61 protein-coding genes (2 of these 61 only partly in view) are annotated in these 55036 nt (G+C 69.8%); 10 read left to right on the top strand and 51 right to left on the bottom strand.

The window, feature by feature from the left end; all coding sequences use genetic code 11:
• From O1W71_RS12250 to O1W71_RS12405, 32 genes are all read right to left on the bottom strand, one after another.
• Positions 1–108: the 5' end (the start) of an adenylate kinase gene (locus O1W71_RS12250; protein ID WP_114588836.1), read on the bottom strand. 480 nt of this gene lie to the left of the window's left edge; the window shows 108 of its 588 coding nt (coding positions 1–108); its start codon is at positions 106–108; its stop codon lies off the left edge, out of view.
• Positions 105–1430 (bottom strand): preprotein translocase subunit SecY, encoded by a 1326-nt coding sequence (gene secY, locus O1W71_RS12255; protein ID WP_112617794.1) that lies wholly within the window; start codon positions 1428–1430, stop codon positions 105–107. Before secY ends, O1W71_RS12250 begins: the two co-directional genes overlap by 4 nt.
• A gap of 131 nt (positions 1431–1561) precedes the next feature.
• Positions 1562–2053 carry a 50S ribosomal protein L15 gene (rplO, locus tag O1W71_RS12260; protein WP_181574259.1) on the bottom strand — a complete coding sequence of 164 codons (492 nt, stop codon included), beginning with the start codon at positions 2051–2053 and terminating at the stop codon, positions 1562–1564.
• The gene (gene rpmD / locus O1W71_RS12265; protein WP_023954062.1) at positions 2053–2238 is read right to left on the bottom strand and encodes a 50S ribosomal protein L30; all 186 of its coding nucleotides are present in this window, start codon (positions 2236–2238) and stop codon (positions 2053–2055) included. The genes rplO and rpmD overlap by 1 nt, the downstream gene beginning before the upstream one ends.
• The gene (gene rpsE, locus O1W71_RS12270) at positions 2238–2936 is read right to left on the bottom strand and encodes a 30S ribosomal protein S5 (protein ID WP_023954060.1); all 699 of its coding nucleotides are present in this window, start codon (positions 2934–2936) and stop codon (positions 2238–2240) included. Before rpsE ends, rpmD begins: the two co-directional genes overlap by 1 nt.
• Positions 2933–3292 (bottom strand): 50S ribosomal protein L18, encoded by a 360-nt coding sequence (rplR, locus tag O1W71_RS12275; RefSeq protein ID WP_112617793.1) that lies wholly within the window; start codon positions 3290–3292, stop codon positions 2933–2935. The genes rpsE and rplR overlap by 4 nt, the downstream gene beginning before the upstream one ends.
• A gap of 2 nt (positions 3293–3294) precedes the next feature.
• Entirely contained in the window at positions 3295–3831 is a 537-nt protein-coding gene (rplF, locus tag O1W71_RS12280; RefSeq protein ID WP_112617792.1) for a 50S ribosomal protein L6, read from the bottom strand.
• A gap of 4 nt (positions 3832–3835) precedes the next feature.
• Positions 3836–4234, bottom strand: a complete 399-nt coding sequence (gene rpsH / locus O1W71_RS12285; RefSeq protein ID WP_112617791.1) for a 30S ribosomal protein S8 — start codon at positions 4232–4234, stop codon at positions 3836–3838.
• A 133-nt stretch (positions 4235–4367) separates the two neighbouring features.
• On the bottom strand, positions 4368–4958 hold the full coding sequence (gene rplE / locus O1W71_RS12290; protein WP_112617790.1) for a 50S ribosomal protein L5: 591 nt from the start codon (positions 4956–4958) through the stop codon (positions 4368–4370).
• 2 nt (positions 4959–4960) lie between these two features.
• Positions 4961–5320 carry a 50S ribosomal protein L24 gene (gene rplX, locus O1W71_RS12295; RefSeq protein ID WP_112617789.1) on the bottom strand — a complete coding sequence of 120 codons (360 nt, stop codon included), beginning with the start codon at positions 5318–5320 and terminating at the stop codon, positions 4961–4963.
• A gap of 2 nt (positions 5321–5322) precedes the next feature.
• A complete protein-coding gene (gene rplN / locus O1W71_RS12300; RefSeq protein WP_023954050.1) occupies positions 5323–5691 on the bottom strand; it encodes a 50S ribosomal protein L14 in 369 nt (122 codons plus the stop codon).
• A 4-nt stretch (positions 5692–5695) separates the two neighbouring features.
• Positions 5696–6025 (bottom strand): 30S ribosomal protein S17, encoded by a 330-nt coding sequence (rpsQ, locus tag O1W71_RS12305; RefSeq protein ID WP_023954049.1) that lies wholly within the window; start codon positions 6023–6025, stop codon positions 5696–5698.
• Positions 6025–6333 (bottom strand): 50S ribosomal protein L29, encoded by a 309-nt coding sequence (gene rpmC, locus O1W71_RS12310; RefSeq protein WP_023954048.1) that lies wholly within the window; start codon positions 6331–6333, stop codon positions 6025–6027. Before rpmC ends, rpsQ begins: the two co-directional genes overlap by 1 nt.
• Positions 6333–6752 carry a 50S ribosomal protein L16 gene (rplP, locus tag O1W71_RS12315; protein ID WP_023954047.1) on the bottom strand — a complete coding sequence of 140 codons (420 nt, stop codon included), beginning with the start codon at positions 6750–6752 and terminating at the stop codon, positions 6333–6335. Before rplP ends, rpmC begins: the two co-directional genes overlap by 1 nt.
• Positions 6752–7510, bottom strand: coding sequence for a 30S ribosomal protein S3 (gene rpsC, locus O1W71_RS12320; protein ID WP_023954045.1), 759 nt, complete (start codon positions 7508–7510; stop codon positions 6752–6754). The genes rplP and rpsC overlap by 1 nt, the downstream gene beginning before the upstream one ends.
• Entirely contained in the window at positions 7510–7908 is a 399-nt protein-coding gene (gene rplV, locus O1W71_RS12325; protein WP_036304774.1) for a 50S ribosomal protein L22, read from the bottom strand. The genes rpsC and rplV overlap by 1 nt, the downstream gene beginning before the upstream one ends.
• A 38-nt stretch (positions 7909–7946) precedes the next feature.
• A complete protein-coding gene (gene rpsS / locus O1W71_RS12330) occupies positions 7947–8228 on the bottom strand; it encodes a 30S ribosomal protein S19 (RefSeq protein WP_023954043.1) in 282 nt (93 codons plus the stop codon).
• A gap of 12 nt (positions 8229–8240) precedes the next feature.
• Positions 8241–9080: a 50S ribosomal protein L2 gene (gene rplB, locus O1W71_RS12335; RefSeq protein ID WP_023954042.1), complete on the bottom strand. Its 840-nt coding sequence runs from the start codon at positions 9078–9080 to the stop codon at positions 8241–8243.
• Positions 9081–9104: 24 nt separating this feature from the next.
• The gene (rplW, locus tag O1W71_RS12340; RefSeq protein ID WP_023954040.1) at positions 9105–9404 is read right to left on the bottom strand and encodes a 50S ribosomal protein L23; all 300 of its coding nucleotides are present in this window, start codon (positions 9402–9404) and stop codon (positions 9105–9107) included.
• Complete coding sequence (gene rplD / locus O1W71_RS12345) at positions 9401–10063, bottom strand: 50S ribosomal protein L4 (RefSeq protein WP_023954038.1); 663 nt, start codon at positions 10061–10063, stop codon at positions 9401–9403. Before rplD ends, rplW begins: the two co-directional genes overlap by 4 nt.
• A 2-nt stretch (positions 10064–10065) precedes the next feature.
• Positions 10066–10725, bottom strand: coding sequence for a 50S ribosomal protein L3 (rplC, locus tag O1W71_RS12350; RefSeq protein ID WP_023954036.1), 660 nt, complete (start codon positions 10723–10725; stop codon positions 10066–10068).
• Between the two features lie 8 nt (positions 10726–10733).
• Entirely contained in the window at positions 10734–11042 is a 309-nt protein-coding gene (gene rpsJ / locus O1W71_RS12355; RefSeq protein ID WP_017201594.1) for a 30S ribosomal protein S10, read from the bottom strand.
• 483 nt (positions 11043–11525) lie between these two features.
• Positions 11526–12482: a hypothetical protein gene (locus O1W71_RS12360; protein WP_269268156.1), complete on the bottom strand. Its 957-nt coding sequence runs from the start codon at positions 12480–12482 to the stop codon at positions 11526–11528.
• A 179-nt stretch (positions 12483–12661) separates the two neighbouring features.
• Positions 12662–12877 carry an Rv0909 family putative TA system antitoxin gene (locus O1W71_RS12365; RefSeq protein ID WP_269268157.1) on the bottom strand — a complete coding sequence of 72 codons (216 nt, stop codon included), beginning with the start codon at positions 12875–12877 and terminating at the stop codon, positions 12662–12664.
• Between the two features lie 130 nt (positions 12878–13007).
• Positions 13008–14201: an elongation factor Tu gene (gene tuf / locus O1W71_RS12370; RefSeq protein WP_023954029.1), complete on the bottom strand. Its 1194-nt coding sequence runs from the start codon at positions 14199–14201 to the stop codon at positions 13008–13010.
• A 144-nt stretch (positions 14202–14345) separates the two neighbouring features.
• Positions 14346–16460 carry an elongation factor G gene (gene fusA / locus O1W71_RS12375; RefSeq protein WP_269268158.1) on the bottom strand — a complete coding sequence of 705 codons (2115 nt, stop codon included), beginning with the start codon at positions 16458–16460 and terminating at the stop codon, positions 14346–14348.
• 69 nt (positions 16461–16529) lie between these two features.
• Complete coding sequence (rpsG, locus tag O1W71_RS12380; RefSeq protein WP_023954027.1) at positions 16530–17000, bottom strand: 30S ribosomal protein S7; 471 nt, start codon at positions 16998–17000, stop codon at positions 16530–16532.
• 5 nt (positions 17001–17005) lie between these two features.
• Positions 17006–17374 carry a 30S ribosomal protein S12 gene (rpsL, locus tag O1W71_RS12385; protein ID WP_018187369.1) on the bottom strand — a complete coding sequence of 123 codons (369 nt, stop codon included), beginning with the start codon at positions 17372–17374 and terminating at the stop codon, positions 17006–17008.
• Positions 17375–17635: 261 nt separating this feature from the next.
• Positions 17636–19312, bottom strand: a complete 1677-nt coding sequence (locus O1W71_RS12390) for a DUF5684 domain-containing protein (RefSeq protein WP_269268159.1) — start codon at positions 19310–19312, stop codon at positions 17636–17638.
• Positions 19313–19352: 40 nt separating this feature from the next.
• Positions 19353–20015, bottom strand: coding sequence for a spermidine/putrescine ABC transporter substrate-binding protein (locus O1W71_RS12395; protein ID WP_112617786.1), 663 nt, complete (start codon positions 20013–20015; stop codon positions 19353–19355).
• 45 nt (positions 20016–20060) lie between these two features.
• A complete protein-coding gene (locus O1W71_RS12400) occupies positions 20061–20534 on the bottom strand; it encodes a hypothetical protein (RefSeq protein ID WP_269268160.1) in 474 nt (157 codons plus the stop codon).
• Positions 20534–21649, bottom strand: a complete 1116-nt coding sequence (locus O1W71_RS12405; RefSeq protein ID WP_269268161.1) for an ABC transporter — start codon at positions 21647–21649, stop codon at positions 20534–20536. The genes O1W71_RS12400 and O1W71_RS12405 overlap by 1 nt, the downstream gene beginning before the upstream one ends.
• A gap of 129 nt (positions 21650–21778) precedes the next feature.
• On the opposite strand from O1W71_RS12405, the gene O1W71_RS12410 reads away from it, so the two are divergent.
• Complete coding sequence (locus O1W71_RS12410; protein WP_269268162.1) at positions 21779–22426, top strand: hypothetical protein; 648 nt, start codon at positions 21779–21781, stop codon at positions 22424–22426.
• Between the two features lie 39 nt (positions 22427–22465).
• Here the strand turns inward: O1W71_RS12410 and O1W71_RS12415 are convergent, their stop codons facing one another.
• The 7 genes from O1W71_RS12415 to pxpA all read right to left on the bottom strand — a co-directional run bounded on the left by O1W71_RS12415 (position 22466) and on the right by pxpA (position 34651).
• Positions 22466–23053 carry a hypothetical protein gene (locus tag O1W71_RS12415; protein ID WP_269268163.1) on the bottom strand — a complete coding sequence of 196 codons (588 nt, stop codon included), beginning with the start codon at positions 23051–23053 and terminating at the stop codon, positions 22466–22468.
• A 95-nt stretch (positions 23054–23148) separates the two neighbouring features.
• Positions 23149–27021: a DNA-directed RNA polymerase subunit beta' gene (locus O1W71_RS12420; RefSeq protein WP_112617781.1), complete on the bottom strand. Its 3873-nt coding sequence runs from the start codon at positions 27019–27021 to the stop codon at positions 23149–23151.
• A gap of 41 nt (positions 27022–27062) precedes the next feature.
• Positions 27063–30557 carry a DNA-directed RNA polymerase subunit beta gene (rpoB, locus tag O1W71_RS12425; protein WP_112617780.1) on the bottom strand — a complete coding sequence of 1165 codons (3495 nt, stop codon included), beginning with the start codon at positions 30555–30557 and terminating at the stop codon, positions 27063–27065.
• A gap of 250 nt (positions 30558–30807) precedes the next feature.
• Positions 30808–31416, bottom strand: coding sequence for a hypothetical protein (locus tag O1W71_RS12430; RefSeq protein WP_269268165.1), 609 nt, complete (start codon positions 31414–31416; stop codon positions 30808–30810).
• A 98-nt stretch (positions 31417–31514) separates the two neighbouring features.
• Positions 31515–32153, bottom strand: a complete 639-nt coding sequence (locus O1W71_RS12435) for a hypothetical protein (protein ID WP_269268166.1) — start codon at positions 32151–32153, stop codon at positions 31515–31517.
• Positions 32154–32223: 70 nt separating this feature from the next.
• Positions 32224–33831, bottom strand: a complete 1608-nt coding sequence (locus tag O1W71_RS12440; protein WP_269268167.1) for an urea amidolyase family protein — start codon at positions 33829–33831, stop codon at positions 32224–32226.
• A gap of 73 nt (positions 33832–33904) precedes the next feature.
• Positions 33905–34651, bottom strand: coding sequence for a 5-oxoprolinase subunit PxpA (gene pxpA, locus O1W71_RS12445; protein WP_269268168.1), 747 nt, complete (start codon positions 34649–34651; stop codon positions 33905–33907).
• A gap of 219 nt (positions 34652–34870) precedes the next feature.
• Here pxpA and O1W71_RS12450 point away from each other — a divergent pair, with 219 nt between their 5' ends.
• Positions 34871–36562, top strand: coding sequence for an ABC transporter ATP-binding protein (locus tag O1W71_RS12450; protein WP_269268170.1), 1692 nt, complete (start codon positions 34871–34873; stop codon positions 36560–36562).
• Between the two features lie 122 nt (positions 36563–36684).
• Here O1W71_RS12450 and O1W71_RS12455 read toward each other — a convergent pair whose 3' ends face one another.
• From O1W71_RS12455 to O1W71_RS12465, 3 genes are all read right to left on the bottom strand, one after another.
• Positions 36685–37638: an ABC transporter permease gene (locus O1W71_RS12455; protein ID WP_112617774.1), complete on the bottom strand. Its 954-nt coding sequence runs from the start codon at positions 37636–37638 to the stop codon at positions 36685–36687.
• Positions 37635–38639 (bottom strand): ABC transporter permease, encoded by a 1005-nt coding sequence (locus tag O1W71_RS12460; protein WP_112617773.1) that lies wholly within the window; start codon positions 38637–38639, stop codon positions 37635–37637. Before O1W71_RS12460 ends, O1W71_RS12455 begins: the two co-directional genes overlap by 4 nt.
• An 82-nt stretch (positions 38640–38721) precedes the next feature.
• Positions 38722–40395, bottom strand: coding sequence for an ABC transporter substrate-binding protein (locus O1W71_RS12465; RefSeq protein WP_112617772.1), 1674 nt, complete (start codon positions 40393–40395; stop codon positions 38722–38724).
• 173 nt (positions 40396–40568) lie between these two features.
• On the opposite strand from O1W71_RS12465, the gene O1W71_RS12470 reads away from it, so the two are divergent.
• The 3 genes from O1W71_RS12470 to O1W71_RS12480 all read left to right on the top strand — a co-directional run bounded on the left by O1W71_RS12470 (position 40569) and on the right by O1W71_RS12480 (position 42571).
• Complete coding sequence (locus O1W71_RS12470) at positions 40569–41432, top strand: spermidine synthase (protein ID WP_269268172.1); 864 nt, start codon at positions 40569–40571, stop codon at positions 41430–41432.
• Between the two features lie 79 nt (positions 41433–41511).
• Positions 41512–42039: a hypothetical protein gene (locus tag O1W71_RS12475; protein ID WP_269268268.1), complete on the top strand. Its 528-nt coding sequence runs from the start codon at positions 41512–41514 to the stop codon at positions 42037–42039.
• Positions 42040–42082: 43 nt separating this feature from the next.
• The gene (locus O1W71_RS12480) at positions 42083–42571 is read left to right on the top strand and encodes a SprT-like domain-containing protein (RefSeq protein WP_269268174.1); all 489 of its coding nucleotides are present in this window, start codon (positions 42083–42085) and stop codon (positions 42569–42571) included.
• Between the two features lie 91 nt (positions 42572–42662).
• Here O1W71_RS12480 and O1W71_RS12485 read toward each other — a convergent pair whose 3' ends face one another.
• A complete protein-coding gene (locus O1W71_RS12485; RefSeq protein WP_269268176.1) occupies positions 42663–43310 on the bottom strand; it encodes a 2-phosphosulfolactate phosphatase in 648 nt (215 codons plus the stop codon).
• A gap of 32 nt (positions 43311–43342) precedes the next feature.
• On the opposite strand from O1W71_RS12485, the gene O1W71_RS12490 reads away from it, so the two are divergent.
• Positions 43343–43873, top strand: a complete 531-nt coding sequence (locus tag O1W71_RS12490) for a hypothetical protein (RefSeq protein ID WP_269268177.1) — start codon at positions 43343–43345, stop codon at positions 43871–43873.
• Positions 43870–44424, top strand: a complete 555-nt coding sequence (locus O1W71_RS12495) for a GNAT family N-acetyltransferase (RefSeq protein ID WP_269268178.1) — start codon at positions 43870–43872, stop codon at positions 44422–44424. Before O1W71_RS12490 ends, O1W71_RS12495 begins: the two co-directional genes overlap by 4 nt.
• 34 nt (positions 44425–44458) lie before the next feature.
• Here O1W71_RS12495 and O1W71_RS12500 read toward each other — a convergent pair whose 3' ends face one another.
• The 5 genes from O1W71_RS12500 to O1W71_RS12520 form a co-directional block, all read right to left on the bottom strand.
• A complete protein-coding gene (locus O1W71_RS12500; RefSeq protein WP_442924377.1) occupies positions 44459–45949 on the bottom strand; it encodes an FtsX-like permease family protein in 1491 nt (496 codons plus the stop codon).
• Complete coding sequence (locus O1W71_RS12505) at positions 45946–46707, bottom strand: ABC transporter ATP-binding protein (protein WP_114588824.1); 762 nt, start codon at positions 46705–46707, stop codon at positions 45946–45948. Before O1W71_RS12505 ends, O1W71_RS12500 begins: the two co-directional genes overlap by 4 nt.
• Positions 46708–46802: 95 nt before the next feature.
• Positions 46803–47459 carry a response regulator gene (locus O1W71_RS12510; RefSeq protein WP_112617765.1) on the bottom strand — a complete coding sequence of 219 codons (657 nt, stop codon included), beginning with the start codon at positions 47457–47459 and terminating at the stop codon, positions 46803–46805.
• Positions 47456–48652, bottom strand: coding sequence for a histidine kinase (locus O1W71_RS12515; RefSeq protein WP_269268179.1), 1197 nt, complete (start codon positions 48650–48652; stop codon positions 47456–47458). Before O1W71_RS12515 ends, O1W71_RS12510 begins: the two co-directional genes overlap by 4 nt.
• Positions 48653–48724: 72 nt before the next feature.
• Positions 48725–49711, bottom strand: coding sequence for a diacylglycerol/lipid kinase family protein (locus tag O1W71_RS12520; RefSeq protein ID WP_269268181.1), 987 nt, complete (start codon positions 49709–49711; stop codon positions 48725–48727).
• Positions 49712–49918: 207 nt separating this feature from the next.
• Here O1W71_RS12520 and soxR point away from each other — a divergent pair, with 207 nt between their 5' ends.
• Positions 49919–50401 carry a redox-sensitive transcriptional activator SoxR gene (gene soxR / locus O1W71_RS12525; RefSeq protein ID WP_269268270.1) on the top strand — a complete coding sequence of 161 codons (483 nt, stop codon included), beginning with the start codon at positions 49919–49921 and terminating at the stop codon, positions 50399–50401.
• Here soxR and O1W71_RS12530 read toward each other — a convergent pair.
• Together O1W71_RS12530 and O1W71_RS12535 are read right to left on the bottom strand one after the other, a co-directional pair.
• The gene (locus O1W71_RS12530) at positions 50396–51268 is read right to left on the bottom strand and encodes a transketolase family protein (RefSeq protein ID WP_269268182.1); all 873 of its coding nucleotides are present in this window, start codon (positions 51266–51268) and stop codon (positions 50396–50398) included. The two genes, soxR and O1W71_RS12530, sit on opposite strands and share 6 nt — an antisense overlap.
• A complete protein-coding gene (locus tag O1W71_RS12535; RefSeq protein ID WP_269268183.1) occupies positions 51268–51951 on the bottom strand; it encodes a transketolase in 684 nt (227 codons plus the stop codon). Before O1W71_RS12535 ends, O1W71_RS12530 begins: the two co-directional genes overlap by 1 nt.
• Positions 51952–52199: 248 nt before the next feature.
• Here O1W71_RS12535 and O1W71_RS12540 point away from each other — a divergent pair, with 248 nt between their 5' ends.
• Positions 52200–53687 carry a DUF6421 family protein gene (locus tag O1W71_RS12540; RefSeq protein ID WP_269268184.1) on the top strand — a complete coding sequence of 496 codons (1488 nt, stop codon included), beginning with the start codon at positions 52200–52202 and terminating at the stop codon, positions 53685–53687.
• A gap of 47 nt (positions 53688–53734) precedes the next feature.
• The gene (locus O1W71_RS12545; RefSeq protein WP_269268185.1) at positions 53735–54802 is read left to right on the top strand and encodes a threonine aldolase family protein; all 1068 of its coding nucleotides are present in this window, start codon (positions 53735–53737) and stop codon (positions 54800–54802) included.
• Between the two features lie 72 nt (positions 54803–54874).
• Here O1W71_RS12545 and O1W71_RS12550 read toward each other — a convergent pair whose 3' ends face one another.
• Positions 54875–55036 carry the 3' end of a VOC family protein gene (locus O1W71_RS12550; protein WP_269268186.1) on the bottom strand. Its footprint extends 294 nt past the window's final position, so the window shows 162 of its 456 coding nt (coding positions 295–456); the start codon falls outside the window, past its right edge; it ends in the stop codon at positions 54875–54877.

Raw genomic sequence — 55036 nt, forward strand, 5'->3', positions numbered from 1 at the left:
GTCGCCCGTCGAGACGGCGGGGATGCCCAGCGCCTCGGCGATGCGCACTCCCTGAGTGCCCTTACCCGAGCCCTGGGGCCCGACGATCAGCAGACGTGCAGCCGTCATCGCAGCAGCCCTTCGTAGTGGCGCTGCTGGAGCTGCGCGTCGATCTGCTTCACCGTCTCGAGTCCGACACCGACGATGATGAGGATCGAGGCGCCGCCGAACGGGAAGTTCTGGTTGGCACCGACCGTCGCGAGCGCGATCAGCGGAAGCAGGGCGATGAGACCCAGGTAGATCGAGCCGGGAGCGGTGATGCGGGTGAGGACGTAGTCGAGGTACTCCGCGGTGGGCCGGCCGGCACGGATGCCGGGGATGAACCCGCCGTACTTCTTCATGTTGTCCGCGACGTCGACCGGGTTGAACGTGATGGCCACGTAGAAGTAGGTGAAGCCGATGATCAGCAGGAAGTAGACCGCCATGTACAGCGGGCTGTCGCCGGTCGTGAAGTACTGCTGGATCCACGCCACCCAGCCGGGCACGTTGCCGTCGGCATCCGGGTTCTGGTTGAACTGCGCGATCAGCGCGGGGATGTACAGCAGCGACGACGCGAAGATGACCGGGACGACACCCGCCATGTTGACCTTGATGGGAATGTACGTGTTCGTGCCGCCGTACGTGCGCCGGCCCACCATGCGCTTGGCGTACTGGACCGGGATGCGCCGCTGCGACTGCTCGACGAAGACGACGAGGGCGACGACGGCGATGCCCACCGCGAGCACGAGCAGGAAGATCTCGAAGCCGCGGGCGATCGCGATCGACCAGAGGGCCGCGGGGAACGTGGCGGCGATCGAGGTGAAGATGAGGATCGACATGCCGTTGCCGACGCCGCGCTCGGTGACGAGCTCGGCGAACCACATGATCAGGCCGGTGCCGGCGGTCATCGTGATGATCATCAGGAGCTGGGCGTACCAGGCCTCCGAGGTCACGAGCTGAGCGCACTCGGGAACACCGGTCACCGGGATCAGCTGACCCGAGCGGGCGACCGTGACGAGCGTCGTGGACTGCAGCAGCGCCAGCGCGATGGTCAGGTAGCGGGTGTACTGCGTGAGCTTCGCCTGGCCGGACTGACCCTCCTTGTAGAGGGTCTCGAAGTGCGGGATGACCACGCGCAGCAGCTGCACGATGATCGTCGCGGTGATGTACGGCATGACGCCGAGCGCGAAGATCGACAGCTGCAGCAGGGCGCCGCCCGAGAACAGGTTCACGAGCGAGAGCAGGCCCTGCGCGGTGCCGCTCTGGTCGAGACAGCTCTGCACGTTCGGGAAGTTCACGAACGGCGTCGGCACGTGCGCGCCCAGGCGGTAGATGGCGATGATCGCCAGGGTGAAGCCGATCTTCCGCCGGAGATCCGGAGTGCGGAAAACCCGCGCTATGGCGCTGAACAAGTGGATTCCTCCCAAGGGATGGGCGGCGTCTCGGGAAGACACCGTCAACCAGGGTATCCCAGGCCGTTCACAGGCGCGCCTCGGATACGACGAAGCGAGGGCCGGAGCGAACTCCGGCCCTCGCTGGCGAATTACTTGATGGACCCGCCGGCCGCGACGATCTTCTGCTCGGCAGAGCCCGAGACCTTGTCGACCGACACGTTCAGCGCCACCGAGATGTCGCCGGTGCCGAGCACCTTGACCTTCTCGTTCTTGCGGACGGCACCCTTCGCGACCAGGTCGGTGATGGTGACGTCACCGCCCTGCGGGTAGAGCTCCGCGAGCTTGTCCAGGTTCACGACCTGGTACTCGACGCGGAACGGGTTCTTGAACCCGCGCAGCTTGGGGGTGCGCATGTGGAGCGGCATCTGGCCACCCTCGAAGCCCGCCTTGACCTGGTACCGGGCCTTCTGACCCTTGGTTCCGCGGCCCGCGGTCTTACCCTTCGAGCCCTCACCGCGGCCGACACGGGTCTTCGCCGTGTTGGATCCGGGCACGGGACGCAGGTGGTGGACCTTCAGCACACCGGGGCGAGCGGCCGTGGTCTCGGCCTTCGCCTTCTTGTCGTCCTTCTTCTCAGCCATCAGTCGATCTCCTCAACCTTCACGAGGTGCGCGACGGTCTTGACGTAGCCGCGCGTCTGCGCGTCGTCGGGACGGACGACCGAGTCGCCGATCCGCTTGAGACCCAGCGAACGCAGCGTGTCGCGCTGGTTCTGCTTCTCGCTCACCTTGGACTTGACCTGGGTGACCTTCAGTCGAGCGGCCATCAGGCACCTACCTTCTGTGCGGCGTTCGCCTCGGCCTCAGCGCGCACGAGGCGAGCCGGTGCGACCTGGTCGAAGTCCAGGCCACGGCGTGCGGCGACCGCACGGGGCTCCTCGAGCTGCTTCAGTGCCTCGACGGTCGCGTGCACGATGTTGATCGTGTTCGACGAGCCGAGCGACTTCGACAGGACGTCGTGGATACCGGCGCACTCGAGCACGGCGCGGACGGGACCACCGGCGATAACACCGGTACCGGCCGCGGCGGGGCGCAGGAGCACCACGCCGGCGGCTGCCTCACCCTGCACGGGGTGCGGGATGGTCGAGCCGGTGCGGGGAACGCGGAAGAAGTTGCGCTTGGCCTCTTCGACACCCTTCGAGATGGCGAGGGGGACCTCACGCGCCTTGCCGTAGCCGACGCCGACCAGCCCGTTGCCGTCGCCGACGACGACGAGAGCGGTGAAGCTGAAGCGACGACCACCCTTGACGACCTTCGACACGCGGTTGATGGTGACGACGCGCTCCAGGAACTGGCTCTTGTCGGCGTCGCGCGAACCGCGGTCGCGGTTGTTGCTGCGCTCGCGGCTGCCGCGGCGGGGCTCGCGGGCCTCGCGCTCGACGGGAGCGGTGCCTGCGGCCTGCTCGGTCGTAGCCTGTTCGGTCACAGGGTTCTCTCCGTTGTTGTTGGTCACTGCATCGCTCACAGGTTCAGACCTCCCTCGCGAGCGCCGTCGGCGATCGCTGCGACACGGCCCGCGTAGCGGTTGCCACCGCGGTCGAACACGACGTCTTCGACGCCGGCGGCCTTGGCGCGCTCGGCGACGAGCTCGCCGACCTTGCGGGCCTTGGCGGTCTTGTCACCGTCGAACGTGCGCAGGTCGGCCTCGAGGGTCGACGCCGAAGCCACGGTGTGACCCTTGGCGTCGTCGACGAGCTGCACGAAGACGTGGCGGGCCGAGCGGGTCACGACCAGGCGCGGCCGGGCCTCGGTGCCCACGATCTTCTTGCGAAGGCGGGCGTGACGACGCGCGCGCGCGTCGGACTTGCTCTTCACAGCCATGCTTACTTACCAGCCTTTCCGGCCTTGCGGCGGACGACCTCGCCCGCGTACCGCACACCCTTGCCCTTGTAGGGCTCGGGCTTGCGGATCTTGCGGATGTTGGCCGCGGTCTCGCCGACCGCCTGCTTGTCGATGCCGCTGACCGTGAGCTTGTTGTTGCCCTCGACGGTCAGGGTGATGCCGGCGGGTGCCTCGACGGTCACGGGGTGCGAGAAGCCGAGAGCGAACTCGACGGACGAGCCCTTCTGAGCGACGCGGTAACCGGTGCCGACGACCTCGAGACCCTTGGTGTAGCCCTGGGTCACGCCGATGATGTTGTTGTTGATCAGGGTGCGGGTCAGGCCGTGCAGGGCACGCGACTCGCGCTCGTCATCCGGACGGGTGACGAGAACCTGGTTCTCCTCGACCTTGGCCTCGATGGGCTTGGCGACGGTCAGTCGCAGCTCGCCCTTGGGGCCCGTGACGAGGACGTCCTGTCCGGTGACCTCGACGGTCACACCGGCAGGGATGTCGATGGGGAGACGTCCAATACGCGACATCAGATCACCACACGTAGGCGAGGACTTCCCCGCCGACGCCCTTCGAGTCGGCCTGGCGGTCCGTGAGGAGGCCAGAGGAGGTGGACAGAATCGCGACACCCAGGCCACCGAGGACCGTGGGCAGCTCGGTCGACTTCGCGTACACGCGGAGACCGGGCTTGGAGACGCGCTTGATGCCGGCGATCGACCGCTCGCGGTTGGGGCCGTACTTCAGCGTCATGGTGAGGGTCTGGCCGACGCGGGCATCGGTGACCTCCCAGCCGGAGATGTAGCCCTCCTGCTTGAGGATCTCGGCGATGTTGGTCTTGAGCTTCGAGCTCGGCAGCGACACGGAGTCGTGGTGCGCCGAGTTCGCGTTGCGCAGACGGGTCAGCATATCTGCGACCGGGTCTGTCATCGTCATAGGTGTGTTCCTTCGATCATGAGGTTTCGACTGCCGTTACACGACAGGCGACCTTCGATGAATGTCCATATTCAGTTGTGCAGTCGTTCGGCCCCGGAGCATGCCCCGAGGCCGAACGATCGATTGTACCGGATTACGCCTGGGCGTCGTCCGACTTGAACGGGAAGCCGAGCTGGCGGAGCAGCGAGCGTCCCTCGTCATCCGACTTCGCCGTGGTGACGATCGTGATGTCGAAACCACGGACGCGGTCGATCCGGTCCTGGTTGATCTCGTGGAAGACCGCCTGCTCCTGCAGACCGAAGGTGTAGTTGCCGTGACCGTCGAACTGCTTGGGCGACAGACCGCGGAAGTCGCGGATGCGGGGCAGCGCGAGGTTCACGAGACGGTCGATGAACTCCCACGCACGGTCACCGCGGAGGGTGACGTGCGCGCCGATGGCCTGGCCCTCGCGCAGCTTGAACTGCGCGATGGACTTGCGGGCCTTCGTGACGATCGGCTTCTGACCCGTGATCTTCGTCAGGTCGTCCACGGCGCCGTCGATCACCTTGCTGTCGCGAGCTGCCTCGCCGACACCGGTGTTCACGACGACCTTCACGAGACCGGGGATCTGCATGACGTTGGCGTAGCCGAACTCTTCCTGCAGAGCCTTCTTGATCTCGCTCTGGTACTTCTGCTTCAGGCGGGGCTGGATCTTGCCAGCCGCCGCGGCAGTGGTGCTGCTCATATTCAGAGGTCCTTGCCGCTCTTCTTCGCGTAACGCACGCGGACGGTGCGCTTCACGCCGTCCTTCGTCTTCTCCTCGACGCGGTGGCCGACGCGGGTCGGCTTCTTCGTCTCGGGGTCGACGACCTGGACGTTCGAGATGTGGATGGGGGCCTCGAAGGTCTCGATGCCGCCCGTCTTGGTGCCACGCTGCGTCTGGCCGACGCGGGTGTGCTTGGTGACGTAGTTCACGCCCTCGACGATGACGCGGTTCTGCTCGACGAGGACCTCGAGGACCTTGCCCTGCTTGCCACGGTCGCCGCCGCGCTCGGGCTTGGCGCCCGTGATGACCTGAACCAGGTCACCCTTCTTGATGTTCGCCATGATCAGATGACCTCCGGGGCGAGCGAGACGATCTTCATGAACTTCTTGTCGCGAAGCTCACGACCGACCGGTCCGAAGATGCGGGTGCCACGGGGCTCCCCGTCGTTCTTCAGGATGACGGCGGCGTTCTCGTCGAACTTGATGTACGAGCCGTCGGGACGGCGCGTCTGCTTGACGGTGCGGACGATGACGGCCTTGACGACATCACCCTTCTTGACGTTGCCACCGGGGATCGCGTCCTTGACGGTGGCGACGATGATGTCGCCCAGTCCGGCGTACCGGCGGGCGGAGCCGCCGAGCACGCGGATGGTGAGCAGCTCCTTGGCGCCGGTGTTGTCGGCGACCTTGAGGCGGGATTCGGTCTGAATCATGAGATCACTTCGCCTTCTCGAGGACCTCGACCAGACGCCAGCGCTTGGTGGCGCTCAGCGGGCGAGTCTCGTTGATGAGGACGAGGTCGCCGATGCCGGCGGTGTTGGCCTCGTCGTGGGCCTTGACCTTCGACGTGCGGCGGATGACCTTGCCGTAGAGCGGGTGCTTCACGCGGTCCTCGACCTCGACGACGATCGTCTTGTCCATCTTGTCGCTCACGACGTAGCCGCGACGAGCCTTGCGGTAACCGCGGGCCTGCGGGTCGCGGACGTCGTGCTCGCCGTGCTCGTGGCCCTCGGCGACAGCCTCAGCGGCGTTCTTGTCGGTAGCCATTACTCGGTCTCTTCCTTCGCGGCCTCGGTGGCGTCATCCGCCTTCTTGGCCTTGGTCTTCTTCGCCTTCGGCGCCTCCGCGACGGGCGTGGCACGAATGCCGAGCTCGCGCTCGCGGATCACCGTGTAGAGCCGCGCGATGTCGCGCTTGACCGCACGGATGCGGCCGTGGCTCTCGAGCTGGCCGGTGGCCGACTGGAAGCGCAGGTTGAACAGCTCTTCCTTGGCCTTGCGCAGCTCCTCGACGAGGCGCTGGTCTTCGAACGTGTCGAGCTCGCTCGGGGCGAGCGTCTTGGTGCCGACAGCCATTACGCGTCGCCCTCCTCGCGCTTGATGATGCGTGCCTTCAGCGGCAGCTTGTGAATGGCACGGGTCAGGGCCTCGCGAGCGAGCTCCTCGTTGACTCCGGCGACCTCGAAGAGGACGCGACCCGGCTTGACGTTGGCGACCCACCACTCCGGCGAGCCCTTACCCGAACCCATGCGGGTCTCGGCGGGCTTCTTGGTGAGCGGACGGTCGGGGTAGACGTTGATCCACACCTTGCCGCCACGCTTGATGTGACGCGTCATGGCGATACGAGCGGACTCGATCTGACGGTTCGTCACGTAAGCGGGCGTGAGTGCCTGGATACCGAACTCGCCGAAGGACACCTTCGTGCCGCCGGTGGCCTGGCCATCGCGCTTGGGGTGGTGCTGCTTGCGGTACTTGACCTTGCGGGGGATAAGCATCAGGCCGACGCTCCTTCCGCCACGGGGGCCTCGTTGCGGGGACCGCGACGGCGGTCACCGCGGTCGTCGCGACCGCGCGAGGTCTTCGGCGCGTTGGCCTGCTCGCGAGCGAGCTCCTTGGCCGTCAGGTCGCCCTTGTAGATCCAGACCTTCACGCCGATGCGGCCGAAGGTGGTCTTGGCCTCGTAGAAGCCGTAGTCGATGTTCGCGCGGAGCGTGTGCAGGGGCACGCGGCCCTCGCGGTAGAACTCCGAGCGGCTCATCTCCGCGCCGCCGAGGCGGCCCGAGACCTGGATCCGGATGCCCTTGGCACCGGCGCGCTGAGCGCCCTGCAGACCCTTGCGCATCGCGCGGCGGAAAGCCACACGAGCGGAGAGCTGCTCGGCGATGCCCTGCGCGACGAGCTGGGCGTCGGCCTCGGGGTTCTTGACCTCGAGGATGTTGAGCTGGATCTGCTTGCCGGTGAGCTTCTCGAGGTCGGCGCGGATGCGCTCGGCCTCGGCGCCACGACGACCGATCACGATGCCCGGGCGGGCGGTGTGGATGTCGACGCGGACGCGGTCACGGGTGCGCTCGATCTCGATGTTGCTGACGCCGGCGCGGTCGAGCGACGTGGTCAGCAGACGACGGATCTTGATGTCCTCGGCGACGTAGTCGGCGTAACGCTGGCCCGGCTTGGTCGAGTCCGAGAACCAACGCGACACGTGGTCCGTGGTGATGCCGAGGCGGAAGCCGTACGGGTTGACTTTCTGTCCCATTACTTGCTCGCCTTCTTGCTCGTACCGGCGGCCGCGGCATCCGCGTTCTCCGGCGTCGACAGCACGACCGTGATGTGGCTCGTGCGCTTCTTGATCTGGAAGGCACGACCCTGGGCGCGGGGCTGGAAACGCTTGAGCGTCGTGCCCTCGTCGACGTACGCGTTCTTCACGTACAGGTCTGCATCGTCCAGGAACTCGTTGTCCTTATCGGCCTTGACGCGAGCGTTCGCGACGGCCGAGGCGACGAGCTTGTAAATCGGCTCGCTGGCGCTCTGCGGGGCGAACTTCAGGATGGCGAGTGCCTCCTGAGCCTGCTTGCCCTTGATGAGCGCGACGACACGACGAGCCTTCTGAGGGGTCACGCGGATGTGCTTCACGCGCGCGGTGGATTCCACCATGTCTCTCCTCCTCTGTCCTCTCTGGAACTGCCCCCGCGTCAGCGGCGGCGGCCCTTCTTGTCGTCCTTCACGTGGCCGCGGAAGGTGCGGGTGGGCGCGAATTCGCCCAGCTTGTGGCCGACCATGGTCTCGGACACGAACACGGGGATGTGCTTGCGTCCGTCGTGCACGGCGATCGTGTGGCCGAGCATGGCCGGGATGATCATCGAACGGCGCGACCAGGTCTTGATGACGTTCTTGGAGCCGGCTTCGTTCTGCGCGACCACCTTGCGAAGCAGGTGCTCGTCGACGAAGGGGCCCTTCTTCAGGCTGCGAGGCATCTTCCTCTACTCCTACTTGCGCTTCTTGCCGGCGTTGCGACGGCGGACGATGTACTTGTCGCTCTCCTTGTTGGGGTGGCGGGTGCGACCCTCAGCCTGGCCCCAGGGAGTGACGGGGTGACGTCCACCGGACGTCTTGCCCTCACCACCACCGTGCGGGTGGTCGACCGGGTTCATGGCGACACCACGAACCGTCGGGCGAACGCCCTTCCAGCGCTTGCGGCCGGCCTTGCCCCAGTTGATGTTCGACTGCTCGGCGTTGCCGACCTCGCCGATGGTCGCGCGGCAGCGCGCATCGACGTTGCGGATCTCGCCCGAGGGCAGACGCAGCTGGGCGTAGGGGCCGTCCTTCGCGACCAGACGCACGCTGGCGCCGGCCGAGCGAGCCATCTTCGCGCCGCCGCCGGGACGGAGCTCGATGGCGTGGATGACCGTACCGGTCGGGATGTTGCGCAGCGGCAGGTTGTTGCCGGGCTTGATGTCGGCGCCGGCACCCGACTCGACGATGTCGCCCTGCTGGAGCTTGTTCGGGGCGATGATGTAGCGCTTCTCGCCGTCGAAGTAGTGCAGCAGCGCGATGCGCGCGGTGCGGTTGGGGTCGTACTCGATGTGAGCGACCTTGGCGTTGACGCCGTCCTTGTCGTTGCGACGGAAGTCGATCACGCGGTACTGGCGCTTGTGGCCACCACCGATGTGACGCGTCGTGATGCGGCCCTGGTTGTTACGGCCACCGGTCTTGGCGATCGGGCGGAGGAGCGACTTCTCGGGCGTCGATCGGGTGATCTCGGCGAAGTCGGCCACCGACGAACCGCGGCGACCCGGGGTCGTGGGCTTGTACTTGCGAATAGCCATGTTCGTTGTCCTCTATCCCGACCGTCAGCCGACTGCCGTGAAGATGTCGATGGTGCCCGACTTCAGGGTGACGATGGCGCGCTTGGTGTCCTTGCGCTTGCCGGTGCCGAAGCGGGTGCGACGGGACTTGCCCGCGCGGTTGAGCGTGTTGACCGCTGCGACCTTGACGCCGAAGATCTTCTCGATCGCGAGCTTGATCTCGGTCTTCGACGCACGGGGGTCCACGAGGAACGTGTACTTGCCCTCGTCGATGAGCCCGTAGCTCTTCTCGGAGACGACCGGCTTCAGGATGATGTCGCGCGGGTCCTTGTTGACGGCGGTCATGCCGAGACCTCCTCGGTGGCGCCGGCCTTGGACGCGACGAACGCGTCGTAGGCGGCCTTGGTGAAGACGAGGTCGTCCGAGACGAGCACGTCGTAGGCGTTGAGCTGGTCGAACGTCAGCACGTGGACGTACGCGAGGTTGCGCACGCTCTTGACGGTGATCTCGTCACCGCGCTCGATGACCACGAGGACGTTCTTCGTGGCGCCGAGGCCGGTCAGAACCGCCGCAGCAGCCTTGGTCGAGGGCGTGCCCTCGACACCGAACGAGTCGACGATGTGCAGACGCTGGCCGCGAGCACGGTCGCTGAGCGCTCCGAGGAGCGCGGCGGCGACCATCTTCTTGGGGGTGCGCTGCGAGTAGTTGCGCGGCTTGGGGCCGTGCACGATGCCACCACCGGTCATGTGCGGCGCGCGGATCGAGCCCTGACGGGCGTTACCCGTGCCCTTCTGCTTGAAGGGCTTGCGGCCGGCGCCCGAGACCTCACCGCGACGCTTGGTCGAGTGGGTGCCCTGGCGAGCCGCCGCGAGCTGCGCGACGACGACCTGGTGGATGAGGGGAACGTTGGTCTTGACGTCGAAGAGCGCGGCGGGCAGCTCCACGGAGCCGGCCTTCTTGCCGGAGGCGCTCCGGACGTCGAGCGCGAGAGTCGAGTCAGCCATGATCAGGCACCCTTCACAGCGTTGCGGACGTAGACGATGCGGCCGCGTGCACCGGGGACGGCGCCCTTGACGAGCAGCAGACCCTTCTCGGCGTCGACGGCGTGCACCGTGAGGTTGAGGACGGTCACGCGCTCGCCACCCATGCGGCCGGCCATGCGCATGCCCTTGAAGACGCGGCTGGGCGTCGACGAGGCACCGATGGAACCGGGCTTGCGGTGGTTGCGGTGCGCACCGTGCGAGGCCGAGACGCCCTTGAAGTTGTGGCGCTTCATGACACCCGCGGTGCCCTTGCCCTTGCTGGTGCCGACGACGTCGACCAGCTGGCCGGCCTCGAACGTGTCACCGGCGGTGAGCTCCTGACCGAGTGAGTAGTCAGCGGCATCCGCCGTGCGCACCTCGGTGAGGTGGCGACGGGGGGTCACGCCGGCGGCCTCGAAGTGGGCCGTGAGGGGCTTGTTGACCTTGCGGGGGTCGATCTGGCCGGCAGCGATCTGGACGGCCGAGTAGCCGTCCTTCTCGGGCGTACGGACCTGGGTGACCACGTTCGGCGCGATCTCGATGACCGTGACGGGGACGAGCTTGCCCTGCTCGTTCCAGACCTGGGTCATGCCGAGCTTGGTGCCGAGGAGGCCCTTGGAAACCTTGGAGTTGATGTCAGCCATGTCGAACCTCAGAGCTTGATCTCGATGTTGACGTCGGCCGGGAGGTCGAGTCGCATGAGCGAGTCGACAGCCTTGGGCGTCGGGTCGACGATGTCGATCAGACGCTTGTGGGTGCGCATCTCGAAGTGCTCGCGGCTGTCCTTGTACTTGTGGGGCGACCGGATGACGCACACGACGTTCTTCTCGGTCGGCAGCGGCACGGGTCCGACGACAGTCGCGCCCGCACGGGTCACGGTGTCGACGATCTTGCGTGCCGAGGTGTCGATGACCTCGTGGTCGTACGACTTCAGGCGAATGCGGATCTTCTGTCCCGCCATTTGTCTGCTCACTCTCTTTATCGCGTCTTACGTCTCGCTGGTCGCGAGCGCATTGGACGCCCGGTGGCGCGGTCTGCGCCGGGCACTTCTCACCGCCGGGGCGGTGATGCTGCACCACTGTTCTGATGTCAAACCCGCGGGTCTCCCTGCGGTTCCGCACCGTGCGCGCACGCGCGCATCCTGTCTCCAGGTCGGTGTGGGGTTCGATGTTCATCTGCCCGCGGCCTAGGACTCTGCGCTTCGCGCCGCCTATGCACTGTCGTGACAGTGATCCGGGATGCTGGGCACCCGTCGGAATGTGGAACCTGAATAGTCTACGTGCCGCCCGGGCGTGTCGCAAACCCGGGCGTGTCGCGATATCCGCGTCGCGTCGCGTCCCGCACCGTGGCGGCGGGCCGCCGAGCACGCACTCTCCCCGCGAACACGCACCTTCTATGGTGCACCCTCGCGGCGACGGTGCGTCCTCGGAGCGACGGATCGCGCTCAACGCAGGAGACCGTGGGCGCGGAGGAATGCGGCGAACGTCGGGCGGGATTCCAGGCGCTCCCAGCCCCAGCGCACCGGGGTCCAGCCGGTCGCCGCGACGACGCGACTCTCGCGCTCGCGCTGGGCGTGCAATACGTCGCGGGGCGAGCGTCCGCCCGTCAACGCCGGGTCGAGGTACTTGCCGTCGCCGTCGAACTCGCCGAACCTCCGCAGCCGAGGCCACGCGAAGTCGAGGAACGCCCACTGCCCATCGCCGATCGCGACGGGATGCTGGAGCACCGGTTCCGCAGCGCCCAGCTGCAGCATCCACAGCCGGCTGATGCTCTCGCCCGGCAGCTGTGCCCGCCCGTCGGCGATCGAGGCGACGAACCGCGCACTGCGGATGCCGCGGGCACCGGGCGCCTGCTCGATGCGAGCAGTCACATCGGCGACGAGCGCTGCGGCGGCGGCGGGGTCGTAGGCGCCGTTGCCGCGCCACGCCGCCGCTCGCAGCGCCGCGTCCATCGCTGCCGTCGCGGTCTCGGCCTTCTCGGCGCAGAGCAGGTCGAACACCGTGCGCGCGAGGTTCGTCGCCTGCAACGCACCGATGCGCGAGACGTCGGCGTCCGCGACCTCGTGCCGGTGGCGCACGACGTCGCTGCGACTCGGCGCGGGCGCCGGACCGAGCTCGAGCGTATGCACCCGGGAGTCGTCGCCTCGGTGGACCGGCAGTCCGTGCAGCGCGGCGGCCGTCGTGTGCGAGAAGACCGGCTCGCGGGTCGCGACAGCGGCGAGGGCGTGCGCGCGCAGCCGCATCCGCGCCTCCGGTCGCGCGGCCGCCCAGCGCGCCGCCGCGACGTAGACGCCCCGCCGGACGCGCACGAGCTCTCCGTCACCGACGGCCCGTTCGAGCGTGGACGTCTCGCCGCGACGGCGCGCATCGCGCCGGAGGATGAGATCATCGCATTCGGTCACTCCCCCACGATGCCGCCCGCGCCGCCCCCGCATCCGCGCCCCCCGCTCCCCGTGCACGCTCCCGCCCCCGCCCGTCCTGGGGAGGAACCACCGCCCCGAACGCGAGAACGCACCGACCCCGCGACCACGCACCGTTCACGGTGCGCTCTCGCGGAGGCGGTGCGTTCTCGGCGCTCGGCCTACTGGTTGCCGATGTTCTTGTCGACGTTCTCGCGGACCTCGTCGACCTTGCCATGGTGCTGCTCCGGGACGACCTTCTTCACGGCATCCGCCGCACCCTGGAGGAACTTGTCGCTGACCTCCTCGGCCTTCTCGCTCCGCAGCGCTTCCTCGATCTTGTCGCGGTTCTGCTCGAACATCTGCTTGCCCTTATTGATGATGTCGTCGACGCCCATGATCGTCCTTTCGTCGGGTCGTATCCCGCTATGAGAGCGCGTGGCGGCACACCGCGTCAACAGCTTGCGGAAACGACGAAACCCCCCGCACCCGAAGGTCCGAGGGGTTCCGCGAAGGAAGTCGCGAGACTTACTTGATGATCTTGGTCACCGTGCCGGCGCCGACGGTGCGGCCACCCTCACGGATCGCGAAGCCGAGGCCCTCTTCCATGGCGATCGGCTGGATGAGCTCGACCGACATGTCGGTGGTGTCACCGGGCATGACCATCTCGGTGCCCTCGGGCAGCGAGATGACGCCGGTGACGTCCGTGGTGCGGAAGTAGAACTGCGGACGGTAGTTCGTGTAGAAGGGGTTGTGACGGCCACCCTCCTCCTTCGAGAGGATGTAGGCAGTGCCCTCGAAGTTGGTGTGCGGGGTAACCGAACCCGGCTTCACGACGACCTGGCCACGCTCGACGTCGTCACGCTTGGTGCCGCGGAGGAGCAGACCACAGTTCTCGCCGGCCCAGGCCTCGTCGAGCTGCTTGTGGAACATCTCGATACCGGTGACCGTGGTCTTCTGCGTCGGGCGGATGCCGACGATCTCGACCTCGGAGTTGATGGCGAGGGTGCCGCGCTCGGCGCGGCCCGTGACGACGGTTCCACGACCGGTGATCGTGAAGACGTCCTCGACGGGCATGAGGAACGGCTTGTCCTTGTCACGCACCGGGTCGGGGATCGACTCGTCGACGGCATCCATGAGCTCGACGATCGCGTTGACCCACTTCTCGTCGCCCTCGAGAGCCTTCAGGCCCGAGACGCGGACGACAGGAGCGTTGTCGCCGTCGAAGTCCTGCGACGACAGGAGCTCGCGAACCTCGAGCTCGACGAGCTCCAGGATCTCCTCGTCGTCGACCATGTCCGACTTGTTGAGCGCGACCAGCAGGTAGGGAACGCCGACCTGCTTGGCGAGCAGGACGTGCTCGCGGGTCTGAGCCATCGGGCCGTCGGTGGCGGCGACCACGAGGATCGCGCCGTCCATCTGAGCGGCACCGGTGATCATGTTCTTGATGTAGTCAGCGTGACCCGGGGCGTCGACGTGAGCGTAGTGACGCTTGGGGGTCTCGTACTCGACGTGCGAGATGTTGATCGTGATACCACGCTGACGCTCTTCGGGCGCCGAGTCGATGGACGCGAAGTCACGCTGCACGTTGGTGGCCGACGGGTACTTGTCGGCGAGCACCTTCGAGATCGCCGCGGTGAGCGTCGTCTTGCCGTGGTCGACGTGACCGATGGTTCCGATGTTGACGTGCGGCTTGGTCCGCTCGAACTTGGCCTTAGCCACTGGGTCCTCCTCAGGACTGTCGTTGTAGATCTCCGGGCGCTGGATTGCGACCGGTTCTCTACGGGGATGTTTTCACTCTAGTAGAGAGGTCGATATTCAGTTTGAGTGGATGCCGGGAGCCTGGGCCCCCGGCATCCCGAGGGCTTACTCGCCCTTGTTCTTCTGGACGATCTCGTCGGCCACCGCGCGCGGGACCTCGGAGTAGCTGTCGAACTCCATCGAGTAGACCGCGCGGCCCGAAGTCTTCGAGCGCAGGTCGCCGATGTAGCCGAACATCTCCGACAGGGGGACGAGAGCGCGGACGATCTTGATGCCCGAGCCGTCCTCCATCGACTGGATCTGGCCACGACGCGAGTTCAGGTCGCCGATGACGTCGCCCATGTACTCCTCGGGCGTACGCACCTCGACAGCCATCAGGGGCTCGAGGATGACCGGGTTGGCCTTGCGCAGCGCCTCCTTGAAGCCCATCGAGCCGGCGATCTTGAACGCCATCTCGGACGAGTCGACGTCGTGCGACGCGCCGTCGATGAGGATCGCCTTGACACCCACGATGGGGTAGCCGGCGAGCACGCCGACATTCATCGCGTCCTGGAAGCCCTGGTTGGTCGGCTCGATGTACTCGCGCGGGATGCGGCCACCGGTGACCTTGTTCTCGAACTCGTACGTCTTGTCGGCCGTGACCTCGAGCGGCTCGATCGCGAACTGGATCTTCGCGAACTGACCCGAACCACCGGTCTGCTTCTTGTGGGTGTAGTCGTGACGCTCGACGGCCTTCTTGATCGTCTCGCGGTACGCGACCTGCGGCTTGCCGACGTTCGCCTCGACGCGGAACTCGCGCTTCATGCGGTCGACGAGGATGTCGAGGTGCAGCTCGCCCATGCCCTTGATGACGGTCTGACCCGTCTCGGGGTTGAGCTCGGTGCGGAACGTCGGGTCCTCTTCGGCGAGCTTCTGGATGGCGACACCCAGCTTCTCCTGGTCGGCCTTGGTCTTCGGCTCGATCGCGACCTCGATGACGGGCTCGGGGAACGTCATCGACTCGAGGACGACGGGCTCGGCCGGGTCGGCGAGGGTGTCACCGGTGGTGGTGTCCTTCAGGCCGATGACGGCGTAGATGTTGCCCGCGGTGAGCGAGTCGACCGGGTTCTCCTTGTTGGCGTGCATCTGGAAGATCTTTCCGATGCGCTCCTTCTTGCCCTTGGTCGAGTTGATGACCTGCGCACCCGAGTCGAGGTGACCCGAGTAGACGCGGACGTAGGTGAGGCGACCGAAGAACGGGTGCACCGCGACCTTGAAGGCCAGCGCGGCGAACGGGTCGTTGGCGTCGGGGTGACGCTCGATGATCTTCTCTTCGTCCTTCGGGTCGTGCGCCTCGATGGCGGGCACGTCGAGGGGCGACGGGAGGAAGTCGACGACCGCGTCGAGCATGGGCTGCACACCGCGGTTCTTGAACGCGGAGCCGCAGAGCACCGGGTACAGCTCGCCGGCGACGGTGAGCTTGCGGATGGCGCCCTTGATCTCGGCGACGCTGAGCTCCTCGCCACCGAAGAACTTCTCGAGCAGCGCGTCGTCGGACTCGGCGACGGCCTCCAGGAGGCGCTGACGGTACTCAGCGGCCTTGTCGGCGAGGTCGGCCGGGATCTCCTGGATCTCGTACTTCGCGCCCATGGTCACGTCACCCTTGGCGTCGCCGGGCCAGACCAGCGCGCGCATCTCGACGAGGTCGATGACGCCCACGAAGTCGTTCTCGGCGCCGATCGGGAGCTGCAGCACGAGCGGCTTGGCGCCCAGGCGGCTGACGATGGTGTCGACGGTGAAGTAGAAGTCGGCGCCCAGCTTGTCCATCTTGTTGACGAAGCAGATGCGCGGGACGTCGTACTTGTCGGCCTGACGCCAGACGGTCTCGGACTGGGGCTCGACGCCCTCCTTGCCGTCGAAGACCGCCACCGCGCCGTCGAGGACGCGCAGCGAACGCTCGACCTCGACCGTGAAGTCGACGTGGCCGGGGGTGTCGATGATGTTGATCTGGTTCTTGTTCCAGAAGCAGGTCACGGCGGCAGACGTGATCGTGATGCCGCGCTCCTTCTCCTGCTCCATCCAGTCGGTGGTCGAGGCGCCGTCGTGCGTCTCGCCGAGCTTGTGGTTGACGCCCGTGTAGAACAGGATGCGCTCGGTCGTCGTCGTCTTGCCGGCATCGATGTGCGCCATGATGCCGATATTGCGGACCTTGTTGAGGTCGGTGAGCACTTCTTGTGCCACGGGCTGTTCCTTACGTTTGGTCGGGAGCGCCGGCCGGGGAGGTTTCCCCGGCCGGCGCCGAGAAGCTGTTTACCAGCGGTAGTGCGCGAAGGCGCGGTTCGACTCGGCCATCTTGTGGGTGTCCTCGCGGCGCTTGACCGCGGCACCGAGGCCGTTCGAGGCGTCGAGGATCTCGTTCTGCAGGCGCTCGGTCATCGTCTTCTCACGACGGCCCTTGGCGTACGAGACGAGCCAGCGCAGCGCGAGCGTGTTCGCGCGGTGCGGCTTGACCTCGACGGGCACCTGGTAGGTCGAGCCACCGACGCGGCGGCTCTTGACCTCGAGGGTCGGACGGACGTTGTCGAGCGCCTTCTTAAGCGTCGCGACGGCGTCCTGGCCGTTCTTGGCCTCGACACCCTTGAGGGCGGTGTAGACGATCGACTCGGCGATCGACTTCTTGCCGTCGACGAGGATCTTGTTGACGAGCTGCGTGACGATCGGAGCACCGTAGACCGGGTCGTTGACGACGACGCGGCGGGGTGCGGGTCCCTTACGAGGCATCTAACTCAACCCTTCTTCGCGCCGTAGCGGCTGCGAGCCTGCTTACGGTTCTTGACGGCCTGGGTGTCGAGCGCACCGCGGACGATCTTGTAGCGGACACCGGGGAGGTCCTTCACACGACCGCCGCGGACGAGCACGAGCGAGTGCTCCTGCAGGTTGTGGCCCTCGCCGGGGATGTAGGCGGTGACCTCGGTGCCGTTGCGGAGCTTGACACGGGCGACCTTGCGCATGGCCGAGTTCGGCTTCTTGGGCGTGGTCGTGTACACGCGGGTGCAGACACCCGCCTGCTGGGGGTTCGCCTTCAGAGCGGGCGCCTTGGTCTTGGTGACCTTCGGCGAGCGACCCTTGCGAACCAACTGCTGAATGGTTGGCACGTTCTCTCCTTGTAGTGCTGCACGGTGACAGCGTCGTGGTTTCACCACAGATCCACCGGCGCGTCACGAATGCTGCGTTTTCGAAGGGTGGATATGCCGTGGGGGCGTCCTGTTCGCAGAACGATCCCGATTCGCGTGCTCCGCTTCGACCTGATCATCGGACCGAGGCACGACGCAGGGCGCGCACGAGCGCACACCCGATCAATGATACGCCTCTCCGGCGAGGCGGGCAAACGCCGATGCGAGCCGGTGGTATCGGCGTCAGGCTCCGGGCCGCTCGATGCGCAGTTCGGCGTCGCCGAGGAGGAAGCGCTCGCCCGCCGGCGCGTCCGACCCGGGCTCGAGCTCGATCTCGGTCCCGAGGAAGTTCGTCAGCACGACGCCGTTCGTCGAGTGCAGGTCGGTGATGTGCCACAGCCCCGAGCGCAGTTCGAGACGGGCGTGCGTCTTGGAGACGGTGCGCGTGCGGTCCTCGATGGCCACGAGCTGGGCGCGCGGGTAGGCGGGGTCGGGCGCGGGCTGACGCCCGACGATCGCGACGTCACCGGTGAGCGGTGCGATCTCCCCGTCGGGCAGCACCAACTGCCAGTACACCCGGCGCCGCGCGACGACGACGGTGTGGTCGATGTCGCCGTCGTCGGAGACCTCGGCGCGGCGCAGCTGCGCGGGGACCGCCGCTTCGGCCGTCCGCGGAGCCCCCGCCGCCGGAGCGCTCGCGACCGCGGAGACCTCGTCGGACAGCTCCGGGAACTCGTCGGGCGTGCGCGCGAAGGCGCGGCGGGCGATCGGCGTCGCCGAGACGGCATCCCAGGTGCGGCGACCCGCCCCGAAACCGGACGCGGAGTCGGGGTCGGCGAACGACGGGACCACACCGGGACGATCGGATGCCGCCCGAGACGGGAACGGCGACGGCGAGATCGCCGAGACGTCGTCGATCTCGGACGGCCAGCGCGCGTCGTCGGATCCGTCTTCGTCGCCGTCCGCGTCGCGGATGGCGGCATCCTCATCGGGCCGCGTCTCGACCTGCGGGGCGGGTTCGCGCAGGATCGGCTCGCGCGCCTCCCTCGGGGCCGGCTCCGAGAACGCGGGCCGGGCCTCGGGCTGCGCCGGGGCGTCGTCGGGCTGCTGCTCAGGAGAGGATGCCGCGGCGGGCTCGGCGGCCACGGGTTCCGGCTCGACCGGGTGAACGTCCGGAGCGGCCGGCTCGACGGCGGGCTCGGTCGCCGACCGGCTGCGATCGGGTGCCGGCGCGGAAACGTCGGGGGTGGACGCGGCGGGGGTGGTCGCGGCGGGGGCGAACGGCGACGGCGGCGCCCACGGCGACGGCTGCAGGTCGGTCGGCGCCTCTTCGCGCTCGGGTACGGCGGCCGCATCGGCCTCACCGCTGGCGGCATGCGGCTCGGGGCTGAAGTGACGTGCCGACAGGGTCGGGCTCGCCAGCGTCGGCGGCGCCGCCGGCTCGGGAGAGCGGGCCGGGCGGAACTGCGGGTCGCGCTGCGGCTCCGACTCGGACAGCGGCGGGGTGAAGACCCACGGCGGCGCCGTGACCTCGGCGGCCTGCTCGCCCCGCCAGCGGGCGGGACCGAGACCGAGGATGCTGGCCCACACGACGAAGAGCAGTGCGGCGAGCACCGTCATGCCGGGACCGGCGCCGAAGCCGCGGCCGATGCGGTGCGCCGCCATCACCAGCAGCACGTACACCGCGAGCGGCCCGAGCACCGGGACGAGGCCGATGAGGACGAGCCACGGGCTGAAGCCGCCGATGCGCAGCACCACCGCGATGTTCAGCAGCGGCACCCACCCCTGCCACGGCTCCTCGTCGGTCTTGCGGAAGAGCCCGGCCAGCGCCAGCGCCGTCCAGACATAGAGGACCGCACCCAGCACCGTCGAGAGGACGACGAGCAGGATGAGGAGCGATTCGTTGCCGGAGGTGGTCATCGCATCCCACGATAGGGCCCGCGACGCCGCGTCACCGCCGTCACGGTTCACCGCCGCGCTCCGCGCCGGGCTCGAAGGGCGCATCGAGCGACCGCGTGAGCTCGGCGAGCATCGCCTCGATCTGGGGCTCGACATGCTGCGCGACGGCGGCCTGCACGCGCAGCCGGTGGTGCAGCAGCACCGCGCAGACCTCGCGCCCGATCATGTTGGCGTAGTCGTCGGCGAGACCGACCTCCTGCCGCAGGGCGGCTTTCGCCTCGCTGCTGAGCGGCGGCAGTTCGGGCACGGCGTCGTCGGACTCCTGCGCGAGGCCGGAGATGGTGAAGAGGAACGGCGCCCCGGCCACCGGTTCCGGATCGAGCGGCAGGCCGTCGAACTCGGGCTCGAGCCCTTCGGAGGGCCGGTACGTACGCGCGCGGTTGCGTGCGGCCTGCTGGTCGAGCTCGGCCTGCAGCATCGGCAGGTTGCGCGAGGTGTACTCGGCGACGGCGGCATCCACGATCGCCTTCATGCGTGTGGAGAGTCCGTGCTGCACGCCGTGCGGGACGTCCGACCCGAGACCCACCGCCGAGAGCACCGGCGAACCGATGCAGCGACGGCAGGGAGCGATGCGCCCTCGGTGCGTCGCCGGCTGCCAGCGCGGCAGCCAGCGCAGCCAGGCATCCACCGCCTGGCTGACCTGGGTCTCGAGCGACCGCTCCACGGGCCTATTGTGACCGATCCGAGCCGGTCGGTCGGGGATTTCGCGTCATTCGTCCTCATCGCGTTCCCAGGCCCACCGTGGCGGCGTCGCGCGCGTGCGGACCAGGGCGACAGCCGTCCAGCCCGAGATCGCCGCCGCGGCGACGAGAAGCACGCCGAACCACGAGACCGCGAAACCGCCGGCCGCGGCCAGGGCTCGCGCCGCGTCGACCCCCACGAGCAGCGCGGCCACGATCAGGCCGGCGAGGTACGACAGCAGCGCGACGATTCCCACCGGAACCGAGATCGCGTACGAGGGGCGCGGCCCCCGCAGCACGGTGGCCAGCGTGGCAGCGATCCCGATGACCGCGGCACCGAAGCCGACGGCGCCCGGGATCGGCCCGAGACCGCGGACGGCGACGACGTCCTGGCCGGTCACCAGGCTCAGGATGCCGAGGCCGCAGATGGCGAGCGCCCCGAAGCCCACGACCGCGAATGCGGTGGCGAGCCCGGGGCGCATTCCGCCAGAGGGGGTGGACATCAGTAGCGGTGCAGCTGAGGCCCCGCCTCGAGGGTGCGCTCGTACTCGCGCTGCGCCTCGGCGTTGAGCTCGGTGACCCGGCGGCCGCGGGCGGCGACCCATGCGCCGAACCAGATCGTCAGCTCGCGACCCGCGACCAGAGCGACGAGCGCGAGCGGCGCGAACGCCTGCTCGCCGACGATGGTCAGGGCCTGGCTCGGGGCGATCGTCCAGAACGGCGCCTGGAAGAGCTGTCCGGCGATGTGCCCCGCGTAGGACGCGAGGCCCACGAGGAGTCCGAGGAGGACCCACAGGCCCCAGCGGCCGCGGTTGATGAAGGCGCCCAGGATCCAGAAGGCGAGGAAGAACACCACGACGGGAACCCAGAACCACCACGAGGTGGCGGCTGCGAGGGCCTGGTCGCCGATGTTGGCCGTCGTCACCTCGCCGCGTACGGCGTCGATGCCCAGGGCCGCGCCGAGGTAGATCAGCGCGAAGGCGATGGCCGCCAGGAGGCCGATGGCGCCGGCCGCTCCGCGGTTGCCCCGCGGAGTCGGCGCCTCGGGGGCCTGGACGAAGATCGGCTGCGGGCTCGGGGCCGCAGCCGCCGGCGTCTCGGCGACGGGCTCGCTCGCGCTCACGGTGCGCGTGGCGCCGGCGTCGGTGTCATCGGCACGGTAGGCGCGCGTGGCGGTGTCGCTCGCGGCTGCTCCGCCCGCGGCGGTCGTAGCGGCGGCGGCGCCTGCTGCGCCGCCCGCGGCGGCATCCCGGTCAGTCGTCGCCGCAGCATCCGCCTCGGCGTCGCGCGGGGTGTCCCACTCGCTCGGCGAGTTCCACGCGTCGTCCGACGACGAGCCGACGGTGTCGGTGCGCTCGTCGCGCGCTGCGGCGGCATCGATCCGAGCGGCATCCGCGTCGGAGGTCGCTCCGTCGACGACGGGTCGGTCGGTCGAGGCGGTGTCGCTCGCGGACCGCTCGGGGAGAGTTCCGGAACCGGCGTAGGCGGCATCCCAGTCGTCGGCCGAGACCGCATCGCGCGACGCCTCGGCGTCGGCGAGCCCGGCCCGGGCGCTGCCCACGACGTCGTCCACCGGCTTCGGCTCTTCGACCGGCTCGCCGTACTTGGGGTCGCTCATGCGATGTGCTCCTCACGCGGTGGCCGGTGCCGCCGCAGAGGCGAGGATATCCCGGCGATGCGGGCGTGCCGCGCAGGCGTGCCGACGTGTCTGCGCACCCGTGCGTGCGGGCGGACGTATCGTCGTGCCATGACCTCGCGCGCCCTTCCCCGCCTCGCGCCGGCCGCTCTCCTCATCGCGGCCGCACTGCTCGCGGGATGCGCCCCGGAACCGGGGACCGCCGCCGGGCCGGCACCCGATACGAGCGCGTCCGCAGATGCCCCCAGCCCGACCCCGGCCATGACGGTCTCCGCCGAAGCGGGCGGCCCGCCGCCGACGGCATCCGGCTCTGTCGTCTCGACGACGGTCCTCCCCCGCGACTGCGCCGGCATCCTGGGCGCCCCCGCACGCGCCGCGCTCGCGTCGGTGCCGCTGAACGACGCGGCCTTCGGCGAGAGCGGGTCGCTTCCGGACGGGTCGCTGCGCTGCGTCTGGGCCGACCCGGCCGCCGACACCGCGAAGATCGAGACCACGATCGCCTACGCCGAGCGCAACCCGGTGATCGACTTCTTCAACGAGCTCACCGAGATCGGGTTCACCTGCTACGAGCCGGCGGGCGGCGTGCGCTGCGAGAAGACCTGGCAGAACTCGCGCTACCCCGTCACCGACGGACGGACGCTCTTCTTCCGCGACGGCGTGCTCATCGACACCCAGTTCTCGCACCTCGCCCCCGAGGGGTACACGACCGGCATCATCGCCTCGGTGTGGCCGGCGGGGGCGCCCACACCCGCTCCCTGAGGGGTCGCACGACCCGGGGCGACCGGGCGCGCAACGAGGTCAATCGCCCGACGTGAAGACCGCGTTTCCGACCCGGCTGGCGTACTGCTCGGGATGCCACGCCGACTGCGACGTCGACACCCAGCGCCCTCCCCCTGCCTCGATCGTCTCGACGAGGTCGCCGGCGGTGCGCGAGCAGAGCGTGCGCGCGCCGCGCTCGTCGCACGTGAAGCCCTGAGCGGGCAGCGCGGATGCCGCGATCGAACCGGCATCCGTCCCCACCGCTCCGACGGTGGTCGAGATCGACCCCGCGTCAGAGGTCCAGCTGCAGGTGAAGCGCACCTCGGGCGCGAGCGCCTCGACGAGAGCCACGGCGGTCGACACGGGGGCGTCCTGCGACTGCTCGAGCGTCGCGCCGGGGGCGTACTGGAGGGTCACCCAGAGCGCCTCGGGGTACAGATCCCGACACTCCTGCGGGCCGTCCGCCGCAGCGGCCTCACCGCCGGCGCCCGCTCCGCTGCCGCCGAGCAGTCCCATGCCCGTCGACACGAGCGGAACGGTCAGCACCGCCAGCACCCCGATGACGCCCGCACAGAGGACCCCGACGATCCACGCGAAGACGACATTCCGACCACCGATGCGTGCCACGGCTCCACGCTAATCCGACGGGGAGCGCTCTCGCCCACCGACACGACGAAGGGCCCCGGGACATGCCCGGGGCCCTTCGCGAGATCAGCGATCGATCAGTTGTAGCTGGTGAAGTCGCCGTCGGTGGAGAAGCTGTCGAAGTCGACGTAGCTCAGGTCGGCGTCGCTGTACGCACCGTCCGACGCGAAGATGCGGTTGGGGTACCGCTCGCTCTTCGCCTCCTCCGTCGCCTCGACGGCCACATTGCGGTACTTCGCAAGGCCCGTTCCGGCGGGGATGAGCTTTCCGATGATGACGTTCTCCTTGAGGCCGACGAGCGGGTCGCTCTTGCCCTCCATGGCCGCCTGCGTGAGGACGCGGGTGGTCTCCTGGAACGACGCGGCCGACAGCCACGATTCGGTCGCGAGCGACGCCTTCGTGATACCCATCAGCTCGGGGCGGCCCGACGCGGGACGCTTGCCCTCGGCCACGGCCTCGCGGTTGATCTGCTGGTACTTCTTGAAGTCCACCAGCTCACCCGGGAGCAGCGTCGTGTCGGCGTGGTCGACCACGGTGACCTTCCGCAGCATCTGACGGACGATGACCTCGATGTGCTTGTCGTGGATCGGCACACCCTGCGAGCGGTAGACGCCCTGCACGCCGCCGACGAGGTACTTCTGCACCTCACGGGCACCCTGCACGCGCATGATGTCCTTGGGGTCGAGCGTGCCCACCTGCAGCGGGTCGCCGACCTCGACGTGCTGCCCGTCCTCGACGAGGAGCGTCGCACGCTTCAGCACCGGGTAGACGAAGGGCTCGTCGCCGTTGTCGGGCGTGATGATAACCTTCTTGGCCTTCTCGGTCTCGTCGATCGTGATGCGGCCGCTGGCCTCCGCGATCGGCGACGCACCCTTGGGGGTACGGGCCTCGAAGAGCTCCTGCACGCGGGGCAGACCCTGCGTGATGTCGTCGGCCGAGGCCGAACCACCGGTGTGGAAGGTACGCATCGTCAGCTGGGTACCGGGCTCACCGATCGACTGGGCGGCGATGATGCCGACCGCCTCGCCGATGTCGACGATCTTGCCGGTGGCCAGCGAACGGCCGTAGCACTTCGCGCAGACACCCACGGCCGAGTCGCAGGTCAGGACCGAGCGCACCTTGATGGAGGTCACCCCGCCCTCGACGAGCTTGTTGATCAGCACGTCGCCCACGTCGTCACCGGCCGCGGCCAGCACCTCGCCCGAGGGCGAGACGGCGTCTGCGGCGAGGGTACGGGCGAACACCGAGTTCTCGACGTTGGCGTCCTTGATGAGGGCGCCGTCGGCACCGGGTGCGGCGATCGGGAGCTCGAGGCCCTTCGACGTGCCGCAGTCGTCCTCGCGGATGATGACGTCCTGCGATACGTCCACCAGACGACGGGTCAGGTAACCCGAGTCGGCGGTACGCAGAGCGGTGTCGGCCAGACCCTTACGGGCACCGTGCGTCGCGGTGAAGTACTCCGCCACCGACAGCCCCTCGCGGTACGAGGAGATGATCGGACGCGGCATGATCTCACCCTTGGTGTTGTTGACCAGGCCTCGGATACCGGCGATGTTACGGATCTGCAGCCAGTTACCACGGGCGCCCGACGAGACCATGCGGTTGATGGTGTTCTCGGCGGGGAAGTTCGCCTTCATGGCGGCCTGGACCTCGTCGGTCGCCTCGGTCCAGATCTTGATCTGCTCCTGACGACGCTCGGCGTCGGTCACGAGACCCTTCTCGAACTGGCCCTGGACCTTCGAGGCGAGCTTCTCGTACTTCGAGATGATCTCGGCCTTGTTCGGCGGCGTCAGGACGTCGCTGAGCGCCACCGTGACGCCCGAGCGGGTCGCCCAGTGGAAGCCGGCGTCCTTGATCCGGTCGAGGGATGCCGCGACCTCGGTCTTGGGGTACTCCTCGGCCAGCTTGTTGACGATCTGCGACAGCTTGCCCTTGTCGGCCTGCTCGCGGACGAACGGGTAGCCCTTGGGCAGGGTGTCGTTGAAGATCGCCTGTCCGAGCGACGCGTCGACCAGACCGTGGCGCTCGTAGCCCTCGGGGGCGTCGCCCTCGAGGAACGCGAGACCCGGGATGCGGATGCGGACCTTGGCCTGCAGGTCGAGGGTGCCCTCGTCCTTCGCCAGGATCGCCTCGCCGACCGAGCCGAACACGCGGCCCTCGCCCTTGGCACCCTCGATGACCGTGGTCAGGTGGTGCAGACCGATGATCATGTCCTGCGAGGGCAGGGTGACCGGACGGCCGTCCGAGGGCTTGAGGATGTTGTTCGACGCGAGCATCAGGATGCGGGCCTCGGCCTGCGCCTCGACCGAGAGCGGCAGGTGGACGGCCATCTGGTCACCGTCGAAGTCCGCGTTGAACGCGGCGCAGACGAGCGGGTGCAGCTGGATCGCCTTGCCCTCGACGAGCTGGGGCTCGAAGGCCTGGATGCCCAGGCGGTGCAGGGTGGGTGCACGGTTGAGCAGCACGGGACGCTCGCGGATGATCTCCTCGAGCACGTCCCAGACCTCGGGACGCGTGCGCTCGACGGCACGCTTGGCCGCCTTGATGTTCTGCGAGTGACCGAGGTCGATCAGGCGCTTGATGACGAACGGCTTGAAGAGCTCGAGGGCCATCTGCTTGGGCAGACCGCACTGGTGCAGCTTCAGCTGGGGTCCGACGATGATGACCGAACGACCCGAGTAGTCGACGCGCTTTCCGAGCAGGTTCTGACGGAAACGTCCCTGCTTGCCCTTGAGCATGTCGGACAGCGACTTCAGCGCACGGTTCCCGGTACCGGTGACGGGGCGACCACGGCGGCCGTTGTCGAACAGCGCGTCGACGGCCTCCTGCAGCATCCGCTTCTCGTTGTTGACGATGATCTCGGGGGCCCCGAGGTCGATCAGACGACGCAGACGGTTGTTGCGGTTGATCACGCGGCGGTACAGGTCGTTGAGGTCGGAGGTCGCGAAGCGGCCACCGTCGAGCTGGACCATCGGACGCAGCTCCGGCGGGATCACCGGGACGACGTCGAGCACCATCGAGGCCGGCGACATGCCGGTCTGCAGGAACGAGTTGACGACCTTGAGGCGCTTGATCGCACGGATCTTGCGCTGGCCCTTGCCCTCGGAGATCTGCAGGTGCAGCGAGTCGGCCTCGGCGGCCAGGTCGAACGCCGCGAGGCGACGCTGGATGCCCTCGGCGCCCATGTAGGCCTCGAAGTACTGGCCGAAGCGGTCCTGCAGCTCGTGGAAGACGTCGTCCTCCTGCTTGAGCTGGCCGACCTCGAGGGAGCGGAACTCCTCCCACACCCGCTCGAGGCGCGAGATCTGCTCGTCGAAGTTCTTGCGGACCGTCGCCATGTCCTTCTCGGCGGAGTCCTTGGCCTTCTTCTTCTGGTCGGCCTTGGCGCCGTCGGCCTCGAGGGTCGCGAGCTCCTCCTCCAGCTTGGCCAGACGCGTCGCCACGCGGGCGTCACGGCGGTCACCGAGGTTCTTGATCTCGAGGCGGAGGTTGTTCTCGTGCGTGGGGAGGTCGCGGTGACGCGCATCCTCATCGACCGAGATGACCATGTACGCGGCGAAGTAGATGACCTTCTCGAGGTCCTTCGGCGCCATGTCGAGCAGGTACCCGAGGCGCGAGGGCACGCCCTTGAAGTACCAGATGTGGGTCACGGGAGCGGCGAGCTCGATGTGGCCCATGCGCTCACGACGGACCGAGGACTTGGTGACCTCGACGCCGCAGCGCTCGCAGACGATGCCCTTGAAGCGGACGCGCTTGTACTTTCCGCAGGCGCACTCCCAGTCGCGGGAGGGGCCGAAGATCTGCTCGCCGAAGAGGCCGTCCTTCTCGGGCTTGAGCGTGCGGTAGTTGATGGTTTCGGGCTTCTTGACCTCGCCGAAGGACCAACGACGGATGTCGTCAGCAGTGGCCAGGCCGATGCGAAGCTGATCGAAGGTGTGTGACTCGAGCACTGATTCTCCTGTGTCGGAATTCTGTTCGTTGCCTGGCCGGATCAGATCTCGTCGATCGACGAGGACTCGAAGCGGCTGGAGATGTTGATGCCGAGCTCCTCCGCTGCGCGGAAGGCTTCGTCATCGGTGTCGCGGAGGTTGACCTCGGTGCCGTCGGCCGAGAGGACCTCGACGTTCAGGCAGAGCGACTGCATCTCCTTCATGAGCACCTTGAACGACTCGGGGATGCCGGGCTCCTGGATGTTCTCGCCCTTGACGATGGCCTCGTAGACCTTCACGCGACCGACGATGTCGTCGGACTTGATCGTCAGGAGCTCCTGGAGGGCGTACGCGGCGCCGTAGGCCTCGAGGGCCCACACCTCCATCTCACCGAAGCGCTGGCCACCGAACTGCGCCTTACCACCGAGCGGCTGCTGGGTGATCATCGAGTACGGGCCCGTCGAACGCGCGTGGATCTTGTCGTCGACGAGGTGGTGGAGCTTCAGGATGTACATGTAGCCGACCGAGATCGGAGCCGGGAACGGCTCGCCGGAGCGACCGTCGAACAGCTTCGTCTTGCCCGAGGAGTCGATGAGACGCTCACCGTCGCGGGTGAGGTTCGTCGAGTCGAGGAGCCCTGCGATCTCGGACTCGAACGCGCCGTCGAACACCGGGGTGGCGACCTTCGTGCCGGGAGCGGCCTCGCGAGCGATCTCGGGCAGGCGCTCGGCCCACTCGGGGTTGCCCTCGACCTTCCAGCCCTGCGCGGCGATCCAGCCGAGGTGCAGCTCGAGGACCTGGCCGAAGTTCATTCGACCCGGGATGCCGAGCGGGTTGAGCACGACGTCGACCGGCGTGCCGTCGGCGAGGAATGGCATGTCCTCGACGGGGAGGATCTTCGCGATGACACCCTTGTTGCCGTGGCGGCCGGCGAGCTTGTCGCCCTCGGTGATCTTGCGCTTCTGGGCGATGTAGACCACGACGCGGCGGTTGACGCCCGAGCCGAGCTCGTCGTCGCCGTCCTCGGCGTTGAACTCCTTGACGGCGATGATGGTGCCCTGCTCACCGTGGGGGACCTTCAGCGACGTGTCGCGGACCTCGCGGCTCTTCTCGTTGAAGATCGCGCGGAGCAGACGCTCCTCGGCCGACAGCTCGGTCTCACCCTTGGGCGTGACCTTGCCGACGAGGATGTCGCCGGGACGCACCTCGGCGCCGATGCGGATGATGCCGCGCTCGTCGAGGTCCTTCAGCAGGTCGGGCGCGACGTTGGGGAGGTCACGGGTGATCTCCTCCTTGCCGAGCTTGGTGTCGCGGGCGTCGACCTCGTACTCCTCGATGTGGATCGAGGAGAGCGTGTCGTTCTTCACGAGCTCCTGGCTGAGGATGATCGCGTCCTCGAAGTTGTGACCCTCCCACGTCATGAACGCGACGAGGAGGTTCTTGCCGAGCGCGAGCTCGCCGTTCTCGGTCGCGGGGCCGTCGGCGATGACCTCGCCGACCTCGACGCGCTCACCGGCCGAGACCACGACGCGCTGGTTGTACGACGTGCCCTGGTTCGAGCGGTCGAACTTGCGGAGGAAGTAGTCCTGCGTGCCGCCCTCGTCGAGCTGCACGGTGACGACGTCGGCCGAGACCTCGGAGACGACACCGGCCTTCTGCGCGGTGATGACGTCACCGGCGTCGATCGCGGCGTAGCCCTCCATACCGGTTCCGACCAGCGGCGAGTCGCTGCGCAGCAGCGGCACGGCCTGACGCTGCATGTTCGCACCCATGAGGGCGCGGTTGGCGTCGTCGTGCTCGAGGAAGGGGATGAGCGAGGTCGCCACCGACACCATCTGGCGCGGCGAGACGTCCATGTAGCCGATCTCCTCGTTCGGGAAGAGGTCGACCTCGCCGCCCTTGCCGCGGCGGGCGAGGACGCGGTCGGCCACGAACGAGCCGTCCTTGTTGAGCTCGACACCGGCCTGCGCGACGACGTAGTCGTTCTCCTCGCTGGCGGTGAGGTAGTCGATCTCGTCGGTCACCTTGCCGTCGACGACGCGACGGTACGGGGTCTCGATGAAGCCGAACGCGTTGATGCGCGCGAACGAGGCGAGCGAGCCGATCAGACCGATGTTCGGGCCTTCCGGCGTCTCGATCGGGCACATGCGGCCGTAGTGCGAGGGGTGGACGTCGCGGACCTCGACGCCGGCGCGCTCACGCGACAGACCACCGGGGCCCAGCGCCGACAGACGACGCTTGTGGGTCAGACCCGCGAGCGGGTTGTTCTGGTCCATGAACTGCGACAGCTGCGAGGTTCCGAAGAACTCCTTGATCGCGGCCACGACGGGGCGCACGTTGATCAGGGTCTGCGGCGTGATGGCCTCGATGTCCTGCGTGGTCATGCGCTCGCGGACGACGCGCTCCATGCGGGAGAGACCGGTGCGGACCTGGTTCTGGATGAGCTCGCCGACGGCGCGGATACGACGGTTGCCGAAGTTGTCGATGTCGTCGGTGTCGAGGCGGATCTCGGCGGGCTTGCCGTCGCGGATGCCGTCGAACGTGGCGTCGCCGCGGTGGAGACGGACCAGGTACTTGATGGTCGCGACGATGTCGGCGACGGTGAGCACCGACTCCTCGATCGGGGTGTCGAGACCCAGCTTCTGGTTGATCTTGTACCGGCCGACCTTGGCGAGGTCGTAGCGCTTGGCGTTGAAGTAGAAGTTGTCGAGGAGCGCGCGCGCTGCCTCGGCGGCGACCTGCTCGCCCGGGCGCAGCTTGCGGTAGATGTCGCGGAGCGCGTCCTCCTTGGTGAGGATCGTGTCCTTCGCGAGGGTCTCCTCGATCGAGTCGTACCCGGCGAACTCGGCCATGATGTCTTCGCTGGTCAGGCCCAGAGCCTTGAGGAAGACGGTGACCGACTGCTTGCGCTTGCGGTCGATGCGGACGCCGACCTGGTCGCGCTTGTCGATCTCGAACTCGAGCCATGCGCCGCGCGAGGGGATGACGCGCGCCGAGACGATGTCCTTGTCGGAGGTCTTGTCGGGCGTCTTGTCGAAGTAGACACCGGGCGAACGGACGAGCTGCGACACGACGACGCGCTCGGTGCCGTTGATGATGAAGGTGCCCTTGCCGGTCTGGAGCGGGAAGTCGCCCATGAAGACCGTCTGGGTCTTGATCTCACCGGTGAGGTGGTTCATGAACTCGGCCTCGACGTAGAGCGGGGCCGCGTAGGTCTTGCCGCGCTCCTTGCACTCCTCGATGGAGTACTTCTCGGGCTCGAGGTACGGGTTGGTGAACGAGAGCTGCATCGTCTCGCCGAGGTCCTCGATGGGCGAGATCTCCTCGAAGATCTCCTCGAGGCCGCTCTGGAGGGCGACGTCGGTGCGGCCGGCGGCCTGCGCCTCGGCGAGGCGGGCCTTCCAGGCGTCGTTGCCGACGAGCCAGTCGAAAGACTCCGTCTGCAGCGCCAGCAGGTCGGGGACCGTCAGCTTGTCGGAGATCTTCGCGAACGAGAGGCGGGAAGCGCCGCGACCGTTCTTGGGGGTGGTGGTGGATGCGTTGCTCGCAGCAGCCAAGGGGATTACCTCCGTGGCCCGGGTGGGGCCGGTTCCTTGTCGTCAGGTGGAGTGCTCCCGGTCCGAGCTCTCGCGTCTCACGCCGTCGGACGGGGCGGAATCGCGCAGAGCACAAGCCGACCACCATATGAGGGCAAGGGGGACGGGAGCGCAACTACCAACTATAGGCGTCGCGACGCGCCATGTCCAGCGCAATCCTTGACGACCCCCGGATGCTGCGGTATAAATGCGCGCCACCCGAGGTCGTGGGTCACTCCCAGGCCCAGCTCGAGAGCACCGTGTCCGCGAGGCGACGTCGATCGTCGTCGGTGGTGTCGGCCGGAGACGCGATGGTGATGACGAAGGTCTGCTCGTCCTGCGTCGCGTAGTACTGGTCGATCAGCGTCTCCGCGCCGTCCTGCGCGAGCGTCGCCACGAGGTGGGCCGACTCGCTGCCCGCGATGTCGACACGATCCTCCAGCGACACGCCGGTGGCCCCGACCGCCTCGAGGCTCGCGGCCCCGTCGGCCTCGACATCGGCCGGCGTGATGACGCCGGGAGAGACGACCACGCTGATGTACCGACCGTCGGCGTCGGCGGACTCCGAGACGAAGACGTCGACCTGCCCGCCCGTCGGGTCCTCGGCGGGCACCGCCCAGCCAGCCGGCACGGCGAAGCTGTATCCGGTCCCTCGCACCGTCTCGCCGGGGGCGGCGTCGCTCGGCGAGGTCGCGGTGGGCGTCGGAGTTGCCGATGCCGAGCCGGGGGCGGAGGATCCGGAGGCCCCGTCGGTCCCGCCCGGCCGCGCGTCGCACGCCGCGAGCAGCAGCGCCGCCGAGATGAGCGCGGCGGCGATCGGAGCGATCCGGAAGCGCGTCATGCATCACACGCTAGGCGAATCCGCCGCGCCGGAACTCCCCTTGACACGGCAACGCGCCGCCAGCTGCGAGAGCGGACGGCGCGTTGGGGGAGTGCGGATCAGGCCCACGCCCACGAGGCGAGGACAGCGTCGTAGACCGCCGCACGGTCGGCCTCCGAGACGTCGGGGCTGAACGAGAAGGTCACGACGTAGGTCTGGTCGTCGTGCGACGGGTAGAACTGGTCGACGTTGTAGGTGACGTCCTGCTGCGTGACGGATGCCGAGATGTGGGCCGACTCGCCGCCGGCGATCGAGGTGCGCTCCTGGACGGTGACGTCGGTCGCGCCCGCCTGCCCCTCGAGCTCCTCGACGCCGTACTTCTCGACGTCATCGGCGGAGATCGCCTGCGGCGCGGGCGACAGCACGACGTTGACGTTGTCGGCGAACGTCGCCGAGGGGTCGGAGAGATCGGCGACGAACACGTCGACCTTCTCCATGCCGGGGAGCTGCTGCTCGGGGATCGCCCAGCCCTCGGGAACCGAGAAGCTGTAGCCGGTGCCCGTGATCATCTCGCCGGAAGCCGGCGCGACATCGGGCGCACTGGCGGCCGGAGCGGACGACGACGAGGACGAGGGGGCGGACGACGCGCCGGCGTCCCCCGACGCCGCGGTGTCGCCCGACTGCCCGCCGCATCCGGCGAGGAGAAGAGCCGCGGAGACGAGCAGCGCGGCGGAGGCGGTGGTCTTGGTGCGAGTCATGGCTTCGACGCTAGGGGACCCGCCGCATCCGCACGGGGTCTTGACACGGGGAGTTCTCCCCCTTGACGAATCAGCCTCGCTGAGCGGTACCCGCACCTCGAACCGTCGGACGCAACCGCACGCGATCGCCGGATCGGGCCTGCGCGAGCCGGCTCCGGCCCGTCGATGTCACGACACCCACGACGGGGTACCCGCCCGTCACGGGCGCGTCGACTCCGAACACGACGGGCTGGCCGGCCGGCGGAACCTGGATCGCCCCCGGCACCATCCCCTCGCTCGCCAGCTCCTCGCCGCGCGCGCGTTCGAGGCGTGGCCCTTCCAGGCGGATGCCGACCCGGTCGGCCGCCGCCGACACGACCCAGGTCGCCTCGGCGAGCAGGCGGCGGGACGAAGAGGTGAGCCAGTCCGAGCGCGGGCCGGTCGTGAACGGGATGTCGAGGGGAACGGCATCCGTGCCCGTCGGCGGCAGACCCCACGGATGCAGCGGCAGCGCGGGGACCGGTCCGGCGGTCTCGCGTCCGGCGGCGACGACGTCACCCGGCCGAAGCGGCGGCGGGCCGAGCCCCGAGAGCGTGTCGGTCGACCGCGAGCCCAGAACGCGGGCGATGTCCCATCCGCCGCGCACCGCCAGGTAGGCGCGGGTGCCCGCGAGGAATCCGTCGAGGCGCAGCTCGGCCCCGGCGGGCCACGCATGCACGACGTACGGGTCACCGGTCCGGCCGTCGATCTCGACCCGCGCCCACGCGCCCGTCACGACCACCGTCAGATCGCGTTCCGCCACGGCCCGGAAACCGCCGACGGCGATCTCGATCGCGGCCGCCCCGTCTCGATTGCCGACGAGACGGTTGGCGAGCGCCCAGGCGGCGGGGTCGGCCGCGCCCGCCGCGCCGACGCCCTCGGCGGCACGACCCGAGCGGCCGGCATCCTGAATCGTCGCCTGCGGGCCCGGCGAGATGACGCGGATGCCGCCGGGAGCGGTGACAGGCTCCGAGCGGGCGCCCGACTCCCCCGCAGTCGGCGACGCGGTGCGACCGGGCAGGGCGCCATCTGACCCGACGGCGCGGGCGCGCGCGGGATCGAATCGCACCGCGCCACCGGGAACGAGGAGCGCGGGCTGGGCGGCATCCGGATCGAACAGCGGCGCGTCCGTCGTGCCGATGAGCTGCCACCCTCCCGGGGTCTCGCGGGGGTACGCGCCCGAGAAGGCTCCGGCCAGACCGACCGACCCCGCCGGCACCCTCGTCCGCGGCGAGGGCCGGCGCGGGATGTCGAGATCCCAGCCCGCACCGACGAGATAGCCGAACCCGGGGGCGAAGCCCGTGAAGGCGACCGTCCAGTCCGTCGCGGCATGGCGGGCCGCGAGCGCCTCGGGACTGACGCCGAGCGCCGCAGCGAGGTCGCCGAGGTCGTCGCCGTCGTACCGGATCGGCAGCGTCACGGGCGCGGGGGCGGATGCCGGCGGCGCCGCTGACGAGGCAGCGGTCGAGACCCAGGTGCGGGCCGCGGCGAGGGACAGCGCGACGGGATCGACGCGGACGAGGACCGTCGCGGCCGCGGGCACGACGTCGATGACGCCCGCCGGCGGCGCAGCGGTCAGTCGCGCGTGCAGCGCCATCACCTCCGCCAGGTCCGAGACCTCGACGAGCACCGCGTCGGGCCCCATCGGCAGCATCCTCATGCCGGCGTCCCGGGCTCGGCACGCCGACGGCGACCCCGTCTGGGCGATCCTGCCGGCGAAGCGGGCCCGACGGTCACCACGGCGAGCGCACCTCGATCCCCGCGGCATCGAGCGCCGACCGCACCGCGCGAGCCATCGCGACGGCACCGGGGGAATCGCCGTGCACGCAGAGCGATGTCGCGTCGGTGTGCACCGTCTCGCCCGAGACCGCGACCACGACCCCCTCGGACGCGAGGCGCAGGGCACGCTCGGCGACGAGGCCCGGGTCGTCGAGCAGGGCGCCGGGAACCCCGCGCGGGACCAGCGAGCCGTCCGCGCGATAGCCGCGGTCGAGGAAGGCCTCGCGGTGGAACGGCAGGCCGGCATCAGACGCTGCCGACGGGATCGCACCGCCCAGACCCAGCACCGGGACCGCCCGGCCGAGCTCGGCCGACAGGTCTGCCACCGCAGCGGCGACGGCTCGCGCGGTCGCGGCATCCTCGGTCGCGGCGTGATACAGCGCCCCGTGCGGCTTGACGTAGCGGATGTCGCCGCCCGCCGCGGCGAGCGCACGCAGTTGCGCGACGACCTGCGGCCGCAGCACGTCAGGCTCGACGGCGACCCGCACCCGCCCGAACCCGGCCCGGTCGAGATAGGAGGGGTGGGCCCCGACCGCGACGCGGGCGGCAGCCGCTCCGGCCACGGCTGTCCGCATCGACGCCGCGTCGCCGGCATGCCCGCCGCAGGCGATCGACGCGCTCGACACGAGGGCGAACATCGCGGCGTCGTCCGCCGTTGCGACACCCTCGACCGTCTCGCCCAGGTCTGCGTTGAGGTCCATGGACCAACGCTAGCCCGCGCCGCCGTACCCGGCTGTGCCGTCGACAGGCTGAACACCTTCACCAGCCCCGCGAACGGCACCCCGGGGCGGATCAGCCTGTCCACGGCGCGAGCACACCCGGTCCGCGACACGACGCGACACGACGGGCCGGCGTTACGTCGATGTAACGGGTGGGCCCGACACGGTGCGCTCGGCGCCGCGGGCAGGCAGGATGGGCCAATGGCAGACTCCTCCACTCCCCTGCTGCGGGTGAGCGACATGGCCGTCGACTTCCGCACGCTCGAGGGCCCGGTGCACGCGGTCGAAGGCGTCGACCTCGAGATCTCAGCGGGCGAGACCGTCGCGATCGTCGGCGAATCGGGCTCGGGCAAGTCGACGACGGCGATGGCGGTGATCGGGCTCCTCCCCGGCAACGGGCGCGTCGTGCGCGGCAGCATCCGTCTCGACGGCGAAGAGCTCGTCGGGGCCCCCGAGAGCACGCTGCGCCGCATCCGCGGCGGGTCGATCGGACTCGTGCCGCAGGACCCCATGTCGAACCTCAACCCCGTGTCGAAGATCGGCACCCAGGTCGCCGAGACCCTGCTCGCGCACGGCCTCGCCACCTCGAAGGACGTCGACGCCAAGGTCGTCGAGACCCTCGCCGCCGCGGGCCTCCCGGATGCCGCCGAGCGCGCCAAGCAGTACCCGCACGAGTTCTCGGGCGGGATGCGGCAGCGCGCGCTCATCGCGATCGGGCTGGCGTGCAACCCGCGGCTGCTCATCGCCGACGAGCCCACGAGCGCCCTCGATGTGACGGTGCAGAAGACGATCCTCGATCAGCTCGGCCGGATGACGGGTGAGCTGGGCACGTCGGTGCTGCTCATCACCCACGACCTCGGCCTCGCCGCCGAGCGGGCCGCCCGCGTCGTCGTCATGCACCGCGGCCGGATCGTCGAGCAGGGTCCGGCCCGCCAGATCCTCGAGGACCCGCAGCAGCCCTACACGCAGGCTCTCGTCAAGGCGGCTCCCTCGGTCGCGGCGGTGCGGCTGCACCCGGAGGCCTACCGGGCGACGCCGCCCCCGGCTGCGGTGGCCGACCCCGCGGCATCCGCCTCCGCCGCACCTGCGGAGACGGCGGCACGGCGCGACAACATCGTCGAGATCGAGAACCTCACGAAGCTGTACAAGATCCGCGGGCGCAAAGACGACTTCGCCGCCGTGAGCGACGTCTCCCTCGCCATCCCGCGCGGCGAGACGGTCGCGATCGTCGGCGAATCCGGATCGGGCAAGACGACGACGGCCCGGATGCTGCTGAAGGTGATCGAGCCGACGTCGGGAACGATCCGCTTCGAGGGGCAGGATGTCGCCGGGCTGAAGGGGGCGCAGCTGCGCGAGTTCCGGCAGAGGGTGCAGCCCATCTTCCAAGACCCGTACTCGTCGCTGAACCCCATGTTCACGATCGAGCGGATCATCGCCGAGCCGCTGGAGTTCTACAAGCGCGGCACCGCGAAGGACCGCGCCGGTCGCGTGCGGAAGCTGCTCGACGACGTCGCCCTGCCGCAGACGATGCTGCGCCGTTACCCGTCCGAGCTCTCGGGCGGCCAGCGTCAGCGCGTCGCGATCGCGCGTGCCCTCGCGCTGAACCCCGAGCTGATCGTCTGCGACGAGCCGGTGTCGGCGCTCGACGTGCTCGTGCAGGATCAGATCCTCACGCTGCTGCGCGACCTGCAGGGCGAGTACGGACTGAGCTACCTCTTCATCTCCCACGACCTGGCCGTGGTGCGCCTGATCTCGGACTACGTCTGCGTCATGAAGGACGGCGCGCTCGTCGAGGCGGCGTCGAGCGAGGAGATCTTCACCAACCCGCGCGACCCGTACACGCGGCGGCTGCTCTCCTCGATCCCGGGCAACGAGCTCGACATCGCCTCCTGACCCGGCCGACGGCGATACAGCCGTCGGACCGCTGGGGCTGGTGCAGCCAGCGAAGACCGGTGAGGCGACACCAGCCCCACCGGTCCTGCAGGTGTATCGCAGAGCCGCGACCCCGGGCCGGGTCAGCGGGCGCGGGTGCGGGGGTCCATGGCCTCGCGCAGCGACTCGCCGAGCAGCGTGAAGCCGAGGGCGGTGATCATGATGCACAGGCCCGGGAGGAAGGCGAGCCACGGGGCGATCGCGAGCTCGTTCTGCGCGTAGGTGAGCATGCGGCCCCACTCGGCGGTCGCCGCTCCCCCGCCGCCGAGGCCGAGGAACGACAGCGCCGCGGCGTCGATGACGGCCGTCGCGAGAGTGAGCGTCCCCTGGACGATGACGGGCCCGAGGCTGTTGGGCAGCACGTGGCTCATCGTGATCTTGCCGCGGCCGAGCCCGAGGGTCTGCGCCGAGAGGATGTAGTCGGCGCTGCGCTGCTGCAGCATCGACGCCCGCAGGAGACGCGCGAAGATGGGCACCTGCGAGGCTCCGATGGCGATCATGATCGCGAGCTGCGACTGACCGAGGATCGCCGCGATCGAGACGGCGAGCAGCAGGTTGGGGACCGACAGGAGGATGTCGACGAACCGCATGACGACGGTGTCGACCCAGCCCCCGAACATGCCGGCGATCAGGCCCAGGAGCATGCCGCCGGCGAGACCGAACGCGGTCGAGATGACGCCGATGAGGAGCGAGGCCCGCGCACCCCAGATGAGCTTCGACAGCACGTCGCCGCCGAAGCGGTCGAGGCCGAGCGGAAAGCCGGCGATCTCGCCGGGACCGGGAATGTGGGTCGGGGTGACCTCGCGCGCGCCGGGGAGGGCCGTCTCGGGGTAGGGCGCGAGCCAGGGTGCGAGGATCGCCACGAGGAGGAAGACCAGCACGATGCCGGCGCCGATCCAGGCCACCGGGTTGCGGCGCAGGCGCGCGAAGACGTCGTGCCAGAACCCGCCGCCGGTGCGGGCCTCGAGCACCTCGTGCTCGGCGACGGCGGTGGCGGGTCCGTCGCCGGGGGCGGGCGGGAGCGCGTTGGTGCTCATGAGACCCTCACTCTCGGATCGATCAGGCTGTACGAGACATCGACGATGAGGTTGATGAGCGCGTAGATGACGGCGATGAAGAGGATGAAGCCCTGCAGCACCGGGAAGTCGCGGGCGCTGATGGCCCGGGCCAGGAACGAGCCGATTCCGGGGAACGCGAACACCGTCTCGGTCAGGATCGCCCCGGCCAGCAGCAGCCCGACCTGCAGGCCGACGGTCGTGGCGACCGGCAGCATGGCGTTGCGCAGGATGAAGCGGCCGCGGAGCGTGCGGCGGGCGATGCCCTTGGCCCGGCCGGTGCGCACGTAGTCGGAATTCTGCACCTCGAGCACCGAGGCGCGGGTGATGCGCACGATGATCGCGAGCGGGATCGTGCCGAGGGCGAGCGCCGGCAGGATGAGGTGCAGGACGGCATCCCAGGCGGCGTCGAACTCTCCGGTGAGCAGACCGTCGAGCACGTAGAAGTTCGTGTAGTGGGTCGCGTCGATGCGCGGGTCCTGGCGGCCGTCCGAGGGCAGCCAGCCGAGCTGGACGGCGAAGACGTACTTGAGGATGAACGCCAGGAAGAACACCGGGATCGTGACGCCGACGAGGCTCAGCACGACAGCGACGTGGTCGCTGACCTTCCCGTGGTGGCGGGCGGCGAGGTACCCGAGCGGGATGCCGATGCCGACGGCGAAGATCAGGGCGGCGATCGAGAGCTCGACGGTCGCCGGGAAGCGCCGGAGGAACTCCTCGACGACGGGACGCCCGGTCTCGATCGACGACCCGAAGTCGCCGGTGAGCAGCCGCCCCATATAGGTGGCGTACTGCTCGAGGATCGGCCGGTTGAAGCCGTAGAGCTCGTTGATCCGGGCGATCGCCTCGGGGGTCGCCTTCTCGCCGAGGAGGGCGACGGCGGGGCCGCCGGGCAGGGCGCGGACCCAGAGGAAGAGGAGGATGCTGAGCCCGAGGAGCGTGGGGATCAGCAGAAGCAGCCGTTGGCCGATGGTTCGCAGCAACGCGGAATCTTTCGGTCGAGGAGTGCGGGGCGGGCTCGCGCCCGAGGCGGTGGCCCGCCCCGCGAGGATCAGCGGGTCGTCGTCACTCGGTCAGGACGATGTCCGTGAACACCTCGTCGTTGACCGGGCTGGCCGGGTAGCTCTCGACGCGCGGGTCGAACGCGAGCGTCGGGGCGGGGTGGGCCAGCGGGACGCCCGGGATGAACTGGGCGACCTGCTCGTTGATCTGCTCGTAGAGCGCGGTCTGCTCCTCGAGGTTCGGCACGCCGCGTGCGGAGTTGAGCGCTGCGAACAGCTCGGGGTTGTCGAAGCCCCACTCGGCCGAGGGCGCACCGAAGAACACGCCGACGAAGTTGTCGGTGTCGTTGTAGTCGCCCGTCCAACCCAGCAGGTGGATGCCGTGGTCGGGGGTGCCGGTGATCTTGTCGAGGTAGTCGGGGCTCCAGGCATCCGTCTGCGGGGTCAGCTGCACGCCGACGTCGGTCAGCTGCGTCGAGATGACCGTCGCGATCTGCTCGGGGTCCGGCATGTAGGGGCGCGAGACGTTGACCGGGTAGTTGAAGGTCAGCGTCAGCGGGTTGGCCTCGGTGTAGCCGGCCTCGGCGAGGAGCGACTTGGCCTTCTCGGGGTCGTAGTCGTAGGTGGTGACGTCGGGGTTGTAGCCGTTGACGGTGTCGGGCATGAACTGCGTCGCGACCTCGGTGCCCTCGGGGAGCACCTGCGAGATCAGGGCCTCCTTGTCGATCGCGTGCGACAGGGCCTCCCGGACGCGCACGTCCTGCAGCTCGGGCTGCGCCTGGTTGAAGGCGAGGTAGAGGATCGTGAACGGCGGGCGCGAGACCATCGTGAAGCCGGCTTCTTCGAGCGCGGCGGTGTCGGCGGGTCCGACGAGGTCGTAGCCGTCGATCGATCCGGCCTCGAGGGCCTGGCGGCGGGCGGTGGGGTCGTCGATGACGCGGAAGATGATCTTGTTCACCTGGCCCGACTCACCCCAGTAGTCGTCGTAGGCCGAGAGCGTGAGCTCCTCGCCCGGCGACCACTCGTCGAACTTGTACGGACCGGTGCCCGTCGGGTGCCCGGCGCCGTACTCCGAGAGCGAGGGGGCCTCTTCGGTGCCGCCGATCTCGTCGGCACCGTACTCCTCGAGCGCCGTGGGGCTCTGCATGGCGAAGGCGGGCAGCGACAGCGCCGGGATGAAACCGGCGAAGGGCTGCTTCAGCTGGATCGTGGCCTCGAGGTCGGAATCGGCGCTGCACGACTCGAAGACGGCGGTGTCGGGGGTCTCGACGTAGCCGCGGAAGAGCTTGCCGTAGTAGTACGAGAGCGCCTCGCTCGCCGCCAGGCCCGTCCAGTTGTACCAGCGGTCGAAGTTCGCGCACACCGCTTCGGCGTTGAAGGGGGTGCCGTCGTGGAAGGTCACGCCCTCCTTCAGCTGGAAGGTGTGCGTCAGCCCGTCGTCGGACGACTCCCAGCTCTCGGCCAGCAGCGGCGCGGGGTCGGCCGTGCCGGGCTCGGTGCCGACGAGGCCTTCGAAGATCTGGCGGGAGACGCGGAAGGTCTCGCCGTCCTGCGCGAACGCAGGGTCGAGGCTGGCGGGGTCGGCGGAGGCGGCGAAGACGAAGGTGCCGTCGACGTCGGTCGCGGCATCCGTCTCGCCGCCACCTCCGCGCTGGCTGGTGCACGCCGAGAGAGCGAGGGCGCCGATGGCGACCGCCGCCAGTCCCGCGAGCGCGCGCTTGCGAGGAGTGGAGAGCATGGGGGTGTCCCTTTCTGAGGTCCGGAGCGGGCCCACCGCGGCGCACTCCGAGGTAATTGGGTCCGAACCTATACGGGCAGGAGGGTCGAAGTCATTACATCGATGTCTCGATCGTGTTTCGACTGCGCAGACCGGCTCGCGCGCATGCCGACCCGTGCCGATAGCGTTGAGGAATGGCACGAGCGCGCGTCGAGGAGTCCGGTCCGCAGGCACGCTTGTCCGACGGCACGATCGCGCGCATCGTGACGTCATCATTCACGTCCGGCTTCGAGCTCGACGTCGACGGGACCCCCCAGTCGCACGTCGACCTCGACGATCCGACCCACCTGCACTTCGAGTACATCGCCCGGATGGCGGCCGTCATCGACCGCCTGCGGATGCCGGGACAGCCGCTCACCGCCGTCCATCTGGGCGCCGGCGCGCTGACCCTCCCCCGGTACATCGCCCACACGCGGCCGGGATCGCGTCAGCAGGTGATCGAGCTCGAGCAGCCCCTCGTCGACCTCGTGCGCGAGGCGCTTCCCCTCCCCCGGGGCGCGCAGGTGCGCGTACGCATCGGCGATGCCCGCGCCGTCGCCGAGAAGCTCCCCCCGGGCCTCACCGGCGCCGCCGACCTCGTCGTCTCCGACGTGTTCGCGGGCGCGCAGACGCCCGCTCACCTGACGACGGTGGAGTACTACCGCTCGCTCGCGCGGCTGCTCGCGCCGACCGGCGTGCTCCTGGTCAACGTCGCCGACGGCGCCGGCCTCGCGTTCGCCCGCCGACAGGTCGCGACGGTGCGCGAGGTGCTCCCCGAGGTGCTGCTGCTCGCCGAGGTGCAGCTGCTGAAGGGGCGGCGCTTCGGCAACATCGTCATCGCGGCGTCGGCATCCCCGCTGCCCTCCGAGTGGCTGCCGCGCCTCATGGCAGCCGGGCCCTTCCCCGCGAAGGTCGCGCAGGGCGCGGAGATCGACGAGTTCGCCCGCGGGGCCCGGGTCTCGACTGACGCCGACGCGACCCCGTCGCCCAAGCCATCGGCATCCGTGTTCGAACGTTGACCGGCGCGGCGGGCGGGTGCTCGCGCCGCTTTCGACGAGACTGGGATCCACCGTTCTCGAATCGCGGAGGTGGATGACGGTGGGCTACATCCTCGGGTACGACCCGGACACGCTGCGGGAGATCGTCGACCCGGAGCAGTGCGCAGAGCGCCTGGCCGAGATCGGCGAGCAGCGCAGCCTGCCCGCGCTCCTCGAGCGCGTCTGGCTGCTGAAGGTGCTCGACCGGCTCGATGAGGCACTCGTCGTCGCGGAGCAGGCAGTGCGGGTGGCCCGCATGGCCGGAACCCGCAAGGATCTGCTGCGCGCCCGGGTGCTGCACGCGACGATCCTGCAGAACCGCGGTGCCTTCGCCGCGGCGATTCAGGAGCTGACGACGTGCGCGGAGGAGGCGGAGGGCCAGAACTGGCCGCTGCTCGCCGCGTTCGCCTACCAGCACCGCGGCAAGGTGTCGTACGACGCCGAGGAATACTCCGACGCCCGCACCGACTTCAAGCGTGCGCTCTTCCTCCGCCAGGAGGGCGGCGCTCCCGAAGACCAGCTCGAGTCGACCCTGCTCGCCGTCGATGCCGCCGAGCGGCGCCGTTCGCGTTCGATCGTCGCCAGCTGAGCGTCGCATCCCGCTGTCTCACCCCGCGCGTAGCGTCGACCGCATGAGTGATCTCGATCGGGTCCGGGTCTGGGCCGAGGCGCTGATCGCAGCGCATCTCGACGACTCGTGGACGTTCCGGTTCGACAACGCCAAGCGCCGCGCGGGCCAGTGCGACTACACGCGCCGGTGCATCAGCGTCTCGCGCTACCTCGCGGCGCGGTTCGACGACGACGAGAACCACCAGACCCTGTTGCACGAGGTCGCCCATGCGATCGCCGGACCGGCCGCCGGCCACGGTCGCGACTGGCTGCGCACGGCGCGCGAGCTCGGCTACGTCGGCGGCACGACCCATCGCGGCGAGACCGCCGTCGAGCTGGCGCCGTGGGTCGGCCACTGTCCCGCCGGCCACGTGGCCTACCGTCACCGGCGCCCGACCCGCGCCGCGTCGTGCCGGATGTGCGCGTCGTCGTATGACGAGCGCTTCCTCTTCCGGTGGGTGCGCCGCGAGATCTCCTCGGCCGACCGCCGCGCCGCCGCGACGCCGCGCTGACCCACTCTGCACCAACTCCTCAATTTCGGTCGCCGAGCCGTCGGACCCGGCCGCTGCGGGCTCGAACCTCGCGGATTCTGAGGAGTTGGCGTCAGGCGGCGGTGAAGACCCCGGCGCGGAGCACGGGAGCTACCGGGTCGACGCCGATCTGCGCGGCGGCGAGCGCGTCGTCGCGCAGCCCGCGCTCGAGCAGCTCTTGCCCCGAGCCGCTCGCCGTCAGCAGGTGACGCACCGCGCCGCCCAACCCGCGGAACGACTCGCACGCCGCGGCCGCCTCGGGTGAGGTGTGGTCGATCCCGAGCCGCGAGAGCGCGTCGACGACGGCACCCGCGCCGAGCAGATCCTCCACCGCGAACCGGAGCTCCGTCTCGCCCTCCGGGCCGGCGAGCTCACCGGCCGCGATCACCGCGATGCTCGTGCGGGCTCCGCGCCGCTGCTGCTCCGCGAGCACGGCGGCGGCCACGGCGTCGGCGTTGCGCAGGCAGCCGAGCAGAACCACCGAGTCGGATGCCGCGCCGGCGACGGCCGCACCGTTGCGCGAGACCGCAAGCGCGGCCTCATCCAGCGCGACGGTATCCCCCGCGGCCACCCGGGCCGAGACGGTCGACGAGAAGCGCAGTACATCGACCACGACGACGACATCGGCGGGCGCCACCCGGCGAAGGCCGGCGCCCCCCCAGTCGAGACGAACCTGATACCGGGACTGGTCGAACGGCGAGGATGCGGCGGGCGACGGCATCCGATCAGCCTACGACGGGGCAGACTGGGCTCATGCGCATCCTCCAGAAGCTCGTGCTCGACTGCGACGCCGACGCCGCCTGGCGTGCTCTGCACTCCCCCCGCGCACTCGCGGAGCTCTACGCACCGCTCATGGGGCTCGCGCCTCTCGCCGCCGAGGGCATGCCGACCTCGCTCGAGCCGGGCGCCGACGTACCGGTGCAGCTGTCGGCTCTCGGCGTGCCGGTCGGCCGGCAGCTGATCCATGTGTCGGACCGCGCGGTCGAGGAGCGGCGGCCCGGCGCGACGGACGCGTCGACGGTGCGGATCCTGCGCGACAGCGGCATCCCGCTGACCGGGCCCCTCTCGGTGCTCGACGTCTGGGACCACCAGATGGCGGTGTCGCCCGCACCCGGCGACCCCACCCGCACGCTCTGGCGCGAGCGCCTGGTCATCGGAGGCCTCGCCGCACCGGCGCTGTGGCCGATGCTCTGGGCGACGTGGCAGTGGCGGTCGACGCGCCTGCGCCAGGTCGCCCCGACCTGGGCCTACGACCCCGAACCCGCCGCCGATCCGGCACCGTGACGGCGGTCGCCGTGCGGCGGGCGGTGCCCGCAGACGCCGCGGCGATCGCGCGCGTGCACGTCCGCGGCTGGCATGAGACCTACACCGGACGGATGCCGCAGAGCATCCTCGACCGGCTCGATCTCGACCGTCTGACGCGGGTGCGGCGCGAGCTGCTCGGGCACGAGCAGCGGATCAGCGACCGGGAGTCGTCGGGTGCCGCGAGGCCGAACCACACCGAGCGCACGCACGACCTCGGCCGGACGTGGGTCGCGGTGACGGCCGGGTCGATCGTGGGCTTCGCGGTCAGCGGGTCGTCCCGCGACGACCCTCCCGTCGCGCCTGTCGAGCTGTACGCGATCTACGTGCTCGCCGCCCATCACGGCATCGGCGCGGGACAGGCGCTGCTGGACGCCGCGCTCGGCCACGAGTCCGCGTCGCTGTGGGTCCTCGCCGACAACCCGCGCGCCCGCGCCTTCTACGCCCGCAACGGGTTCCGCCCCGACGGCGCCGAGAAGGACGACACCAGCTGGGGCGAGAGCATCAGCGAGGTCCGGCTCGTCCGCGGATGAGAGACGAGCCGGACCGACCGACGGCGGAGCTTCGTCACTCGGCGAGCGCCTCCACCGGCGAGACGCGGGTGGCGAGGCGTGTGGGCACGACGGCGGCGACGAGCGTCAGCACGGCGGTGGCGACGACGACCCCGGCGACGGTGAGCCACGGGATGCCCGGCAGCACGAAGGTCGGGGCGAGCCACAGCGGCGGAACCCGCACCGAGCCCAGCAGTGACTGCGCGGCCGCCCAGCCGTAGGCGATGCCGAGGAGCAGGCCGAACACGACCGAGGTGATCGTGATGTGCGCCGCCTCGAACAGGACCATCGAGCGGATCTGACGTCCGGTCAGGCCGAGCGCGCGAAGCAACCCCAGCTCGCGGGTGCGCTGCACGACGCCGATGGTGAGCAGGTTGACGAGGCCGACGGCCGCGATCACGGCAGAGACCCCGACGAGCGCCATCATGACCGCGCTGAACGTGTCGAGCAGACGGGCCATGTCGCCCGACACCTCGCCGCCGCCCGACGCCGCCATGACGCCCTTGACCGACTCGCTGGCGACGGCGAACATCGTGACGAGCGTGACGCCCATGACGACGCCGATCGCCATGCGGCTCGACCGCTCGGGATAGCGCAGCGCGTTCTCGGCCGCGAGCCGGGCCGAGGCCGAGCGGCCGAAGAGCCGGCCCGTCAGGCGGAGCAGCGGCGGCATGACGAGCGCGGCGCCGAGGCTCAGCCCGGTGAACGAGGCGAGCCCGCCGAAGAACGCGACGACTACGCCGAGGGGCGTGACGAAGCCGGCGAAGATGCCGAGCGCGAGCAGCACCGCCCCGACGCCGAACAGCGACACCGCGGTGACGCGACGACGCGTGCGCCCGGCAGCCTCCTCGGCCGTGCGCGGCGCGGATCCTGCCAGCGCGGCGAGCGGCGTGACCTCGAGCACGCGACGCGACCCCGACCACGCGGCGATCCACGTCGTCAGCGCCACGATGAGAGCCGGCGCCAGCAGCACGGGCTGCACGACGTTGTAGTCGACGTTCAGGCCCCACGCTCGCGCGGCGATCTCCTGGAGGCCCACGGCCGCGGCGATCCCACCCGCGAGCCCGATCACCGCGCCGATCGCCCCGACGATGAGACCCTGCCGCGCGATGCGGGAGCGCTGCGAGCGAGCCGAGGCCCCGATGAGCCGCATGAGGGCGATCTGGCGGGTGCGTCCCGCCACGATCGTGGCGAACGTGTTCGCCGTCACGATCGCGGCGACGTACATCGCGACGGCGACCAGCAGCACGCTGAGGATCGCCACGACGATCACGATGGTCTCACCGCCCGAGAGGAAGGGATCGGCCATCAGCCACGCGCCGATCAGCCCGGTGACGGCGACCAGCAGCACACCGAATCCACCCGAGATCGCCGCGACCAGCACCGACGCGCCCATGCCGCGCTCGCGCAGCCACGCCCAGCGCCCGGACGCCGCGGCGGACGGGCGCGACCGGGGGCGCGTGCGCCCCGAAGCGGATGCCGCGGGCGGCGCCGTCACGGCGGTCATGCCGACACCTCTGCGGCGAGCATGTGGGCCGAGATCTGCTCGGCGCTCTGGCGGGGCTTGTCGGCGACGATGCGGCCATCGCCGAGGAAGATCACCCGGTCGGCGTGCGAGGCGGCCACGGGGTCGTGGGTGACCATCGCAATGGACTGACCGTGCTCGCGGCTCGCGGTGGCGAGGAGGGCGAGCACCTCGCGCCCCGATCGCGAATCGAGGTTCCCCGTCGGCTCGTCGGCGAAGACGAGGTCGGGCGCCGTCGCGAGAGCGCGGGCGATCGCGACGCGCTGCTGCTGGCCGCCCGACAGCTCGTGCGGACGGTGCCGCAGCCGCGCCCCGAGGCCGAGCGAGTCGACCAGTCCGTCGATGCGCGAACGTTCGAGCGCCGAGGGCGACCGCCCGTCGAGCTCGAACGGGAGGGTGATGTTGCCGATGACATCGAGGGTGGGGACGAGGTTGAACGACTGGAAGACGAAGCCGACGCGGCGGCGCCGCAGGATCGTGAGGTCGAGGTCCGACAGACCCGAGATCTCGGTGTCCCCGATCCACGCGCGACCCGAGGTCGGCGCGTCGAGCCCGGCCATGATGTGCATGAGGGTCGACTTCCCCGAGCCCGAGGGGCCCATGATGGCGGTGAACTCGCCACGACGGATGCCGACCGAGACGCCGTCGAGGGCGCGTACGCCCGATTCGCCGGCTCCGTAGGTCTTGGAGAGGTTCTGGACCCGGGCGGCGAGGCCGAGGTCGGTGGTCGAGATCTGCATGTCTCCGACGCTACGAACCGGGCCGGGCACCCGGCATCGGTCCCTCGTCGCGGGCCTGTACATCTCGCGGATGATCCCTCATCCGCAGCGCGACGTCAGGCGAGCCCGTGCTCGAAGGCGAAGACGACAAGCTGCACGCGATCCCGCAGGGCGAGCTTGGCCAGGATCCGGCTGATGTGGGTCTTCACCGTGGCTTCCGAGAGGAACTCGCGCTGGGCGATCTCGGCGTTCGAGAGGCCGCGCGCGGCCAGACCGAAGATCTCGCGCTCGCGATCGGTCAGCTCCGCGAATGCGGGCGGCACGGGCTTCTGCTCGGGGGCCGCGAACGTCGCGAACAGCTCGCGCGTCGCGGAAGCCGCGATGACCGACGAGCCGGAGTGCACCGTGCGGATCGCGGCGAGGAGGAACTCGGGGTCGGCATCCTTCAGCAGGAAGCCGCTCGCTCCCTGCCGGATCGCCCGCGCCGCTGCCTCGTCGAGGTCGAAGGTCGTCAGCATCACGATGCGCGGCGGCGCGCCGTCGAAGACCGGGTCGTCGAGCAGCTGCGCCGTGGCGGTGAGCCCGTCCATGACCGGCATCCGGATGTCCATCAGGACGACGTCGGGGCGCGTCGCCCGCACGACGCCGATGGCCTCGGCGCCGTCAGACGCCTCGCCGACGACCTCGAGGTCGGGCTGCGAGGCGACGACCATGCGGATGCCGGCGCGGAAGAGCGCCTGGTCGTCGACGAGGACGACCCGGATGGCGCTCACGCGGGGCCGCCGATGGGGAGGCTCGCGGCGACGACGAATGCGCCGCCCGTCGGGCCCACCTCGATGCTGCCGCCGATCAGCTGGGCGCGCTCGCGCATGCCGATGAGACCGTGTCCGCCCGTGCGCACCGGGCCGGTGGACTCGTTCACCGGCGAGAGCGGATTGCTCACACGCACCTCCACGCGATCGGGCAGCCAGGACAGGGACACGTCCACGGTACCGCCCGCGCCGTGGCGCATCGCGTTCGTCAGGGCCTCCTGCAGGATGCGGTACACCGCGATCTGCACGGCCGCGGGCGGCTCGCCCGGAGGGGCGGGGTCGACGTCGACGCGCAGGTCGAGACCGACGGCGCGCACCTGCGCGTACAGCACCTCGAGGTCCGCGACGGTCGGCTGCGGCCCCTCGCCCTCGCTGTGGCGGAGCTGGGTGAGCAGCATCCGCACGTCGGCGAGGGCGGAGCGCGCCGTCGACGAGATCGTCTTCAGCGATTCCGCCGCGGCCGTGGGGTCGGCCGCGGCGGCGTAGCGTGCGCCGTCCGCCTGAGCGATGACGACCGCGAGCGAATGGGCGACGACGTCGTGCATGTCTCGCGCGATGCGATTGCGTTCGAACTCGGCCGTCGCCCGCTCCTCGGCCTTCCGCTGCGCCTCGGCGTTGTCGCGCGCGCGCAGACCGACGCGGACCAGAGCGCCCACGGTCCACGCCAGGAGCAAGCCGAACACCGCCGCGACGAACAGCATCGTGCCCAGGACGAGGAAGTACATCAACTCGCCCCCCGACACGGCGATGGAGTATCTCGCCGAGGGGATGAGCAGGTACACGGTGATGGCCAGGGCGCCCCCGATCGAGGAGGCGAACCCGAGCCAGAACACCCGGTTCGTGCCGTACGCCGCACACGTGTAGAGCACCGCGAAGATGGCGATGTCGACCGGCAGCGGTGGCAGCTGCGCCAGCATCTGGAGGACCGCGCCCACCCAGGCCAGCGCGAGCGCGATCGGCGGCGAGAGCCGGCGCAGCGCGACCGCGGCACCGAACGGGACGACCAGGAGCATCGCGACGAGCGAGGAGAGCGGATCGTCGGGGATGCCCGTGCCGATGACGGCGACCCAGGTCACGAGCAGCATGATCGCCGCGAAGGCGACCGCTACGGCGACGTCGACATACAGCTGGTAGCGGCGGAGCGGACGGAGCACGCTATGACGGTACGCGAGCGCCACAGGTGCGGCATCCCTCTCGCGATGTATCCGGCGGCGAGCGCGACGAGCTCAGCGCGCGTAGACGCGCAGGCCGTCCGGGATCGCGCGGAGCCGCAGCCGGTAGTCGCCGGTGGGAGTCTCGGCCAGCTCGCCGTCGTGCGCGAGCACCGGCGTCGCCTCGCCGGGCCGGACGGTCAGCTCGATCTCGGAGACGACGGTTCGCTCGAGATCGGATGCCGGCGGCATGAGCCGCAGTGCGCGCATCACCGCGAGCGTGCGCCGGCCGAAGGCCAAGGAGGTCACCGCCCGCAGCCGCGTGCCGCGGGCATGGTGGAGACGGACGTCGAGCACGGGCTCGTCGAGGCTCGCCCGACGCATCATCGCGATGCGGCGGGGGTCTCCCCGTCCGATGCCCGCGAACACCGACCAGACCACGGCCCGGCGGCCGTCGCGCACGATCGTGATGCGATGGGCACCGTGGATCTCGCGCCACGCCGCGATCGCGCCGCCCCACCATTTGCCGAGGCTCGTGCGCTTCTCGCGTTCGGCGAGGAGCTCGGGATAGGCGCCGAGGGACACCGCGTTGAGCACGGTCACGGGATCGCCGTCGTCGATGACCGCCTCGGCGACGACGACGCTGCGCACCGAGCCCGCGTCGTACGCATCGAGCGCCGCCTCGACGGTGTCCACGCCGGCGGCCCGCGCGAAGTGGTTGAAGGTGCCGCCCGGCAGCACGAGCAGCGTCAGGTCGTGACGACGCGCGAGGTGCGCGGCACGCGAGACCGAGCCGTCACCACCGAGCACCGCGAGCACCGTCGGCGCATCGGCGGCCGACATGGCCGACGCGACGATGTCGTCCATCGACGACTCGCCCAGGCTCTCGATCCGCGCCTCGGACAGCCGCCGCCGGATCTCGGGCAGCGGATCGGGCCGGACCACCGACGTGCCCGCTCGGGAGTTCGTGATCACCAGCACGCCGCGCCCGTCCGAGGTGGAGGCGTCTGCTGCGGGCGCGCCGGCTGCGGATTCGGATTCGGCGGGGCGATCGGTGGGCATGGAGTGACGCTAACGCCGCGGAGGCAGCGACGGCGACGGCTTGACAGTCCCGCCCGACCCCGGCGGTCAGGGCTGACCGCGATACAACTGTCGGATCGGCGGTGCGGGAGTGGCGTGAGCGACAGGCGGAGGCAACAGCAGCCCCACCCGCCCGGCAGATGTATCGCCGCATCGTCGTATCTCGGGCGTCGTAGAGTCGCAGGCGTGATGCGGTCGAACGATCTCCTGACCATCGGCGAGGTGAGCGCGCGCACCGGGGTCTCGGTGTCCGCATTGCACTTCTACGAGCGTCACGGGCTCATCAGCTCGACCCGCTCGGCCGGCAACCAGCGTCGTTTCAGCCGACACATGCTGCGCCGCATCTCGCTCATCCTCGTCGCGAAGCGCCTCGGCATCCCGCTTGCCGAGGTCGCCGACGCCTTCGCATCCCTCCCCACCGAGGCCGAACCCAGCAGCGACGACTGGAAGCGGGTCTCGCGAGCGTGGAAGATTCGCCTCGAGGAACGGCGCGCGGCGATCGAATCTCTCGAACGCGAACTCGTGGGATGCATCGGCTGCGGGTGCCTGTCGATGCGGTCGTGCGACCTGCTCAACCCCGGCGACGCTCTGGGAGCCGAGGGCAGCGGGCCGCGTCGCGTCGCGCCCGCGCTTCGACACGTGCTCGACGACGACGCGGCCGCTCCGTCATGAGGGTAGGTCGAGGCGTCGCCTGATTCCCGGCGCATCGAGGCCGTGCAGGCGTGCGTGGTCGGCCGGGGTGCCGTAGCGGCGCTGTTCCCCGATACCGACGCCGACGTGCTGGATGCGGATGCCGCTCCCGCCGAGGGCGGCGCCGACCGCGGCGGCGGTGGTCCCCTCGAGGAAGGGCTCGAGGATCACGACCCGGTCGAACCCGGCACTCAGCTCGCGTAGACCATCACGGTCGAGCGGCACCGGCGTCGCCGTGTAGGCGACCGCGTGCCCCTCACCCGCCGTCGCCTCGAGCGCGGCGTCGAGGAGGGGGCCGATGGCCAGCACGAGCACACCCGATCCCCCGCGCACGAGGTGGATCCGCCCGTCGGTCGGGAACGCCGTCCGGTTCGCCTGCGTCGAGAGCCGGATGTACTGGCGGTCGCCCGATGTCGCCGCCGCACGGGCCAGCGCTTCGACCTCGTCGGGGTGCCCCGGGGTGTGCAGCCGCCACCCCGGCAGAGTGCCGAGCAGGGCGATGTCGCCGGGGCACTGATGCGTGCGCCCTTCGGCTGCGGCGTCATAGCTCGCACCGATCGATACGAGCACCGCGCCGAGATCCTGGTGCGACAGGTCGAGCTTGATCTGCTCGAAGGGACGCTCGACGAGGAAGGGTGCGTAGGTGTGGACGAAAGGGCGGAGTCCGGCGAGCGAGAGCCCGGCGGCGACCCCGATCATCGCCTGCTCGCGAATGCCGACGTTGACGACGCGGTCGGCGGCCGGGGCTCCGGCCGCCAGATCGAGCGGGCCGATGTCGGCGAGGACGAGAGCCGTGCGCTCGTCGGTGTCCAGCAGGTCGGACATCGTGGCGGAGAAGCGGGCGCGCATCAGGATCCCTTCGCCGCGGTACGGACGACGGTGACGCGCGGCGCCGCGCCGCCCGCGTCGAGGGTCGCGGCGAGCGCGGCGTGATCGCGGGAGTCGACCTCGGCGGCATCCCATCCCTCCATCGCGAACCGGCGTGCGATCCCGCCGGGCCATCCGAGCGACGCCGAGGAGTTGTCGATGACGATGACGTGCAGGCGGGTGAGGACGAGGCGACCTGCGACGGCGATCGCCTCGTGGTTGCTGCCCTCGTCGAGCTCGGCGTCGCCGATCAGGACGAACACGCGGCCGGGAGTGCCGGTGATGTCGAGGCCGCGGGCGAGGCCCACGGCGATCGGCAGTCCGTGCCCGAGCGACCCGGACGAGATCTCGACGGCGGGGATGAGCAGACGGTCGGGGTGGTGGCCGAGGGGCGAATCGACGCCCGCGAGATCGTCGAGCCAGCCGTCGGGCATCAGGCCGCGCGTGGCCAGCACGGCGTAGTACGAGGCTGGGCCGTGCCCCTTCGACAGGAGGAAGCGGTCGCCGGCTTCGGGGCGCAGCACGCGATCGTGCAGCACCCACAGGGCGTCGAGGGTCGAATGCGCCGCGGGGCTGTGCTTCTCGTCGCCGGTCACCCGCGCGAGGCGGTCGAGCAGAGCGGCCGGCAGCCGTTCGGTGAAGGAGTCGGGTTCAGTCATGGTCATGGTTCGAACGGTAAAACCTCAAGCTCAGTTGAGGTCAAGCTCGCGGTGATCGATACATTCGTCGGGCGGCTGGGGCTGCTGTCGCGTCGCAGCGCCGCCGAGACGACACCAGCCCCACCCGCCCGACGGGTGTATCGGCACGGTGCACCGGCACCGCCGTCGCCGAAAGCTCGGCGTCCGGTTAGGCTGACGCCAACCTGACCACCGCTCCCGCGCGGGAGCCGTACCTCGTAGATCGGAGGTTCCCCATGTCCATCGCTCAGACGCACCCCACCCCCGGTGCCACCAAGACGATCATCGGCGAGCCCGAGGTCGTCGAGGACGGCGGCGCGGTCGACGCCCTGAGCATCGCGCTCGCCGACGGCGTCGAGCACGACCCCGCCTGGATCTCGCTGCGCGACGCTGCGACGGCCCTGCAGCAGCTGCAGGCCGCCGACGGCTCGGTGCCCGATCCCGGGGACCATGAGACGGCGCGGCGCCACGTCGCGGCGATCACCGCCGCGATCGGCCGCCTCGCGCCGCGGTTCCCGCACGACGCGGACTATCTCACCGCGTCGATCCGGGACTTCGAACGATGGGCGCGGTCCGATCATCCGGACGGCGCGGCTTCGACGGAGGGGGCATTCGGCGTGCCCGATTTCCTCGACTCGCTCGTGGCGTTCCAGCCGCAGCTCCACCGCGTCGACGGCATCCGCCACCTCGTCGTGTTCCCGATGTACACGCAGAACGGCTCGCGCGACCGGCACGTCGAGGCGCTGCTCGTCGAGGCGATCTGGCCGGAGGAGATCGCGCGCCTCGAGACGATGTATCCGAACCGGCTCTTCGTCTCGCTGCGACTGCTCGACTTCACGGCCGGCTACGACACCGACTCGGCGGTGCTGTTCCCCGAGACCGTCGCGATGCGCGAGATTCCGCCGTTCACGTGGGGGGCGATCTTCCAGGACCGCGAGGCAGCCCGCTACCGCCGGGTCGTGCGCGCCGCATCCGAGATCACGAAGCTCGACCTGCCCGCCGAGGCGGCGGAGATGCTCGACGACCAGGCGCTCACCGAACGGGCGTTCGTGATGTGGGACCTCATCCACGACCGCACGCACATGCGCGGCGACCTGCCGTTCGATCCGTTCATGATCAAGCAGCGGATGCCGTTCTTCCTGTACTCCCTCGAAGAGCTGCGGTGCGATCTGACGGCGTTCCGCGAGTGCGTCGCGCTCGACCGTCGACTGAGTGCCGAGACGGATCTCGACCCGGTCGACGCCGAGCTGCTGCGCCTGGCTCGCCTCGTGCAGTACGCCGTGATCTTCGACCGGATCTTCCGGTTCGCGATCACCGGCACGCGCGTGCGCAACTACGACGGACTCGGCGGCCAGCTGCTGTTCGCGTGGCTGCACCGGCGGGGCGTGCTGCACTGGACCGACACCGCTCTCGCCTTCGAATGGCAGGAGGTGCCGGATGCCGTGGTCGCCCTCGGCGACGCGATCGACCGCCTCTACTGGGAGTCGATCGACCGCCCGAAGACCGCGCACTGGCTGGCGGCGTACGACCTCGTGCGCTCCGTGCTCGAACCTCACCCCGCGTCGGTGTGGGCGCGCGGTCTGCCCCACGACGTCCTCGCGGGCGCGCCGAAGGGCTACACCGACGCGGTGCTGGACGACGAGTTCCCGCTGTCGATGTTCTACGAGGCGCTCGAGAAGAAGATGCGCGACGTGATCGCGTCCACGCGCGGCATCCGCGGCTGACCCGCACACGGGCCGGAGGCCGCGCCCGAGGCTGAAAGGATGAGGTCATGACCTCCCTGCACGACACCTCGGTGCGCGGCTTCGCGTCCGACAACTACTCCGGCATCCACCCGGAGGTCCTCGCGGCGATCACCGCCGCCAACGACGGCCACCAGACGGCCTACGGCTCGGACGTGTACACCGCCCGGCTGCAGGAACTCGTCGGCGAGCACTTCGGCGCGGGCGCCGAGGCCTTTCCGGTCTTCAACGGCACGGGTGCCAACGTCACGGCGCTGCAGTCGATGCTGCCGCGGTGGGGCGCCGTGATCGCCGCGTCGACCGCGCACATCAACGTCGACGAGGGTGGTGCCCCCGAACGAGTCGGCGGCATCAAGATCCTCAACGTCCCCACAGATGACGGCAAGCTCACCCCTGAGCTCATCGACCGCGAGGCCTGGGGCTGGGGCGACGAGCACCGCGCGCAGCCGCTCGTCGTGTCGATCACCCAGTCGACCGAGCTCGGAACGCTCTACACGCCCGACGAGCTGCGGACGATCGCCGACCACGTGCACGAGCGCGGGATGCGGCTGCACATGGACGGCGCGCGCATCGCCAACGCCGCCGCGGCCCTCGGCCTGCCGCTGCGCGCCATCACGCGCGATGTCGGTGTCGACGTGCTGAGCTTCGGCGGCACGAAGAACGGCGCGATGCTCGGCGAGGCGATCGTCGTGCTCGACCCCGCGGCATCCGAAGGACTCACCTACCTGCGCAAGCTCAACATGCAGCTGTCGTCGAAGATGCGCTTCGTCTCGGCGCAGCTCGTCGCGCTGCTCGAGAACGACCTGTGGCGCCGCAACGCCGAGCACGCGAACGGGATGGCGCAGCGCCTGCGCTCGGCGGTCGAGGCGGGCCTCGCCGACGGCTCGGTGCGGGGCGTGGAGTTCACGCAGCCGACGCAGGCCAACGGTGTGTTCGCGGTGCTCCCCGAGGGCGTCGCCGACCGGCTGCGCGAGTCGTTCCGTTTCTACGATTGGGATGAGGCACGCCGCGAGGTGCGGTGGATGTGCTCGTTCGACACGTCGGCATCCGACGTCGACGCGTTCGTCGCCGAGCTCGCGCGCCTGACGACCGACTGACCACCTCCCGCGTTCGCCCGACGGGCGGCAGAGAGCCGCGGCGGATTCGATCCGACCGCGGCTCTCGTGCGTTCAGGCGGGGGTGACGCTGAAGCTCCACGTGACGCCGAACCGGTCGGTGAGCATGCCGAAGCCCGCGCTCCACGCGGACGCGGCGAGCGGCTCGACGATGATGGCATCCGTCGCGAGCGCGTCCCACGGGCCGCGGAGTTCGTCGAGGCTCTCCGAACCGAC

It is taken from the genome of Microbacterium sp. H37-C3 (assembly GCF_027157935.1).
In the GTDB taxonomy this organism is placed as follows: domain Bacteria; phylum Actinomycetota; class Actinomycetes; order Actinomycetales; family Microbacteriaceae; genus Microbacterium; species Microbacterium plantarum.

What these genes read in the sequence shown, in the direction of transcription:
- O1W71_RS12410 (WP_269268162.1), top strand. Translation starts at nt 21,779, where the DNA reads ATGACCTCGCGCGCCCTTCCCCGCCTCGCGCCGGCCGCTCTCCTCATC.
- rplW (WP_023954040.1), bottom strand. Translation starts at nt 9,404, where the DNA reads ATGACCGCCGTCAACAAGGACCCGCGCGACATCATCCTGAAGCCGGTC.
- soxR (WP_269268270.1), top strand. Translation starts at nt 49,919, where the DNA reads ATGCGGTCGAACGATCTCCTGACCATCGGCGAGGTGAGCGCGCGCACC.
- rplR (WP_112617793.1), bottom strand. Translation starts at nt 3,292, where the DNA reads ATGGCTGTGAAGAGCAAGTCCGACGCGCGCGCGCGTCGTCACGCCCGC.
- O1W71_RS12485 (WP_269268176.1), bottom strand. Translation starts at nt 43,310, where the DNA reads ATGCCGTCGCCCGCCGCATCCTCGCCGTTCGACCAGTCCCGGTATCAG.
- O1W71_RS12520 (WP_269268181.1), bottom strand. Translation starts at nt 49,711, where the DNA reads ATGCCCACCGATCGCCCCGCCGAATCCGAATCCGCAGCCGGCGCGCCC.
- O1W71_RS12500 (WP_442924377.1), bottom strand. Translation starts at nt 45,949, where the DNA reads ATGACCGCCGTGACGGCGCCGCCCGCGGCATCCGCTTCGGGGCGCACG.
- O1W71_RS12480 (WP_269268174.1), top strand. Translation starts at nt 42,083, where the DNA reads ATGAGTGATCTCGATCGGGTCCGGGTCTGGGCCGAGGCGCTGATCGCA.
- rplP (WP_023954047.1), bottom strand. Translation starts at nt 6,752, where the DNA reads ATGCTTATCCCCCGCAAGGTCAAGTACCGCAAGCAGCACCACCCCAAG.
- rplX (WP_112617789.1), bottom strand. Translation starts at nt 5,320, where the DNA reads ATGGCGAACATCAAGAAGGGTGACCTGGTTCAGGTCATCACGGGCGCC.
- O1W71_RS12490 (WP_269268177.1), top strand. Translation starts at nt 43,343, where the DNA reads ATGCGCATCCTCCAGAAGCTCGTGCTCGACTGCGACGCCGACGCCGCC.
- O1W71_RS12455 (WP_112617774.1), bottom strand. Translation starts at nt 37,638, where the DNA reads ATGAGCACCAACGCGCTCCCGCCCGCCCCCGGCGACGGACCCGCCACC.
- rpsJ (WP_017201594.1), bottom strand. Translation starts at nt 11,042, where the DNA reads ATGGCGGGACAGAAGATCCGCATTCGCCTGAAGTCGTACGACCACGAG.
- O1W71_RS12365 (WP_269268157.1), bottom strand. Translation starts at nt 12,877, where the DNA reads ATGGGCGTCGACGACATCATCAATAAGGGCAAGCAGATGTTCGAGCAG.
- O1W71_RS12535 (WP_269268183.1), bottom strand. Translation starts at nt 51,951, where the DNA reads ATGACCATGACTGAACCCGACTCCTTCACCGAACGGCTGCCGGCCGCT.
- rplV (WP_036304774.1), bottom strand. Translation starts at nt 7,908, where the DNA reads ATGGTGGAATCCACCGCGCGCGTGAAGCACATCCGCGTGACCCCTCAG.
- rplN (WP_023954050.1), bottom strand. Translation starts at nt 5,691, where the DNA reads ATGATTCAGACCGAATCCCGCCTCAAGGTCGCCGACAACACCGGCGCC.
- rpsS (WP_023954043.1), bottom strand. Translation starts at nt 8,228, where the DNA reads ATGCCTCGCAGCCTGAAGAAGGGCCCCTTCGTCGACGAGCACCTGCTT.
- O1W71_RS12450 (WP_269268170.1), top strand. Translation starts at nt 34,871, where the DNA reads ATGGCAGACTCCTCCACTCCCCTGCTGCGGGTGAGCGACATGGCCGTC.
- rpsH (WP_112617791.1), bottom strand. Translation starts at nt 4,234, where the DNA reads ATGACGATGACAGACCCGGTCGCAGATATGCTGACCCGTCTGCGCAAC.
- rpsQ (WP_023954049.1), bottom strand. Translation starts at nt 6,025, where the DNA reads ATGGCTACCGACAAGAACGCCGCTGAGGCTGTCGCCGAGGGCCACGAG.
- rplD (WP_023954038.1), bottom strand. Translation starts at nt 10,063, where the DNA reads ATGGCTGACTCGACTCTCGCGCTCGACGTCCGGAGCGCCTCCGGCAAG.
- pxpA (WP_269268168.1), bottom strand. Translation starts at nt 34,651, where the DNA reads ATGGACCTCAACGCAGACCTGGGCGAGACGGTCGAGGGTGTCGCAACG.
- rplB (WP_023954042.1), bottom strand. Translation starts at nt 9,080, where the DNA reads ATGGCTATTCGCAAGTACAAGCCCACGACCCCGGGTCGCCGCGGTTCG.
- O1W71_RS12465 (WP_112617772.1), bottom strand. Translation starts at nt 40,395, where the DNA reads ATGCTCTCCACTCCTCGCAAGCGCGCGCTCGCGGGACTGGCGGCGGTC.
- O1W71_RS12540 (WP_269268184.1), top strand. Translation starts at nt 52,200, where the DNA reads ATGTCCATCGCTCAGACGCACCCCACCCCCGGTGCCACCAAGACGATC.
- rplO (WP_181574259.1), bottom strand. Translation starts at nt 2,053, where the DNA reads ATGGCTGAGAAGAAGGACGACAAGAAGGCGAAGGCCGAGACCACGGCC.
- rplE (WP_112617790.1), bottom strand. Translation starts at nt 4,958, where the DNA reads ATGAGCAGCACCACTGCCGCGGCGGCTGGCAAGATCCAGCCCCGCCTG.
- O1W71_RS12530 (WP_269268182.1), bottom strand. Translation starts at nt 51,268, where the DNA reads ATGCGCGCCCGCTTCTCCGCCACGATGTCCGACCTGCTGGACACCGAC.
- rpmC (WP_023954048.1), bottom strand. Translation starts at nt 6,333, where the DNA reads ATGGCTGTCGGCACCAAGACGCTCGCCCCGAGCGAGCTCGACACGTTC.
- rpmD (WP_023954062.1), bottom strand. Translation starts at nt 2,238, where the DNA reads ATGGCCGCTCGACTGAAGGTCACCCAGGTCAAGTCCAAGGTGAGCGAG.
- O1W71_RS12505 (WP_114588824.1), bottom strand. Translation starts at nt 46,707, where the DNA reads ATGCAGATCTCGACCACCGACCTCGGCCTCGCCGCCCGGGTCCAGAAC.
- rplC (WP_023954036.1), bottom strand. Translation starts at nt 10,725, where the DNA reads ATGGCTGACATCAACTCCAAGGTTTCCAAGGGCCTCCTCGGCACCAAG.
- O1W71_RS12435 (WP_269268166.1), bottom strand. Translation starts at nt 32,153, where the DNA reads ATGACTCGCACCAAGACCACCGCCTCCGCCGCGCTGCTCGTCTCCGCG.
- O1W71_RS12470 (WP_269268172.1), top strand. Translation starts at nt 40,569, where the DNA reads ATGGCACGAGCGCGCGTCGAGGAGTCCGGTCCGCAGGCACGCTTGTCC.
- O1W71_RS12400 (WP_269268160.1), bottom strand. Translation starts at nt 20,534, where the DNA reads ATGTCCACCCCCTCTGGCGGAATGCGCCCCGGGCTCGCCACCGCATTC.
- O1W71_RS12545 (WP_269268185.1), top strand. Translation starts at nt 53,735, where the DNA reads ATGACCTCCCTGCACGACACCTCGGTGCGCGGCTTCGCGTCCGACAAC.
- O1W71_RS12390 (WP_269268159.1), bottom strand. Translation starts at nt 19,312, where the DNA reads ATGACCACCTCCGGCAACGAATCGCTCCTCATCCTGCTCGTCGTCCTC.
- rpsC (WP_023954045.1), bottom strand. Translation starts at nt 7,510, where the DNA reads ATGGGACAGAAAGTCAACCCGTACGGCTTCCGCCTCGGCATCACCACG.
- O1W71_RS12430 (WP_269268165.1), bottom strand. Translation starts at nt 31,416, where the DNA reads ATGACGCGCTTCCGGATCGCTCCGATCGCCGCCGCGCTCATCTCGGCG.
- rpsG (WP_023954027.1), bottom strand. Translation starts at nt 17,000, where the DNA reads ATGCCTCGTAAGGGACCCGCACCCCGCCGCGTCGTCGTCAACGACCCG.
- rplF (WP_112617792.1), bottom strand. Translation starts at nt 3,831, where the DNA reads ATGTCGCGTATTGGACGTCTCCCCATCGACATCCCTGCCGGTGTGACC.
- O1W71_RS12405 (WP_269268161.1), bottom strand. Translation starts at nt 21,649, where the DNA reads ATGAGCGACCCCAAGTACGGCGAGCCGGTCGAAGAGCCGAAGCCGGTG.
- O1W71_RS12440 (WP_269268167.1), bottom strand. Translation starts at nt 33,831, where the DNA reads ATGAGGATGCTGCCGATGGGGCCCGACGCGGTGCTCGTCGAGGTCTCG.